At 45.6% G+C, this 49107-nt stretch carries 48 protein-coding genes; 17 read left to right on the forward strand and 31 right to left on the reverse strand.

Annotated features, from left to right (window positions below):
- Positions 1–216 precede the first annotated feature (216 nt).
- The 6 genes from ABC831_RS21860 to ABC831_RS21885 form a co-directional block, all read right to left on the reverse strand.
- Positions 217–3840 (reverse strand): transporter substrate-binding domain-containing protein, encoded by a 3624-nt coding sequence (locus ABC831_RS21860; RefSeq protein WP_343250195.1) that lies wholly within the window; start codon positions 3838–3840, stop codon positions 217–219.
- 216 nt (positions 3841–4056) lie between these two features.
- Positions 4057–5379 carry an AGE family epimerase/isomerase gene (locus ABC831_RS21865; RefSeq protein WP_343250196.1) on the reverse strand — a complete coding sequence of 441 codons (1323 nt, stop codon included), beginning with the start codon at positions 5377–5379 and terminating at the stop codon, positions 4057–4059.
- A gap of 13 nt (positions 5380–5392) precedes the next feature.
- On the reverse strand, positions 5393–6343 hold the full coding sequence (locus ABC831_RS21870; protein ID WP_343250197.1) for an ABC transporter permease: 951 nt from the start codon (positions 6341–6343) through the stop codon (positions 5393–5395).
- Between the two features lie 117 nt (positions 6344–6460).
- Complete coding sequence (locus tag ABC831_RS21875) at positions 6461–7954, reverse strand: sugar ABC transporter ATP-binding protein (RefSeq protein ID WP_343250198.1); 1494 nt, start codon at positions 7952–7954, stop codon at positions 6461–6463.
- A 37-nt stretch (positions 7955–7991) separates the two neighbouring features.
- On the reverse strand, positions 7992–8978 hold the full coding sequence (locus tag ABC831_RS21880; RefSeq protein ID WP_343250199.1) for a sugar ABC transporter substrate-binding protein: 987 nt from the start codon (positions 8976–8978) through the stop codon (positions 7992–7994).
- Between the two features lie 214 nt (positions 8979–9192).
- On the reverse strand, positions 9193–10209 hold the full coding sequence (locus tag ABC831_RS21885) for a LacI family DNA-binding transcriptional regulator (RefSeq protein ID WP_343250200.1): 1017 nt from the start codon (positions 10207–10209) through the stop codon (positions 9193–9195).
- A gap of 265 nt (positions 10210–10474) precedes the next feature.
- On the opposite strand from ABC831_RS21885, the gene ABC831_RS21890 reads away from it, so the two are divergent.
- Complete coding sequence (locus ABC831_RS21890) at positions 10475–11158, forward strand: hypothetical protein (protein WP_343250201.1); 684 nt, start codon at positions 10475–10477, stop codon at positions 11156–11158.
- Positions 11159–11293: 135 nt separating this feature from the next.
- Here ABC831_RS21890 and ABC831_RS21895 read toward each other — a convergent pair whose 3' ends face one another.
- The 17 genes from ABC831_RS21895 to ABC831_RS21975 form a co-directional block, all read right to left on the reverse strand.
- On the reverse strand, positions 11294–11554 hold the full coding sequence (locus ABC831_RS21895; protein WP_343250202.1) for a helix-hairpin-helix domain-containing protein: 261 nt from the start codon (positions 11552–11554) through the stop codon (positions 11294–11296).
- 59 nt (positions 11555–11613) lie between these two features.
- Positions 11614–12051: a DUF3788 domain-containing protein gene (locus ABC831_RS21900; protein ID WP_343250203.1), complete on the reverse strand. Its 438-nt coding sequence runs from the start codon at positions 12049–12051 to the stop codon at positions 11614–11616.
- 179 nt (positions 12052–12230) lie between these two features.
- Entirely contained in the window at positions 12231–13025 is a 795-nt protein-coding gene (locus ABC831_RS21905) for a class I SAM-dependent methyltransferase (RefSeq protein ID WP_343250204.1), read from the reverse strand.
- 161 nt (positions 13026–13186) lie between these two features.
- A complete protein-coding gene (locus ABC831_RS21910) occupies positions 13187–13330 on the reverse strand; it encodes a hypothetical protein (RefSeq protein WP_343250205.1) in 144 nt (47 codons plus the stop codon).
- Positions 13308–14132 carry an AmmeMemoRadiSam system radical SAM enzyme gene (gene amrS / locus ABC831_RS21915; RefSeq protein WP_343250206.1) on the reverse strand — a complete coding sequence of 275 codons (825 nt, stop codon included), beginning with the start codon at positions 14130–14132 and terminating at the stop codon, positions 13308–13310. Before amrS ends, ABC831_RS21910 begins: the two co-directional genes overlap by 23 nt.
- A gap of 43 nt (positions 14133–14175) precedes the next feature.
- Complete coding sequence (amrA, locus tag ABC831_RS21920) at positions 14176–15540, reverse strand: AmmeMemoRadiSam system protein A (RefSeq protein WP_343250207.1); 1365 nt, start codon at positions 15538–15540, stop codon at positions 14176–14178.
- Positions 15541–15869: 329 nt separating this feature from the next.
- Positions 15870–16256 (reverse strand): (deoxy)nucleoside triphosphate pyrophosphohydrolase, encoded by a 387-nt coding sequence (locus ABC831_RS21925; protein ID WP_343250208.1) that lies wholly within the window; start codon positions 16254–16256, stop codon positions 15870–15872.
- 33 nt (positions 16257–16289) lie between these two features.
- On the reverse strand, positions 16290–17147 hold the full coding sequence (locus ABC831_RS21930) for an HNH endonuclease (RefSeq protein WP_343250209.1): 858 nt from the start codon (positions 17145–17147) through the stop codon (positions 16290–16292).
- 202 nt (positions 17148–17349) lie between these two features.
- The gene (locus ABC831_RS21935; protein WP_343250210.1) at positions 17350–19182 is read right to left on the reverse strand and encodes an ABC transporter ATP-binding protein; all 1833 of its coding nucleotides are present in this window, start codon (positions 19180–19182) and stop codon (positions 17350–17352) included.
- Between the two features lie 3 nt (positions 19183–19185).
- On the reverse strand, positions 19186–21057 hold the full coding sequence (locus tag ABC831_RS21940) for an ABC transporter ATP-binding protein (RefSeq protein ID WP_343250211.1): 1872 nt from the start codon (positions 21055–21057) through the stop codon (positions 19186–19188).
- A gap of 1020 nt (positions 21058–22077) precedes the next feature.
- Entirely contained in the window at positions 22078–23064 is a 987-nt protein-coding gene (locus ABC831_RS21945; protein WP_343250238.1) for a virulence RhuM family protein, read from the reverse strand.
- Positions 23065–23139: 75 nt separating this feature from the next.
- Positions 23140–23394, reverse strand: coding sequence for a hypothetical protein (locus tag ABC831_RS21950; RefSeq protein WP_343250212.1), 255 nt, complete (start codon positions 23392–23394; stop codon positions 23140–23142).
- A 61-nt stretch (positions 23395–23455) separates the two neighbouring features.
- Positions 23456–24820 carry a 23S rRNA (uracil(1939)-C(5))-methyltransferase RlmD gene (gene rlmD / locus ABC831_RS21955; RefSeq protein ID WP_343250213.1) on the reverse strand — a complete coding sequence of 455 codons (1365 nt, stop codon included), beginning with the start codon at positions 24818–24820 and terminating at the stop codon, positions 23456–23458.
- 143 nt (positions 24821–24963) lie between these two features.
- Positions 24964–25227: a DUF4366 domain-containing protein gene (locus ABC831_RS21960; RefSeq protein WP_158344442.1), complete on the reverse strand. Its 264-nt coding sequence runs from the start codon at positions 25225–25227 to the stop codon at positions 24964–24966.
- A 416-nt stretch (positions 25228–25643) separates the two neighbouring features.
- A complete protein-coding gene (gene pcrA / locus ABC831_RS21965) occupies positions 25644–27854 on the reverse strand; it encodes a DNA helicase PcrA (protein WP_343250214.1) in 2211 nt (736 codons plus the stop codon).
- 70 nt (positions 27855–27924) lie between these two features.
- On the reverse strand, positions 27925–28914 hold the full coding sequence (locus tag ABC831_RS21970; RefSeq protein WP_343250215.1) for an SPFH domain-containing protein: 990 nt from the start codon (positions 28912–28914) through the stop codon (positions 27925–27927).
- A 129-nt stretch (positions 28915–29043) separates the two neighbouring features.
- Positions 29044–29733, reverse strand: a complete 690-nt coding sequence (locus ABC831_RS21975) for a PspA/IM30 family protein (protein ID WP_343250216.1) — start codon at positions 29731–29733, stop codon at positions 29044–29046.
- Positions 29734–30021: 288 nt separating this feature from the next.
- Here ABC831_RS21975 and ABC831_RS21980 point away from each other — a divergent pair, with 288 nt between their 5' ends.
- A complete protein-coding gene (locus ABC831_RS21980) occupies positions 30022–30639 on the forward strand; it encodes a DUF1836 domain-containing protein (protein WP_343250217.1) in 618 nt (205 codons plus the stop codon).
- A gap of 150 nt (positions 30640–30789) precedes the next feature.
- On the opposite strand, the gene ABC831_RS21985 is transcribed toward ABC831_RS21980, so the two are convergent.
- From ABC831_RS21985 to ABC831_RS21995, 3 genes are all read right to left on the reverse strand, one after another.
- Positions 30790–31080 (reverse strand): YerC/YecD family TrpR-related protein, encoded by a 291-nt coding sequence (locus tag ABC831_RS21985; protein ID WP_343250218.1) that lies wholly within the window; start codon positions 31078–31080, stop codon positions 30790–30792.
- A gap of 139 nt (positions 31081–31219) precedes the next feature.
- Positions 31220–31942 (reverse strand): phosphatase, encoded by a 723-nt coding sequence (locus ABC831_RS21990; protein WP_343250219.1) that lies wholly within the window; start codon positions 31940–31942, stop codon positions 31220–31222.
- 36 nt (positions 31943–31978) lie between these two features.
- Positions 31979–32707: a phosphatase gene (locus ABC831_RS21995; protein ID WP_343250220.1), complete on the reverse strand. Its 729-nt coding sequence runs from the start codon at positions 32705–32707 to the stop codon at positions 31979–31981.
- Between the two features lie 146 nt (positions 32708–32853).
- Here ABC831_RS21995 and ABC831_RS22000 point away from each other — a divergent pair, with 146 nt between their 5' ends.
- Entirely contained in the window at positions 32854–33861 is a 1008-nt protein-coding gene (locus tag ABC831_RS22000; protein ID WP_343250221.1) for an ABC transporter substrate-binding protein, read from the forward strand.
- Between the two features lie 132 nt (positions 33862–33993).
- Here ABC831_RS22000 and ABC831_RS22005 read toward each other — a convergent pair whose 3' ends face one another.
- Both ABC831_RS22005 and ABC831_RS22010 read right to left on the reverse strand, forming a co-directional pair.
- Positions 33994–34815 carry a nucleoside phosphorylase gene (locus tag ABC831_RS22005; protein WP_343250222.1) on the reverse strand — a complete coding sequence of 274 codons (822 nt, stop codon included), beginning with the start codon at positions 34813–34815 and terminating at the stop codon, positions 33994–33996.
- 16 nt (positions 34816–34831) lie between these two features.
- Positions 34832–35494, reverse strand: coding sequence for a TetR/AcrR family transcriptional regulator (locus ABC831_RS22010; RefSeq protein ID WP_343250223.1), 663 nt, complete (start codon positions 35492–35494; stop codon positions 34832–34834).
- 671 nt (positions 35495–36165) lie between these two features.
- Here ABC831_RS22010 and ABC831_RS26570 point away from each other — a divergent pair.
- Complete coding sequence (locus ABC831_RS26570; RefSeq protein WP_425524615.1) at positions 36166–36366, forward strand: helix-turn-helix transcriptional regulator; 201 nt, start codon at positions 36166–36168, stop codon at positions 36364–36366.
- Positions 36367–36521: 155 nt separating this feature from the next.
- Here ABC831_RS26570 and ABC831_RS22015 read toward each other — a convergent pair whose 3' ends face one another.
- Together ABC831_RS22015 and ABC831_RS22020 are read right to left on the reverse strand one after the other, a co-directional pair.
- Positions 36522–36836, reverse strand: a complete 315-nt coding sequence (locus ABC831_RS22015) for a DUF4368 domain-containing protein (RefSeq protein ID WP_343250224.1) — start codon at positions 36834–36836, stop codon at positions 36522–36524.
- Positions 36837–36994: 158 nt separating this feature from the next.
- Positions 36995–37849, reverse strand: a complete 855-nt coding sequence (locus ABC831_RS22020) for a LysR family transcriptional regulator (RefSeq protein ID WP_343250225.1) — start codon at positions 37847–37849, stop codon at positions 36995–36997.
- A gap of 174 nt (positions 37850–38023) precedes the next feature.
- Here ABC831_RS22020 and ABC831_RS22025 point away from each other — a divergent pair, with 174 nt between their 5' ends.
- The 13 genes from ABC831_RS22025 to ABC831_RS22085 all read left to right on the forward strand — a co-directional run bounded on the left by ABC831_RS22025 (position 38024) and on the right by ABC831_RS22085 (position 47295).
- Positions 38024–38875: an aldo/keto reductase gene (locus ABC831_RS22025; protein ID WP_343250226.1), complete on the forward strand. Its 852-nt coding sequence runs from the start codon at positions 38024–38026 to the stop codon at positions 38873–38875.
- A gap of 16 nt (positions 38876–38891) precedes the next feature.
- Positions 38892–39635, forward strand: a complete 744-nt coding sequence (locus tag ABC831_RS22030) for a carboxymuconolactone decarboxylase family protein (protein ID WP_095170703.1) — start codon at positions 38892–38894, stop codon at positions 39633–39635.
- The gene (locus ABC831_RS22035) at positions 39632–40042 is read left to right on the forward strand and encodes a cupin domain-containing protein (RefSeq protein ID WP_343250227.1); all 411 of its coding nucleotides are present in this window, start codon (positions 39632–39634) and stop codon (positions 40040–40042) included. The genes ABC831_RS22030 and ABC831_RS22035 overlap by 4 nt, the downstream gene beginning before the upstream one ends.
- A gap of 22 nt (positions 40043–40064) precedes the next feature.
- On the forward strand, positions 40065–41255 hold the full coding sequence (locus ABC831_RS22040; RefSeq protein ID WP_069430352.1) for an iron-containing alcohol dehydrogenase: 1191 nt from the start codon (positions 40065–40067) through the stop codon (positions 41253–41255).
- 15 nt (positions 41256–41270) lie between these two features.
- The gene (locus ABC831_RS22045; RefSeq protein ID WP_343250228.1) at positions 41271–41804 is read left to right on the forward strand and encodes a flavodoxin family protein; all 534 of its coding nucleotides are present in this window, start codon (positions 41271–41273) and stop codon (positions 41802–41804) included.
- A gap of 32 nt (positions 41805–41836) precedes the next feature.
- A complete protein-coding gene (locus ABC831_RS22050; RefSeq protein ID WP_343250229.1) occupies positions 41837–42607 on the forward strand; it encodes an EFR1 family ferrodoxin in 771 nt (256 codons plus the stop codon).
- A gap of 13 nt (positions 42608–42620) precedes the next feature.
- Positions 42621–43379 (forward strand): flavodoxin, encoded by a 759-nt coding sequence (locus ABC831_RS22055; RefSeq protein ID WP_343250230.1) that lies wholly within the window; start codon positions 42621–42623, stop codon positions 43377–43379.
- Between the two features lie 21 nt (positions 43380–43400).
- Positions 43401–43937: a flavodoxin family protein gene (locus ABC831_RS22060; protein WP_343250231.1), complete on the forward strand. Its 537-nt coding sequence runs from the start codon at positions 43401–43403 to the stop codon at positions 43935–43937.
- 18 nt (positions 43938–43955) lie between these two features.
- Positions 43956–44708: a flavodoxin gene (locus tag ABC831_RS22065; RefSeq protein WP_343250232.1), complete on the forward strand. Its 753-nt coding sequence runs from the start codon at positions 43956–43958 to the stop codon at positions 44706–44708.
- Between the two features lie 26 nt (positions 44709–44734).
- A complete protein-coding gene (locus ABC831_RS22070) occupies positions 44735–44863 on the forward strand; it encodes a hypothetical protein (RefSeq protein ID WP_343250233.1) in 129 nt (42 codons plus the stop codon).
- Between the two features lie 45 nt (positions 44864–44908).
- Positions 44909–45580, forward strand: a complete 672-nt coding sequence (locus ABC831_RS22075; protein ID WP_343250234.1) for a DUF4405 domain-containing protein — start codon at positions 44909–44911, stop codon at positions 45578–45580.
- Entirely contained in the window at positions 45577–46611 is a 1035-nt protein-coding gene (locus ABC831_RS22080; protein ID WP_343250235.1) for an FAD:protein FMN transferase, read from the forward strand. The genes ABC831_RS22075 and ABC831_RS22080 overlap by 4 nt, the downstream gene beginning before the upstream one ends.
- Before the next feature lie 291 nt (positions 46612–46902).
- The gene (locus ABC831_RS22085; RefSeq protein WP_343250236.1) at positions 46903–47295 is read left to right on the forward strand and encodes a ribosomal maturation YjgA family protein; all 393 of its coding nucleotides are present in this window, start codon (positions 46903–46905) and stop codon (positions 47293–47295) included.
- A gap of 116 nt (positions 47296–47411) precedes the next feature.
- Here the strand turns inward: ABC831_RS22085 and ABC831_RS22090 are convergent, their stop codons facing one another.
- Positions 47412–48326 (reverse strand): RpnC/YadD family protein, encoded by a 915-nt coding sequence (locus ABC831_RS22090; protein ID WP_343250237.1) that lies wholly within the window; start codon positions 48324–48326, stop codon positions 47412–47414.
- Positions 48327–49107 lie beyond the last annotated feature (781 nt).

The raw sequence follows: 49107 nt of genomic DNA on the forward strand, positions 1-49107 counted from the left end.
TATCGTTTTTTGTCTATGCGAAACCGACATAGAATCAATCAAAATCACGAATTCCATATGGTTATTCTTCCCGGTTTAATTTCTTAAGTTCGCGCCTATGGGGACAGGCCCCTTTCTCTGCGCAGCTGCTAGAAGTTTTAGCGTTACTGCCGAAAGATGCCAGTCCCCTTCCATCTGGCATTAGTACCCAAATCTTCGGTTTGTTACTAGGCGGAATCAGAGAAATTCCGCCAGGGTCTCGCACAGCTGCGGGAAATCAATCGGTTTCGACACGTGTCCATTCATTCCCGCGGCCAGCGCCCGGTTAATATCCTCCACAAAAGCATCTGCCGTCAGGGCAATAATAGGAATAACCGCAGCCTGGGGATGCGTCCCGGCACGGATGATCTGCGCGGCGGCATAACCGTTCAGAACCGGCATCTGGATATCCATCAGAATCGCCTGATAGGTCCCTTCATCCGACGCTTCAAACCGTTCCACGGCTTCCTGTCCATTCACCACCCCGTCAATCTCGAGCCCATACCCGGTCAGAATCTCTTTTGCAATCTCCATGTTCAGTTCATTGTCCTCCGCCAGCAGGATCCTTCGGCCCTTGAGCCCGTAATCGGTCTTTACCTCCACTTTCGTTTTTTCCAGCGTATGGCGCCGGCATACATTGGAGAGCACATCGAACAGGGAAGACTGGAACACCGGTTTCAGGATCGTATCATCGATCAGCCCTTCAGCCTCCTGCGCCCCGCCGCCCACATAAGCGACTGCGATCAGGGTGGGTTTGTCAGGAGCCGCGGCCTCCAGTATCTGTTCTGCCGCTATCTCCCCCTGGACCTCCGGGCTATCCCAATCAATTAAGCACAGATCGTAGTTTCCGCCATTCGCTTTGTTACAAGCTGTCTTTTTCAACGCATCTTCTGTATTCAGCGCCAAGTCATACTGGATATCGAGTCTGGAAAGCAGAGTCTCCAGGTACTGGTAATCACTGTTTTCATCAAACAGGACCAAAACATGAAGACTTGAAAAATCATAGACCTTCTCCGGTTTCTGCCTTATTCCGGGTATCCCAAAGGAGAGATTCACCGTAAACAAGGACCCCTGCCCCTCTTCTGATTTAACATCGACCGTACCATTCATCATAGCGATCAGATTCTTTGTAATGGACAATCCAAGGCCGGTGCCTCCGAATTTCTGGGCCGTAGTGGCGTCCTGTTGTTCGAACGGCTGAAACAGCCATGACTCATATCCCTTCGGCATACCGATACCGCTGTCCTTTATCCGGAACTGCAGATACACGCTGTGGTCATCTGCCGACTGCTGCTGAATGGAAAGCGTCACCCGGCCGCCCTCGGGTGTGAATTTCACCGCATTTGACAGGATATTCATCAGAATCTGGTTTAACCGGAACTGATCACCCACCAGTTCCTCTTCCGTCAAATCACTGATCCGGACCCGGAAATCCACGCCTTTTTGGGAAGCCTGTGTATGAAAGATCGAAGTGATTCCCGACAATAGTTCCCGGATATTAAATACTTTATTGGCGATTTTCATTTTACCGCTTTCAATGGCAGAGATATCCAGCACATCGTTGACAATATTCAAAAGCTGGCGTGCCGCAAATTCGGACTTGTTCAAACAGTCTTTCATTTTATCCTGATTCTGCAGATTAGAACCGGCGATCGTCAAGTATCCCAGGATGGCGTTGAGCGGTGTCCGGATCTCATGGGACATACGCGACATAAAAGTTCCCCGGGCCTCGATACCCTGCTGCGCGGCCGCCAGGGCATCTTTAAGCGCCTGGCGTTTCTCCTGTTCCTCCCGCTTTGCCCGGTCTATATTTTTAATAAATACCATCAGACTGTCGGGCGTTTGTTCATCCCGCGGCACTCCCTGAAGCGTATAGGAAAACCACTGGTACGGCTCCTGCGGATTCTGCCTGACCCGGCATTCGAAATAAACCTCTTCCCCGTTTTCCGCCAGGCTTCCCATATTTTCCTTTTGGACCAATGTGTCCACACCTTCCTTATCCTCCGGATGCAGGCCACAGATCTCCAGATCCCCTCCATCCAGAATCTTCTCCCGGCAGCTGACCCGTCCATCCTCCACCTGATAGTACCGGCACCTTTTCCCGCTGGATTCGATCTCTATCACTTGATCGTTCGCCCTGCAGACATAGGAAATAAACCGTTCCTGCTCCCGTGCCTTTTCCCGCTCCAATCTCAGATTCTTCTGCCTGTATATATACAGGATCAGAATGATGGCAAAGCAGGCCGCTGTCCCCAGCAATAAAAGCCACAGGACCGGATGCGCATACAGGAACCCTATCAATGACATTTCAGAAGTATAATCCGAAGTCTGTTCCAGTACAATCCGGTTAATCTCATCGGTACTCATGCTGAGTACGGCTTTGTCCATAACTGAAAAGAGCAATGCATTATCCCTGCTGACCGAAACCGCAAAACTGAGCCCATATCCCGGCACCAGCTGTTCCCGGAACCGGCTTCGGGCATCTGTGTTCACAAGGCGCTGGGCAATATAGGTCTGAAAAAAAGCCGCATCCTGCCTGCCGTTCAATACCGCATCCAGACAGTCCTGGGTCGTGTCGTAGCGGGCAATCGCGGAGTCACCGAACAGCTGCACCGCATATTCTTCCACCACGTCAGAATTGCGCATTACAGCCACAGACTTCGGATGCCCGGCAAAATTTTTTAGTGTTACAACAGAAAGCGGCAGTTCCAGATAGGGATCCGTCACACGCAGCCCCCGGCTCTCCGCATCATGAAAGTCCGATGTCCCGTCAAACCGCACATCCGCTTCTCCCTGGGCCAGCAGCTCTCTCGCATCTACTGTGGGAGGCGTCTCCACAAATTCATAGGGAAGTCCGGTCCTGCTCATTACTTCTTTTGCGATCTCCGGAAGAATTCCCCTGGCCTCCCCGTCAACAAAATAAGAAGCCGGCTCCCTCTCTGAATTGATCGTAACTTTTACTTTCTGGCCGCTCTCCTGCAAAGATTTAATATAGTTACGCTCTTTTGCCGTAAACGAAATCTCGTCTCCGCTGTCCACCGTGTAATACCGGTCAGTCAATATTGATTCCAAATCCTTGTGTTCTACTTTCAGCTTCTCAATCGCACGATTGACCTGATCCAGCAATTTTTGATTGCCCTTCCGGACCATAATATAAAACGGTGTGTCATCAAACGTGGCAACGACCCATTCATTTTCGGTTTTCCTAAGATCGCTGGTCAGGACCGCATCGATCTCATCTTCCTTTTGAAGCGCCTCTGAGAGCGCCGTGCTATTTTTATAATAGACCGGCACATAGGTAAAATTATGTTCCTGCGCGAATTGGCGCAGGTTCTCATTCCTGCTGTTCCCTGCCATCAGTCCGATCCGTATCCCATCAAGCTGGGAATAATCGTCCACCATATAACGGTTATTCCCCGCTTTTACCGTCAGAACAGCCGCACTGCTCCCGATCGGCTGGTCGGAAAAATCAAATCGCTCCAGACGTTCTGGGGTCTTACTGGCAGAGGTCAGCAGATCGATCTCCCCTGCCTCCAGCATATCCTGCATCTCGCTCCAGCTCTTGTCATAACCCACATATTCATAGGAAAAGTCCGTATAGCGGGCCAGGTATTGGAGATAGTCATATCCATAACCGCTTCGTTTTCCCTGGCTGTCAATCATATGATATCCCTCAAACTCAAAAAAACCAACCCGGATCGTTTCGGTTTTGTGCTGATCCTGCTGGCCGGCCCTGGCCATCATTTTGCCATCCATAAAACATAGCGTCAGTATGATAAAAGCAGCCAACAGCCACCGCACCTTATTTGCAGACTTTCTCACTGTCCCGTCCCCCTTAGCGAACCGAATGAAACTCCCGATTATTTATTCTCAGCATACGCCTTTCAGCTCCTCTTATCAATACTTTTTTCTTGGCTGATTCAGGGTTTTTCCAGGGGATTTTGCGGGTAAGACGCCACCTCTTACATACCGTCAATACAGGAGCAGCCGGCACAAAGTTTTACACTTTGTGCCGGCCCGCTACTGCTCTTATGATTATCAGAGGTTTAAAATTTTTTCCAGCCTTCTCCTGCACTCCAGCATGGCCCTGCCGGTATGGTAGATTCCTTTCCAGGCGTTGCCGATACAGCCGACCAGTACTTCACCGCTTCGGGAGACCAGCTGATACCATTCACCGACCTGATGGTTAATGAGATAACGGCTGCAGAACTCCCAGGTTTTCAAAAACGCGTCCAGATATTTCTCATCCTTCAGGTGTTCGTAGCCATCCAGATATCCTACCAGTGCTTCGCAGTTTTCCCACCATTCTTTTTCAAGCTTGGTCGCCTCTCCCACATAGGGCCCCGCGTAATATACACCGCCGTGTTCATAGTCGAAACCATACTTCAAAGAATGTTCTAATAATAATTTTCCAACATAATCATATGTGTGATAGGGATTGCCAAGTACATCATTGGCACGGTTTAAGAGCCATACCAATTCGATATTATGCCCGTAGAAGGTGGTGTCCACCGCATCCGCGATCTCCGAATCCGCTTCCCGGTCCTGGGTCCAGGTCCTGGGGATACTGATCGCCGGGCGCCTAACCAGTTCCGGCCCGAACTGGTCAAATCCGCAGCCGATGTTTAAATCAACCATCTTCTGTAAGACCAGGTCGATCACTTCCTGCAGTTTTCGTCTGTGGATTTCCAGACCGCTGCATTCATAGAGTGTGGTATATGCCTCCAGCATATGCATATGAATGTTCAAAGACTTGATGTCTCCTGCCCCGGCTCCGTAAGGCGCTCTGCTCCAGTCCGGTTCCAGATTTTCATAATAACCGCCGTTCAAGGTGTCTGCCGCATATTTCTGAAGGAGATCAAAGGTTTTGGATGCATATTCCAAAGCCTCATCCTGTTCCTCCTTCGGAGCATTCAGATCCCGGAGCGCCAGCGCATATTCGCTAAGTGTGTAGATAGCAAACGTCTGCCCATAGATTACTTTTCCGCCGTCGATCTTTGTTCCGTCCAATTCGGTGGTCCAATACCAGCCGCCGCAGGCCGGGTCCCAGAAGTGCTGAATCAGGAATTTCACACCCTGAGCCGCATATGTAAGGTATTCTTTGCTCTGATATTCCCTCGCAAGACTGGAGAATCCCCAGATCATCCTGGTCTGTGTAACCAGCATTTTTTCCTTGTCTCCCAGAGGAGTACCGTCCTGATCAAAATCCAACAGATAACCACCGTATTGATGATCGATACCGTTTTTGATCCAGAACGGCAGGATTCCCTGCTCCAGGTTTTCTTTTATACCCTGATAGGACACTTTCAGCGCTTCGCTTCTTTTCATGTCCATTTCTATTTTTCGTGTATCCGTTTCCATATCTCCCTCTCCTTTATGCCTTGTGTTTTAATTTTCCGACGTTTTTATCAAAGCCCACCGCCAGCAGCAACACGCAGCATTTTACCACCATCTGATAATACTCGCTGATTCCCATGATCAACAGGCCGTTGGACAGAATTCCCATAATCAGTACGCCGCAGACCACGCCCTTTAACTTCCCTTCTCCACCGCTGACACTGACTCCGCCCAGCACTACGGAGGTTATGACATCCATCTCATATCCGTCTCCAAGTGCGGCCGGTCCGGTATTGATCCGGGATAACAGGACGATTCCCGCAAAACCGGCAAAGATTCCATTTAAAATATACGTCAGTATCAGAGTTTTATTGACATTAATTCCACACAGTCTGGCCGCCTCCGCGTTTCCACCGATGCTGTAGAGGTAAGTGCCGTACGGCCGTTTGGTTAACAGACACCAGCCCAGCAGCAGAACCGCCAGCATGCACAGCACCGGAATCGGAATGATCCACAGATAACCTTGACCCAGCGGGGAGAAGGACTTCGGGAAACCATAAATGGAAATACCGCCTGTGATGATATAGCAGATCCCTCTTCCTCCGGTCATAGTCGCCAGTGTGGTGATTAACGGCGGGATCGACAGCATCGTTACACAAAACCCGTTGATAGCGCCGATGAGTATCGCTGCCAGCAGCCCTACCGCCACGGCCGCATACATATTCATGTCCGCTTTCACCATCAGATAAGCCGCCAGGGTTCCGGTCACTCCGATCACGGAACCGACGGACAGATCGATCCCTCCTGTTAAAATGACCAGCATCATTCCCACGGAACAGATTCCGATAATGGATACCTGCCTTAATACATTCATAACATTGCTCATCGAGAGAAATCCCGACGCAAATATCGAAAAGAAAATTACGGTTATAACCAGAAAAATTACGGTTGCATATTCTTTATATATAGCTGCTCTTGTCTTATTCATGCTTTCCTCCAGTGGCGCACTTGCTGCGCCTTTCGTTCAGGGATGGGTGAACTTCTCTTTGTTCAACCGTTCCTCCAGTGGCGCACTTGCTGCGCCCTTCGTTCAGGTGTGGGTGGCTTATACAGCCACGCCCGACGCTCTTTTCAGAATCATCTCCTGGTCAAATTCATCCGGATTTTTCAGTTCTCCGGTGATCCTGCCTTCAGACATTACGATGATACGGTCTGACATTCCCATAAGTTCCGGCATGTCGGAAGATACCATAATAATGGATTTTCCAAGGGTTTTTAGTTCATTCATGAGCGAATAGATTTCATACTTAGCGCCCACATCGATTCCCCGGGTAGGTTCATCAAACAGAATGATATCCGCCTGCGCCAAAAGCCATCTGGATATAATCACCTTCTGCTGATTGCCCCCGCTTAAGTACGCAACCAGCTGGCCGGAAGATGGCGTCTTGATTTTCAGCCGTTCAATGTTTTCGTCCACCTGCTTACCGATATTTTTTCTTCTCAGGAACATCCCTTTACAGTACTGGGAAAGTATCGGCAGAATCATATTGTCGCTGACCGACAGATTCATCAGCAGCCCCTGCCCTTTCCGGTCCTCGGTTACCAGTACGATTCCATGACTGATCGCATCCTTCGGGGACCGCACCGTAATCTTTTTTCCGTTTTTTTGTATCTCTCCTCTGCTGGGATCACAGCCGAAGATCGCGCGCAGGGTCTCTGTCCTTCCCGCACCAACCAGGCCGCCCAGTCCGAGGATCTCTCCTGACCGGACTACGAATGATACATCGCTTATCTTGTCGGTTGTGATGCCGCTGACCCTCAGCATCTCGGCCGCATGCGGATCCGGGGTCACGCGAGGCGGATACTGGTTTTCAATACTGCGCCCGACCATCAGCTTAATCAGCTCATCCACATTCGTCTCCTGCACCCGCATAGTCCGGATAAACCGCCCGTCCCGGAATACCGTACACCGGTCACAGACCTCGAAGATTTCTTCCATTCGGTGGGAGATGTATATGACGGAGACCTGCTGTTCCTTCAAAACCCGGATGGTACGGAACAGAATCTTAACTTCTTCACTGGTCAGAGGAGCTGTCGGCTCATCCATGATCAGGATCTTCGGCGTGTCCAGCAGAGCTCTGGCGATCTCCACCATCTGCCGGTAGGCCATCGTTAAGTTTTCCACCTTCTCACGGACATCCATCTCGATTCCCAGGGACCGGATCATATTCTCTGCCTGACGGCACATTTCCTGTTTATCTGTTTTCCCTTTGCTTATGATCTCTTTGCCCAGAAAAATATTTTCATAGACCTTAAGCTTCGGTATCAGGTTCAGTTCCTGATAGATCATGTTGATCCCCAGCTTCTTCGACTGCTCGATATCGAAGTGGCCATACTCCTGTCCATCGAACCGGATTTTTCCCGAGTTAGGTCTGTTTACACCCGTCAGCACTTTCATTAACGTAGATTTGCCTGCGCCGTTCTCGCCGACCAGGGCATGGATTTCACCGCGCTCCAGTTCGAATTCCACATCATCTAGCGCCAGCACTCCGGGGAACTTCTGGGTAATATGTTCCATTTTCAGCATACAATCAGCCATAGCTTTCTCCCACTTCCTGTAGAATCTTCTTTTCTATTTATTTAAAATACTCATCAATATTATCAACTGTCACGGCTTTGGCTTCGATGAGGACCTGATCCGGGAACTCTTTCCCTTCAAATAACTGCTGCATAATCTCTACATCGGTTACACCGTGCAGACGGGGGGTAATATCTACGGTTACACGGTATGCGCCTTCCCCTGCATCCTTTTCTTCTTTGATCGTGTTCAATGCCTGCTCTACCGCGTTGACTCCTCCAAAAGCCATTTTGTTCAGGTCCATCCCTGCGGATTTGGCAGCTTCATAAGCCCCGAGGATAGAATCGTCGTTGGAACCCATGATCAGGTTGATATCCGGGTTGGACTGCATAATGCCCTCCATATTGGCCATTCCTTCTTCCGCCGTCACCCCTCCGAGCGTTCCCGCTTCATTGATAAAGGCTATGCTGCCTTTGGTGTACGCTTCCTCTGCGCCTTCCCGCATTCCCTGTTCACGGATCATGACATTCTGGTCATTGATGGTTCCGAAGGTTACACCTTTTAAATCTCCGGTCAGATTCGCTTCACTCCACTCACCGATCGCTTTGCCGAGCGCGTATCCCATCTCATATTCTCCGGCAGAAACGAAGGCCTGGATGTTCTCGATATCAGTGGAAGAACCGATCACCTTGATCCCCGCATCGGTAGCCTCTTTAATAATACTTGACAGAGCGGCCGCATCTACTGCTGAGATAATGATACCGTCATATTTCTGGTCTATGTATGTCTCGATCGCAGCCAGCTGGGAAGCGACATCCATCTTTGGATCTTGCACCGTACATTCCCATCCCAATTCCTGGCATTTTTCCTTGATACCTTCAGAGACTTCCACAAAGTAAGGGGATTCCAGTGTCATCGTTGTGTAAGCAATCTTTTTTCCGCCATTTTCAGCGTTCTGGGCTGAGCTGCCTGTCTTAGCGCATCCCGCAGCAGTCAAAAGGACCATAACCAAACTCAAAACCAGGCATAAACTTTTTTTCATCATATTTGTTCTCCTTTTACTTTTTCTAAAACGTTTTAGATTATGTATTTAACCTACCACACCTGTTTTGCGTTGTCAACATTTTCGTTATTTTTTGTCATATTGCATATATTTGAATTTGAAATTTTGTATATTTTAAATGTAGAATCGTCATTTTTTTATGATCCGTACACAAAAAAAGAACATGATTTTTCTCATGTTCTTCGTTTTTTCTTATCTAACACGTTTTAAATTGTTTTGTGGAATCCCGGGTAATCAACTCCCCCGGCAGTAATTTTTGCACGACCTCTTCCGTGTCGCCCTGTACACGTCTTTCCAAAAGTGTTACCGCTTCCTGGCACATTTCCTCAATAGGCTGCTTCACCACCGTCAGGGGTGTGTACAGGATCGAGGCATATTCCAGGTCATCGAAACAGGATACGGCAATCTGTTCCGGGATCGAAATTCCGTTATCCCTCAACTCCTTCATAATTCCCATAGCGGTAAATGCGTTGATGGCGATGATCGCATCAGGATTCTTCTGCAGAATTTTATTTCTGGTAACGAGAACACCATTCTCAATATCAGGATCAATCTCAATAATGCAGTCCTCCGAAAGATTCATACCATGATCGCGGAATGCACTGCAAAAACCAGATATCCGGCGTTCCACATGAAGGAGCGACCGGTTTTCCACAACAAAGATAATATTGCGCTCGCCGCCCCGTATAAGATAATCAGTCAGTTCATAGGTCGCCCGTTCCAGATCCGTCATTACCGTATCGGCTTTGATCCCCTGGTAGCGGCTGGTGATGAAAACAAAGGGGATCTTCAATTCCTGGAGTTCGTACAGATGACGCAGGTCCCCTTCCCCGTCCCGGGCCGGCACCAGGATGATGCCGTCAACCCCCCGCTTAATCATGGAATCTACGATGCGTTTTTCATTGGTTACTTTGTTATTGGAAATTCCCAGGGTCAGATTCATACCGCGCCGGTCCATCTCCTTTTGCATATTATAGGCCAGTTCACCGTAAAAGGGATTCAGGATGTCGGAGACGATCAGTCCTATGGCATTGGCTTTCTGATTGATCAGGCTGCGGGCGATCTGGTTGGGACGGTAGTTCAGTTTCGATACGGCATCCAGAACTCTTTTTTTAGTATTCTCATTGACGCCGGGCCTGTTGTTCAGGACCAGGGATACGGTGGCGGTGGATGTGTTGGCTAATTTTGCCACGTCTTTTATGGTACATCTCATAAAGCGACAACCTCCATTTTTAAAACGTTTTATATAAAATTATATTAATTGGTTTTTATAGGTTTGTCAATAGATATGATCCGGGTTTCCTGAAAAAGCTGTGAGTTGTCTGTCAGAAGAGGGGAGGGATTTTAAGCATTTTGCATAATTGTTCCGAGCGATTTTATATGATACTATGGATTAGTACAGGGATATCTGTAATGGGATAATATTGGAGTGGATGAGTAATATCGCTATTCTGTTTTCAAAAGGAGGAGGTGAGATTATGACAGAAGAAACAAGGTTGATTCTTGATAAAATTGGACAGCTAGATCAGCGTTTTAATGAAATGGATTGTAAATTCGATAAGATTGATCAGCGTTTTACCGAGATGGATTGTAAATTCGATTTGGTCGAGCAGCGCTTTACTGAGATGGATTGCAGATTCGATAAAATCGAGCAGCGCTTTACTGAGATGGATTGTAAATTCGATTTGGTCGAGCAGCGCTTTACCGAGATGGATTGTAAATTCGATTTGGTCGAGCAGCGCTTTACTGAGATGGATTGCAGATTCGATAAAATTGAGCAGCGCTTTACCGAGATGGATTGTAAATTCGATTTGGTCGAGCAGCGCTTTGCTGAGATGGATTGTAAATTCGATAAAATCGAGCAGCGTTTTACCGAGATGGATTGTAAATTCGATTTGGTTGCGCAGCGCTTTGCTGAGATGGATCAAAGATTTGATAAGGTTGAAAACCAAAACCATCATTTGGGTCAAAAATTAACGGATGTTCAATTAACTCTTGAAAATGATATAAATAAAAAAATCAGAATTATTGCAGAAGGTCATCTTGATTTAAACCGAAAATTGGACGACACATTGAAGTTCGGTAATGAAAACGAGATACTCCTCTTAAGGGTCACTGCCTTAGAGAATGATATGAGGCGAGTAAAAACAAAAACTGGATAAGTTGATTTTTTCCTTTCTAAGTTTAACAGCTTAAGATCAACAGCTTAAGATTGACTACTGATCTACAAACTTAGAAAGCAAAATTTAAAAGGAATCAAAAAGTACAGAACTAGGGTTCGTCCTGCACTTTTTCTGTTATGTCTTTTGATTATTATCTTTCCAGTTCCACCATTTCAGCTTTTCGGACTCAGGATTCTTCTCCGATGCATAATATACAGCGCAGCGGTATACGTAGAGCTGACAGCGGTCGATCTTACAGCCCTTCATCAGGCATTCCCGTTCGTACATTTCTTCCGGATCTGCATTTTTAAGCGACTCTATTGTAGTATAGCCCAGCATCAACAGATCTTTTTCCGTCTCTTTTCCCACACCGGGGATTTTTCTTAACTCACTCATCCACTGCTCCCCTGCCTTTCTGCCTTTCTCCATTTCACATATCCGCTGTTACACATGATCTACGTACTCTTTTTTCTGAGTTTTACTCTGGTCTGAATCAGTTCTTTTACATCCATCAGAATCTGCTCATCGGTCACATCGATCATCAGCCATCTGCCGCCATTGAACACATCGGCTCTGGCATATAAGTCCTGTACATAAGCAGTACAGGTATTCAGCAGCAGCTCCGCCTCTGAAGCTTCCTTTCTCCCGATCGAGATCATGCAGGTAAAGAAACCATCATCCGGGTATAAGGTACACAGCGCCCTGCTGCCTTTTCTATATTTTACATTCCAACCGGGCTTCCAAGAGCAGCGGCTGTATTCGATCTTTGGCGATACCTGATAGGTGTCTTCCAGATATTTTCTCAGGCGATACCAGCAGTCACTGTGGACAAATGCGTCGATTTGCTCCAAGTCCGGCTGATGATTCAAATCATACAAATTACACCATTCCATTTACCGACCTCCTATTTATTATGATACTTATTTTATCATATTAAACATGACAACAGTGTGTCATATTAGTTTCTATACAAACACAAGATACACAGAATATCATCTAATTTTTTTATACTCATATGGTTCTTTAACATACAAATACTATACTTTCGCACTCATATACTTCTTTTTCGTACTCAATTACTTTTCTTTCTCAATACCGTCACTGCCGCGTAATGCAATACCTGAAACTTTTCCGGTGCAATCTTTGCCAGCAGTTGATGGTGCTCCTGTTCAAAGGCAGTTATCTCATGTTCGGTCAAAGATGCTCCGATTCCCCTGCAGGCTTTCATTCTTCCATTCCAGGATTCACGCGTAAATGGCACGGCCACATCAAAGATGTCTCTTTGTTCCACTTCAAAATAGGTCTGATAAACATCCGGAATATCAATAGTATGGCGTTTTTCCCCGCAACCGGTCCAGTCCGGATTATATTTTAATACCAACTCTTCGCTTTGTCCCGCAACAGGGTCCTCATATGGGAGCCAAGCCATATAGAGCACCACAAATCTTCCTGACTGCTTCAATATACTGCTGATCTGGGGCGCAAGTATGGGATGGTCAAAATACGTAAAGCATTGGCAGGCCGTTACTATATCAAACGTGTCCGGCTGAAAATCTATTTTTTCTGCTGGAGTACAGATAAAGTCAATATCCATATTTCCGCTCTGAGACAGCATTTTCGCCTGTTTTATCTGGTTTTCCGCAATATCGATGCCGGTAAACTTTGCACCATATTGATATAAGTTTCTCGGCAGAACCCCTGTCCCTGTCCCGATATCAAGCACTATTTGGTCTTTGACACAGATCCCATTCTTCAGTAAATACTGATAAAATTCATCCGGGTAGATATCCCGGTATTTTGCATAGTCATTCGAAACCCTTCCCCAGTCAAACCCTTTTCCACCGTCTATATTTGCATTATTTATCATTCCCAGAACCTCCTGCTGATTATTTTATTATCTTCCTGAAGAATTCAGCGCCGTAGACCACCAGTACAGAATATGCCGTAAAATCCACGCGATATTCGGCAGCCCTGTCACATAGGCTTCTGAATCCGGCCAGTCTGCTTTCCACCCATTCTCTTCCCGGTTCAGTGCCAGACCTTTTTCCGCCGGCTTCCAATTCCTTCGCGCTCCTCAAGTCCGTTGAAGTGATAAATCAAAAGCTGCCAGGCAATATTAAGCTGATCCGACTGTTGGGCAATCAGTTCCTTAGCAATTTCCGGTATATACATATTTTAATTTTCTCTTCGCATGTTCGGCTATCTGATAGACTTTTTCTATCGGAGTGGGCTCCTTATCGATCATTTTCCATCTTGGGAAAAAACGGGTAATGTGGAGCGGGACGGCAGGGTCCAGGGCCGCAATCCATGTGAACATCTCATCCAGTTCAGCGCCGTCATTTTCTCCGGGAAGGATGAGGGTGGTCAGTTCTACATGGCAGTACTTTACAGCTGTTTGGATAAAGGATTTCACTGTCTCCAGATCTCCTCCCAGTTTTTGGTAGTATTCCCGGGTGAATCCTTTCAGGTCAATATTCATGGCATCGATATAGGGCAGCAGCTCTGCTTGTACCCATGGCTCTGCATATCCGTTGGTTACAAGGACATTTTTCATGCCCGCCTTCTGTATCAGGCGCGCTGTGTCCCGTACATATTCATAGCCGATACAGGGCTCATTGTAGGTATAGGCAAGGCCGAGATTTCTACGATTTTTTAAAGAAACGGCTTTTTCGGCCAATTTTTCCGGGGCCATAGGCAGCCACTGCGTCTGCGCTTCCCCCAGCATGGAAATTTCGCAGTTCTGGCAGAAGGGACACCGCATGTTACAGCCGAAGGAACCTACGGACAGAATATTACTCCCGGGATAATATCGGGCCAGCGGCTTCTTCTCGATAGGGTCCAGAGCCAGGCCCGTGAGCTTTCCGTAGTTCAGGCTTATCACATGGCCGTTCTCATTTCTTCTGGCCTGACAGAAACCAACCGAGCCTTCTTCGAGAAGGCAGTGATGAGGGCACACCTCACAGATAATCTTCATATTTCCTCCAGCGGCGCATTTACTGTGTCTTCCATTCAAGCTTTCACTCGTGCCTGATTACCTGAAAACGCTCTAAAGTAACATCCTGGCTGCCTGTGGGGATACCTGCTTTTTGCATCGCTATGGCCACCTGTTGTTCCGGAGTATCGACTCCTTCCAGATCAGGCAGCAAAAGCCCTCTCCTGGACCCTTTGCTGACGATTACTCCGTATCTTTTCACATCCAGTTCATAAATGGATGTGATGCGTTCCGGGGTGCCAAGAATGTCTACATGATATTCCAGGTCCGGCAATTCATCCGGCCTTATGAGATGGAATCTGGGATCTTTGCTACCGGCGCTTACGGCATTTTCTATAATTTCATGGGCTATATTTTCATATACCGGTCCTATCGTGCCTATGCATCCCCGCAGCTGTCCTGACTTATGGATCGATACGAAGGCACCGGCCCTGCAGTTATACATTTCCCGAGGTAAGTTTTCAGGTATGGGGAGGCGGCAGCCAGTGTTGATGTAGTACTCTAATGAATTTCTGGCCAGGGCAACATAAGGGTCTTCTTTCGTTTTCACCTTCCGGTTCTGATCCAGGAATCTCCGGTCTGGATCTTTACCTATCACATGATATGTGCAGACTCCGTAACCAACTCCGAAGGGCCCTTGATACGACAGTCTTTCCGTTTGTATCTGCAGACCGTCCAGGGCACCCGCCATGATAGTAAAGGAACGATGGCCGCACTCCCCCGCTTTGCTGCAAAAGTCTTCCGGAAATTCCAGCAGTTGGCCGAAGTCGGCCTTTTCCATGACTGCCATGATCTTATGATCATATTCCGGCCCTTCTTTGTGATAACCATAGGGCCCATCCTCTTTCAGGTAATGGGATAAATCTCCGCTGGCTACTATGGCTGTCTTACGATCAAGATAATCTGCTGTCCGTTGGATCGCTTGTCCCAGACGGTAATGCTCAGATAAGGGGAGTCCGGAGAGACCGATCGACACCAGTTTATAGTCTTGGTAATATTGGTTTACAAAATACAAGGGAACCATAGTTCCGTGGTCAAGCTTTCGTTCTCCTTCTCCCAGTGTACCCCAGGGTCCTTCCGTTCTTTCGCCCTCTTTACATAGTGCTTCAACGAAATCGGTATCACAGCCGGCCTCAATACTTACCTGTCCCGCCCGGAACTGAGCAAAATTGCCGGCAAGCTTTTTTTCCGGACGTATATGAAAATAGTCGCGGTACATGACGTTGTGCGGAGAAATGAGTAGGATCGTCTCCGGCTTAAGATCGGCGATTTCCTGGGCGACCTGGTGATAGGCAGTGACTGTTTCATTGATCTTATTCTGATCGCCTCTGCCTATTTCCGGGATGATCAGCGGAGGATGGGGGACCATGAATCCTGCAATTACCGGCATGTAAATCTCTCCTTTCCTATGTATCCGTAATATGTATGTTTCAATTGATGTTTATTTACGATTTCTGAATTTTGAATCATTTAATTTAGAATCATATAATTGAAATGTTGTATTTTATCTATCAATATCTTTTACGATATCATCAATTAATGCCATCATTACTTATGATATAGCTACATGTTATACTTTGATATTAAAATATGGTCACCTACTTCTCATATTGACTCTAATTCCACCCTTTTATTATTAGCTCTCTGATTCATAAATTATTAAACAACATAACGTTTCTCAGATATTTCTTTAGATACCTTATTTCTGCTGTTAAGCGATCACAGCTCTTCTCTTATCCTTTTAATTACTTCCGCATCAGCCGGAAGCCATGCTACACTATATAATTCTTCTTTTTTCAACCACTTTGCTGCCTCATGTTCTAGCAGCTCAAGCTTTCCACGAATAATACTGCACCAGTAACATCTCATAGATAAATGAAATGTCGGATAATCATATTCTATAATGCTAACTATATCATGAACTTGTATTTCAGTATTAAGTTCTTCTCTGATTTCACGTTTTAAGGCCTCCTGGGGCCGTTCACCTGGTTCAATCTTTCCTCCTGGGAATTCCCAACCACCTTTAAATTCACCATATCCTCGCTGCGTTGCAAATATCCTACCGTTATATTTTATTACAGCTGCCACAACATTTACTGTTTTCATAATTTTCCTTCACTATTTTTATCGACCCCAAGTCTATGTATGATTCAGGACAGCTCTTTTCTGCTCATAAGCCAATAATCTATTTAACCGCTTTACATTTTGTTTCGCGATATCTTCTAAAGTAATTCTTATAATCTCATCATCCAACACATGAACTTTTCTATGACAATTCGGGCAGATTGCAACTACATTATCAATCGTATCTCTCCCTCCGTCTGCTAGTCTTATAATATGATGCTCTTCCAAGTATGGTTCGTTATTTTTATCCTTAAAAGGTGCATCCGAACCACAAAACTGACATTTCCCTTCTGCAATACGTTTTATTAGTTCTTTCAGGTATGGATCTCTATAGTACACAGTTGTTTCCGCAGTCCTCGGCTCCTTATTATCACGATTTGTGTTAGCTCTTTTATTTAATTCACTATTGGATAAACTAACAACCATCTTCTCAAAATTATCTGTCATACAATCCATTACATTTAATACTGGTTTTACGGGAAATATCCACACACTTCTCATGCATCCCTCAACGTCCAACTGAGAAGCTTGATATGGTTTCTCCACAAGTTTCACAACTCCGCGATATGTATAGATTGCTTTTTCTAATACTTCAAATAAATGAACCTCTACACCATTTGTATTAGAGTCATAAAGTGTACGATTCTGGTTACCCTCTAAAACTTGATCTCCTTTTTTCCCCATACCCGTATAATATAAAATACCATTTTTCCATTCATCACGATATAATCCCTTTGTATGATCGGATACAATTACCAATGAACCGGTCTTCTTCGACCGGCGCATACCTCCCATATTTCCACATTGGAATAATACACGTAATTCTTTATTCGTTAGTTCATCGCCTATTGTTATCTCTGGATTGAACCCCATTTATACCAACTCCTTAATATCTAGAAACACTCTGATTATGTTATAGAAATAACTTATCCATATTCCTGCTTCAACCGCTCCTTATTTCATATGCAACAAGGCTTACTTCTACAGCCTTAACACATCATAGACCTTTTAGTGGTTCCACGATCGTATTGTATATGGATCGTCACAGCCTGGCTTTCTTTGATTTACTTGTCCCCTATTCTTCTGCATACACCTTCATAGCCGCCTCTTCTTCAAACTGTCTGGAATACAGCTCATAGTAGCTTCCCTTTTTATCCAGCAGTTCTGAATGCGTGCCCCGCTCGATGATCTTCCCATCCTTGACAACCAATATCAGATCTGCCTGGCGGATCGTCGACAAACGGTGTGCGATCACAAAAGAAGTATGCCCTTTCAACAGATGATTCGTAGCATCCTGGATCAGCTTCTCCGTCTGTGTATCGATCGAAGAAGTCGCTTCATCCAGAACAAAGATGGCAGGGTTGGCCAACACCGCCCGCGCAAATGAAATCAGCTGCTTCTCCCCTGTGGACAGCAGGCCTCCGCTCTCGCCCACATCGCTGTCGTACCCCTTCTCCATTTTCTCAACCACCTTGTCCGCGGACACACTCTTCGCAGCCTCTATAATCTCCTCATCCGACGCATCCAAACGGCCATATCTGATATTCTCCCGCACAGTACCGGAAAACAGATGGGGATTCTGCAGTACATAACCAATCTGGCTGTGAAGCCACAGCTGCGACCGTTCCCGGTAATCCACACCATCGATCAATATTCTTCCCTTTGTGGGTTCAAAGAACCTTCCCACCAGATTCACAAGGGTAGACTTCCCAGCCCCCGTCTCACCGACGATCGCCACATTCATCCCGGAAGGCACATGTAGATTAAAATGTTCCAATACATATTCCTTACCGTCCGGATACATAAAGGAAACATCCTCAAACACGATATCCCCCCGGATCTTTTCCCAATTATCCCGCTTCGGCGCAAAGGCATCTCCGTACTTCAAAAGCACATCGGGACGGTCTACTACATTTGGCTCCTGTTCTAAAAGATCCGTCACCCGCTCAATATTCGCCTGACAGGAAATCAGATCAGCCAGCAGTCTGGCCAGCTGCTGGATCGGTTCAAAGATGACAACCGCATAAGAGATAAATACAGACAAAGTACCCAGTTGAATGAGGTTATCCCGCACCATATAGCCACCCTTTGCCAGCACAACCGCCGAAGCTACAGAACTAAAAAACAAAATGGCTGGAATATAGACCGCGTTCAGTTTTGCTGAACGGATGGACGCATGGCGCATATCCGAAGTCTTTTCAACAAAACGTTTCTCATTGTCCTTTTCTATAACCATACTCTTTGACGTCTTCACTCCGGTAATGCCCTCATTGTAAGCACTGGTAATCTGGGAATTGATCCGTCTTACCTTCCGGTTCCATTTTAAAATCCGATTCTGGAAATACACCGTCAGCAGAGCGATACACGGCACAATCATGATAATAATCAGAGCCAGCCTGGCATTCAAAATAAACATGATTCCAAACACGCTGACAACATAAATCAGAGCCCAGAACATATCCACCAGCCCCCACGCGATCATTCCCGCGATTCTCAGGGTGTCACTCATCACACGGGCATGAATATATCCCACAGGCGTTGTATTATAATAGGAAAAGGATAACCTCTGCAGATGCTGGAACTGTGCCCTCTTCAGATCTTTTCCCACATTCATCTCTATGATGGTCGCCGCACGCACAGATACATAGACACAGACCGTCTGCGCTGCAATAACTAAGATGTATACCAGTGCAAATACGAAAAGCCCATCCATACGATCCGGAATAATAAAATGATCAATGGCATAGCTTTGGAACAGCGGCACTAGGATATCCACTCCCGCAAGCAGAATATTAAGTCCCAGTGTAATTGCGAAAAACCGTTTATATGGTTTAAAAAACGGAGATAATTTCATCCAGATCCGGAAGCTGAAAGGATTGTTATATTCTTGTTCTTCATAGGCTGCCATCTGTCATCCCTCCATCTTCTCTCTGTCATCACGGCTCATCTGTATTTCATAAATCTTGTGGTAAATTCCATTTCGTTGTATCAGCTCCCCATGGGTCCCGCATTCTTCTATTTTCCCCTGATGCAGAACCATGATCTCATCCGCCCCCATCAAAGATGTCACTCTGTGGGATATCAGGATAACGGTTGCTTCCTTCATATGTTCTTTCAGCGCCCGACGGATATTATAATCTGTCTGAGAATCTACTGCCGATAAAGAATCGTCAAATACCATAATCGGTGCTTTCTGAAGCAGCATTCTGGCTATAGCAATCCGCTGCTTCTGCCCTCCTGACAAGGTGACTCCCCGTTCTCCCACCAGTGTGTCATAACCGTCAGGAAAACTCATAATGGCCTCGTCGATACACGCGATCTGTGCCGCATACCGGATCTCATCCATCGATGCCTCTGGTACGGAAGCCGCTATATTTTCCCGGATCGTTCTGGAGTATAAAAACGGCTCCTGCAATACCATTCCAATACTTCTCCTGAGCTCCTCAATCGGAATATCTTTGATTTCCCTTCCGCCAATGCAAATACTGCCCTTGTTATCCTTAAGCTCATACAGCCTTGAGAGAAGCTGGATAACCGTAGACTTCCCGCTTCCCGTTCCGCCTAAGATCCCAAATGTCCTGCCTTCGGGAACTGTGAATGATATATCCCGGAGTACCTCCTTTCCTTCCTCATACGCAAAAGATACATGCTGAAAAGAAATATCATACATGGGTACTTCAGATGTCGATGCGCCATATCTATATGCCTCATCCACTTTTTTACTGTCTATCCCGCACTTCTCTTTCTTACTATCTATCCCGCATTTCTCTTTCTTACTATCTCTCCCGTACTTTTCTTCCTGAGAGCGAATGATATAATCCACACGTTCAAAAGAGACTCCCGCTTTACTCATATCCGAAAGGATACGCCCAAGGCCGCGGATCGGCCACACAAGCGTAGAATTGTAAGCGGCAAATGCGATAAATTCTCCAACTGATATAAAACCGTTTACCGCCTCCACCACTCCGAAAATAATCACCGCAACCACCTGCAGCCCTGTGATCAGATCGCCAATCCCCCAATAGACACCCGATAATGTTCCCAGGCGGATCCACAGCTTCGCGAAGGCATTATTTTTCTCGTCAAACCGCTCCATCTCAAACTGCTCCCGGCCGAACGCCCGCACTACACGCACCCCTGTGGCATTCTCCTGCACAACCGTGGAAAGTTCTCCCTCCGCTTCATCGGCGGTGGTGAAGCGCTTCGCTATTAATTTATAGAACACCGTCGAATATACGATTACAATCGGTACAAACAGCAAAACGACGCAGGATAGTTTCACATTCATGGAAAACATCATCACAAAAGATGTGATCACAAGGAATGCGGTACGGAACACCTCCAGAAGCTGAGTGACTACAAAGCCACGGATCACCTCCACATCGGAAGTGCAGCGTTGAATAATATCTCCGGTCTGGTTCCTGTCATGCCACTTCATCGGAAGTTTTTGTGCGTGGGTAAATAAAGTATCTCTTAGATTTTTAGCAAAATTCTCCCCCGCTATTGCTGTATTGGTACGGCTGATATAGGTGAAGATGCCGGAAGCTACCGCCACTGTCACAATCGTCATTGCCAATATCCAGAGGTTATCTGAAAGGTAGGTTTCTTTATTCCCACTGAGTACCTCATCAATGCTGAAGCGGAAAATCTGCGGTGTAAGAGCATTTAATACGGTGGATATTAGGGACGCAGCTACCGCTACCGCAAAATAGGCTTTAGAGCCATGTAGGAATCTTAATATCAGGTTTAGTTTTCTATATTTTGTCGTCGTTATTTTCTTCATTTTTTACCTATACGGCATAATCCGTTTAAAATAGTCTCCAAAGATACTCCGGCTGTAATAACACACCGGAATCCACATAATTCATTATACAATCGAGATATGGAACTGTCTCATCAGAGAATATTCACACATCTCCTTCCGTATATTCTAATCTATGATCCTGGCACCATGTAATCGCCAGTTTTCTGTAATATTTCGTCTAAAAATCATACCATTGTCCTAAAATTCCCATTCATTATGACTTCTAATTTTACTTTCATAATAGTCTGCCTCCTGTCTTTCATCAACAAATGTGTATATATTTTAATTTATGCCTATTCAAAAACTATTACTTCAACTTGATTTTTTTCACTGTTTATTTAAGTAAGTATAGCATGAGGATATGGAAATGTCATTAGCCGGAAAGGTTCCTTATTCTTTCCAAACAACGTTTTCTAGCAGGTTTGTTCTTAACTACAACATTTAATTACAAGGGCTCCGCTAATGTGAATAAATAGTTTAGCGAAACCCTATATGTTTTATAAAACCCCTGTATTGTATCATACGTTTTGATGTTCCCTAATAGATTTCCAAACAACACATAACCATTTTTATAGAATAACTTCTTCAGTCCCGCATAAAATCAAGGTTTCATTAAGTCCCGACAGACGGTTTCGACATTCCTGTAGATTTCTATTTTACACTACACAGGGGATATATTTCGCATATTTAGGTAATGATTTACCCCTGCGCACTCAATAATTAAACTACCTTTATTTTTCCATCTGAAGCCAAAAATGTTTCTAAAGTTGAAACAGCCGCACTTTCTTCAGACGAACGTTAAGAGTGAGTTGAAATATGGCGTCTGATTAAATCACTATTGTTTAAACACAAAATGGTAACCTCGTTTTAAATATCATTTGAACTTCCACTATTTTTTAGTCCGTACTAATTCGACACAAACCTCGCAGTGTGGTGAGTGGATAATAATAATGGCGAAAACATATAATTCTCCCTTAGTGGAAACCTTTCGTCAGAATCCTAATAATTATTTTTTCCCTCCAACTTATCTAATTCCCCTATACTCTCTAAAAAATGACATTCCACCGGAGATAATATATATTCCTGATTTCTTTTATACTTTTCATACTCCAAATGTGCTTTCTCTAATGCTTGCTGATGTGTTACTTTCCCTTTTGTTGTTAATATATCTCGTCTGGTCATCCTAAGGTAATCATCAATCGTCTCCAGCCAGTCTTTCATATACATTGGTTCCTGATTTAAAGCATGTACCTCTGCAATATCCAAATATGCCGCGACAATTTTATTGAGTGCATCCAACTCTTTTTCATCAAGATAATTTTTCGCCACTTCTACATCAGAGCGTTTTATACGGTTGCCGCTCCATGTAGTCAGCCCCATATTATCTTTATCCGCATCTGCCCTTTGGTAAATCACCTCTGCCGCAGTATGCTTATGTGCTGCCCAATGCATTTTATTCTGCACCTGTTTAAAAAACAACACTGAACTTTCAGCCTTAGGATTGTAGTCAATACTGGTCGCATAGATTTCCAGAACTTTTCGCCAAAATACTTTTTCTGAAGATCTAATATCACGGATACGTGATAATAGTTCTTCAAAATAATTGCCGCCTCCAAGGTTCTTCAAGCGATCATCATCTAAGGCAAACCCCTTTTTCATATATTCTTTTAAAATATTCGTGGCCCAGATTCTGAATTGTGTTCCTCTAAGGGACTTTACACGGTATCCGACCGAAATGATCACGTCAAGATTATAGAAATCAATCTGTCGTTCAACAGTTCTATTTCCTTCTTTTTGAACCGTTGCAAATTTTGCAACAGTTGCTTCCGCCAATAACTCACCTTCTGAAAAAATATTTTTGATATGCCTGGATATTGTAGACTTATTCTTTTGAAATAGCTCTGCAATCTGATCCAACGAGAGCCATACTGTGTCATTATCAAATGTAACTTCAACTTTAGTGATTCCGTCTTCAGTTGTGTACATTAAAATACTTGATTTTTCCAAATTTCTTCTCCCCTCAAAAAATTTGATAGTAATTATTTCACATTTTCCTAATAATCATAAATATAATATTCCATTCAAATTCGTCCACAAATATTGACCGAATACAGTAGCATAAATATATTTATAATTACCTATAAGATAAATTTGACTTTGTTCTTGCATTCTTGCTAATTCTCTACTGACACTCTGTTTTGCATTTTCTTTTATCTGTTTGAGTTTTTTGGATTCTAAATTTATTCCCTTACCAACTACATCATATATGATAGAAGAAAATATATTAATAACTACAGAAACAATTAATCCATTCATATTATTATTTCCTCCTAATATCTATTAATCAATTTTATGCACCTACTTTATAGAACCAAGCCTATTTTCGACATAATTCCACGCAGACTTCACAGTGCACCGTCCCCGGAAACATATCCACCCCGCCAGCCTTAACCACCCGGTACCCTCTCTCCTGCAGCACCACCAAATCCCTAACCAAACTACTAGGCTTACAAGAAATATACACCAACCTCTCCACCCCAAAATCAATAATCTTCTCCAACGCCTTCGGATGAATCCCATCCCTGGGCGGGTCCAGCACAATCAGGTCCGGCTTCTCCGCGATCTCATCCACCACCTTCAGCACATCCCCGGCAATAAACTCGCAATTCTCAAGCCCATTCAGACTGGCATTCACCTTAGCCGCCTCCACAGCCTCCTCAACGATCTCCACACCAATCACCTTCTTCGCCACCGGCGCCATCATCTGAGCGATCGTCCCCGTGCCGCTATACAGATCAAAGAGCACTTTATCCTTCGTATCCCCCACATACTCCCTGGCCTTCTCATACAGGACCTCAGCCCCCAGTGAGTTCGTCTGGAAGAATGAAAACGGCGATATCTTAAATTTCATCCCCAGCAGCTCTTCATAAAAATAATCCTTCCCATACAGCACTTCTGTCCCATCATCCCGGATCACATCCGCCACACTCTCGTTCACCGTATGCAGAATTCCAGCGATCTTGCCCTTCAGCTCCCCATCCCGTTCGATCTTCAGCAGTCCATCCTCCCATTTCCGGATCCCGGCCACCTCCCCGGCAGCTGTAACCAGATCCACCAGGATCTCCCCGGTCTTAACCCCTTTCCTCACCAGCAGATGCCGCAAGCATCCACTGTGACTCATCTTATGATAAAACTGCGTCCCTGCCTCCCGGAATACCTCCAGACTCCACCTTAAGATCTTCCGAAAATCCTCATCCACAATCCGGCAGCCATCCACCGTCACGATATCATAGAAACTCCCCCGTTTATGCATCCCAAGTGCAAGCGGACCGTCCTTCACCTCATCGCCAAATGAGAACTCCATCTTATTCCGATAACCGAACTGCTTCGGGCTTCCTAAAATCCCCTCGAACTCATAATCCTCACAGACCCCATCCAGAAGTTCCTTCACCTGTCCCTCTTTTATCTTCAGCTGCTCCTCATAAGGCAGCGTCTGATAATTACATCCACCGCACACTCCATAATGCCCACAGGCCGCATCTATCTCCATCGGGGAACGCTCCACCACATCCAGAAGCCTCCCCTCACATTTTCCTTTTCTAATCTTATTCACAGCGAACCGAACGGTCTGACCAGGAATTGCATTTTTCACAACAGCCCGCTCCCCATCCGATATGACAATTCCTTTATTCGGAAACATTACTTTTTCAACTACGCCCTCACAAATCTGTCCCTTTTTCATACGAATCCTCCAACAGTGCTTATATCATGCCCTTTTCATTTATCATACACATCTATTTATCATACACATCTGTTTATCATACACATCTTCAACAAATAAAAAGGCTGCTTTTAAAGGCAGCCTCTCAAACTCGCTTCTGTACTTTATTCCCCTGCCGGCTCGTCATCTTCGTCATCGAAGAAATCGTCATCCAGGTCATCATCAAAATCATCTTCAAAGTCTTCCAGATAATCGGGAGTGAAGAAACGGTAAACTGCGTATGCGATCGCCGCAACTGCTGCTATCGCTCCGATAATCGCCAGTACCCAAAGCACCGTATTTTTGCTCTTATCTTCTTCCTTCTTGTGTAACAGCTCGTTTAATTTCGTTGTAGCCAATAAGTCTTCCATTTTGTTTTTTCCGCACATGCCTACACACGTCCTTTCTTTTTTATTGTTCCATGTTGGAACATAATGGAGCCGTTTGGAAACAAAGTTTCCGAAAAGTCTGCTTCCTTCCGGGATCCTTATACGGCAAAATCCATCTTCTCATCGGAATTATTATACCACGAGTTTTCCGTTTTTACTATAGTTTTATACCTTTATTTAACATTACTGTAAACCTTTGCTTAGTACAAGCTGATCTGTAAACAGGAATGTCCTTACCGCAAAACCTTTCACTGAGTATAAATATCGTAACCGTACAGCTAAGAATACTTTATAGAACAGCTTTGCTGCGCCCCCGCCCGAAGGGCATGCATTAAGGGATACTGTACAATATATCCTTCCATGGAGCTTTATTTTTACACCAGCTCTTTAAAACGATCGTAAAATAGTATACCCAATTACATCTTTTTTAATTTAGCAAACGAAGCAAACATCTTTTTCCGCCCCGCGCTTTCAAAATCCACGGTAACCTCATAATCCTTGCCGCCCTCGACGATAGCCGCCACCACACCGCGTCCAAATTTGATATGCTGCACCGTGTCACCAACGCCGTAATCCAGCCCCTCCGATTTTTTAACCGTGAACTGCCTTGGCTCGAACGCCTTCGATTTAAACGCCGTTTTCGCCGCGGCATAAGCCGCGTTCTTCTGTGCTTCCTTGACCTTATCCGTTTTATATCCAGCCGTTTCCATCAGTAACGACGGCACTTCCTTAATAAACCGGGAAACCGGATTATACTGTACCTCGCCCCGAACCAATCTCTGCCTGGCACACGTCAGATACAGCGTCTTCATAGCCCGCGTCATGCCCACATAGCAAAGCCTGCGCTCCTCCTCGATCTCCTTCTCCGGATCATCCGAATGAAGAGACATATAACTCGGGAACAGACCTTCCTCCATACCAGTCAGATACACATTGGGAAATTCAAGCCCTTTCGCACTATGTAAAGTCATCAGCACCACATAATTGCTGCCTTCCTCCAGACTGTCGATATCCGCCACCAGCGCCACTTCTTCCAAAAATCCGCTGAGCGTAGGTGATTCCGCGCTTTCCTCATAGGAAACCACCTTATTGACCAGCTCTTCGATATTCTCGATCCGCCCCTGGGCCTCTTCCGTATCCTCCGCTACCAGATCCCGGACATAACCGGTCTCATCGATAATCTCCTTCAACAGCTCCGATACGGACAAGAACGGAACTTTACCGCGCAGCGTCTGGATAAATAGTACAAACGGCTTCACTTTTGAAGCGCTGCGGCTAAGCGCCGGAATCTCTTCCGCCTGCTTCAGCGCGTCATAAAAACTCAATTCATGTTCATCCGCATAATCCTGGATACGCCCCAGCGTAGTCGCACCGATCCCCCGTTTGGGGACATTGATAATCCGCCGCACCGCCAGGTTATCCAACGCATTATCGATCGTCTTCAGATAAGCCAGCAGATCCTTGATTTCCTTCCTGGCATAGAAGTTCACGCCGCCTACCAGCTTATACGGGATTCCCGCAAAAACCAGTTTCTCTTCAAACACACGGGACTGGGCGTTCGTCCGGTACAGCACAGCACAGTCACTGTACTCTCCTTCCCCCTCCCGCACTTTGGAAGCGATATCACCTACCACGAACTCTGCTTCCTCGAAGCTGGTCTGGAACTGATGAAAGAGAATCGGCGTGCCTTCCTCATTTTCCGTCCACAGGGTTTTGGCTTTCCGGTTCGCGTTATTCCGGATCACTTCATTGGCCGCGTTCAATATATTCTGCGTAGAGCGGTAATTCTGCTCCAGCTTTATAACTTTCGTATCGGCAAACGCTTTTTCAAAATTCAGGATATTTTCAATATTCGCTCCCCGGAACTTATAGATGGACTGATCATCATCACCCACCACACATAGATTGTGGTACTTCCGGGCCAGCAGATGGATCAGCTGGAACTGAGCCCCGTTGGTATCCTGATATTCATCTACCATGATATACCGGAACCGCTCATGATAGTAGTCCAGCACATCCGGGCAAGTCTGGAACAGCTCCACTGTCTTCATGATCAGGTCGTCGAAATCCAGCGCATTGTTGCTTTGCAGCTGCCTCTGGTATTCCTTATAAGCCTCCGCGATCTTCTTCTTGCCAAAGTCGCCCAGCACATTCAGCTCGAATTCCATCGGATTGATCAGCTCATTTTTCGCCGACGAGATAGCCGCCAGCAGAGAACGTTCCTTGTAAATCTTCGTGTCAATATTTAACTTCCGGCATACTTCCTTCATCAGGCTCTTCTGGTCATCCGAATCATAGATGGTAAAACTGGTGCCGTACCCGATCCGGTCTATATAGCGCCGCAGAATCCTCACACATAAGGAATGAAAGGTGCTCACCCAGACACTATCCGCGCCGAATCCCACCAGATGATCCACCCGTTCCCGCATCTCACCCGCCGCCTTGTTGGTAAAGGTTATAGCGAGGATATTCCATGGATTCACGTGCTGTTCCTCGATCAGGTAAGCGATCCGATGGGTCAGGACCCTCGTTTTCCCCGATCCGGCCCCGGCCAGGATAAGAAGCGGTCCCTCCGTATGGAATACCGCTTCCTTTTGCTGCTCATTTAATGTATCATAAATACTCATATCGTACCGCCTGTCGTCCTCATTTTCTTTTGACTGTAATGACAATATATCAAACCCCAATCGTATAACGTTAAATCAACTTCTGCCCGCAGTTCGGACAAAAATTCGCGCCGTTCGTCTTCGTTCCGCAATTCGGACAGAAATTCGGAGCCGCGCCGTTTCCTGACTGACCAGAATTACCCTGCTGTCCGGCATCCCCGAATTGCCCCTGGCTCATGCTCTGCCCCATCTGATTGACCATCTGCTGCCCCATCATCATGCCCATCTGCAGTCCGACCATATCGGAAGCCGGATTTCCTCCGTTCTTCCCATTCGCCATGGCATCCACCATCCCCATCTGGGTATAGCGGTTCATATCACCGACCATACTCTGGGACGCCGCCTTCTCGGCCATTTTTTGTACCTGCTCCGGATACGAGAAGCTGGAAATAGCAAATCCGGTGATGCCGATCCCTATTTTCTGCATTTCCATATCCAGATCTTCACAGATCCCCCTGGAAATATCAAACGCGTTGGCCTGCAGATTAAACATATCCTTGCCTTCCCGCACGATCCACTTCATCAGCACCTGATCCAGCATGGAGGTAACCCGTTCTTTCACCTCGTCGATCGTAAACAGAACCTTCACCCCGGCGATCTTCTCGATCAGCACCAGCGCGTCCGCCACTTTGCAGTTAAAAGTGCCAAAAGCCCTGATCGGCATTCCGCCGGGCAAGCCCGGAGCCGGAATATTGATCGCGTTTTTCGTGCCCCATTTTACGGTAATCTCTTTCGTGTTGATAAATAAAACCTCGGCCCGCATACCGCTGTTGAATCCGAAACGGAAACCTTTCAGCGTCGACAGGAACGGAACGATCTGGGTCTCCACATCAAAGCTGCCCTCGTCCTCGAACACACCCTCTACTTTTCCGTTAAACATGAAAATGGCATCCTGCCCCTGGCGGATAATCAGTTTGCTGCCTTTCTTGATTTCGTCGTTTTTCCATTTCCAAAACAGGACGTCGTCCCGGTATTCTTCCCATTCTACTACATTTGATAACTGATTGCTAAATAATCCCATCCGTTCAATCCTCCCAGTGGATTTTGAAAAGGATGTCCCGTACAGACATCCTTTCGTGTGAAATGAAACTCCCGGCCTTCCCGTACTGCGTGTTCCACAGCGATACATCCTCTTCGCTGCGGATCTTATTTATAACCCCAGCTTAGCCTTCAGCGCCGCCATCTCATCGTCAATCGCCGGGTCGGAAGAGGAAGGGCTGTCATATTTGCTCATAAGATCGTCAATGTCATTGTCCGCGGAGCTCTCGTTTAATTCCGCCATCGCATTGGCTTCATCCAGCATCCGGTTCGCTTTTGCTTCCATCCTCCCAAACGCGGATAACGTGTCGGAAGCCTTATTGGCACTGGCACCCAGTTCATTTAATTTCTGCTGCGTTTTGGCCACTTTCATTTTAGCCTTGATCGTATCTCTTCTCGCATTCAGATCATTGATGTCAGTGACCAGCTTGTCATGCATATTCCGCATCTTCGCCGCGTTCTCAGCCGCCATCCGGTAACTCTGCTCCAACGTGTTCTGTTTTTCTGTCAGGGCTGCCTTCTTGGCCAGGAATGTCCTGGCGTCATTCTCGCTGCCGGCCATCAGAGCCTTTTCCGCGTAGTTCTGCATCTTGCCGGCTTCTGCTTTGCATTCATTCAGTTCTCTGAGGGCGCGCTTTTCCTCTGCCATCACAGCAGCGGTCTCCGCTTTCACCTTGCCCAGATCGCTCTCTGCCTCCCGCAGATACTGATCGATCATCTTCTCCGGATCCTCTGCTTTATCTAATAACGCGTTGATATTCGCAGACATAATATCTCCGAATCGTTTTAAAATTCCTGCCATTTGATTATCCTCCTTATGCGGTGTAAGAATTACATTTTCTCAATTATAATACAAAACCCTCCACATGTCACGGTTTTAAAACAAAAATTAGCAGTCTGGAAAATATCAGCCTTAGCTCCTTTCGGCAGTCCCCTCCCACAGAAGCAGCTATAAAACAGCCGCTAAATACTCCTGGCGATAAAAATAATAACAAAATCCGACTTTTACTTGCCATCTAGTTTTCAATACTATATAATGTGTTTTGTAGAGTTAGATTAACCCGGTGTAAACGCGGTACAGGAGGTCAAAATGACAATTGATACGAATGATATGCTGAACAGTATTCTGGAGAGCTTGTCACGTATAAGTTATATAAAATTAGAAGACATACCCAATATTGAATTATATATGGATCAGGTTACTACTTTCATGAACAGCCACCTCGCCTCATCCAAGCGGAATCCGGATGATAAGATTCTGACTAAAACCATGATCAATAATTACGCGAAAAACCAGCTGCTGCCCCCTCCGGAGAAAAAGAAATACTCCAAGGAACACCAGCTGCTGTTGATTTTCATTTATTACTTCAAAAATATTTTGACGATTCAGGATATTCAGGACCTTCTGGCTCCCATCACCCGTGAATTTTTCCATCCGGGCCAGGATTCCGGCGAATATGACATCAAATCCATTTATCAGGAAGTATTCAGCCTTGAAAAGGAGCAGATCGATATCCTGAAACAGGATATCATCGATAAATTCAAGCAGGCCCAGGCAACCTTCCCCGAGGCAGAAGAAAAAGACCAGGCGTTTCTGAGAACTTTCTCCTTTATCTGCATGCTGAGTTTTGATGTCTATGTCAAAAAGATGATTATAGAAAAATTAATCGATTCTCTCCCAAAGGAAAATGGGAAAGACAAAAAATAAGTGCTCATAGCTAAAAAATAATAAAAAACAGCGGAAAGTGAAATTTTATGACGTGATGTCATAAAGCATTTCACTTCCCGCTGTTTTCTATTCCGGATGTTCTGGCGGCAGCTTCATAAATTCCCGCTTCCTTTTTGAGGATAACATCTTTTACTCTTCATCCATTCTCTCAAACACCATGTCATACCCATCGTTCCCATAGTTCAACGAACGGTTGACCCGACTGATCGTAGCGGTTGATGCTCCGGTCTTTTCGGCGATTTCCAGATAGGTCTTGTGATCCCGGAGCATTTTAGCTACTTCAAAACGCTGGGATAACGACAACAGCTCATTGACTGTGCAGACATCCTCAAAGAACGTATAGCATTCTTCTTTGTCTTTCAAGCTTAAGATCGCTTCAAATAAATGGTCAACGGCTTCAGTTCTGATCTTTTTACTCATGACCGCATATGCTCCTTTACAAATAGTCCTTATCTGTTATTTTAGCACAGTGAAATTTTAAAGTCCAGAAGGTTCATACAAATATTTCCACTTTTTGAAAAAGCCTTTGAATGATACAAAGTTTGTATCTTCCGCGCTGTTACCTGTTTTTATACTTATTCGCAAATTCCTTAAGAGCCTCAACTGACCGGTTCAGGATCAGCTCCTCCGGAAAATCCGTCTCCCGGAACAGCGCTTCAGCAAAACTGTGATTGCCTACGTCGGTGTCGAAATGGGCGTCGCTTCCTACCACTACAGGCACGTTGTACTGACGGCAGTATTTCAGCATTTCCACATCGAATTCTTTCGCGTCCACTCTGGAGTTGCCGGGGCGCAGGGAACTTTCATTTACTTCCAAAGCCACATGGCGTTCCCGGGCCGCCCGGACCAGAGACTCGTAATCTATGGGGTATCTGCGGTCGTCCGGATGGCCGATGATATCTATGCAGGGGTTCTTCATTGCGTTGATGTAGGCGGCCGTATTTTCCTCCCTGGTTCCCGGAGCGGTGCAGGGGGTGTGAAGGCTGGCGATGTTCAAGTCCATCTTTCGAAGCAGACGGTCTTCCATGTCTACACGGCCGTTATAGTCCAGAATGTTCAGCTCTACACCGAATAACAGTTCCACTCCGTACAGTTCCCGGTCTACGACCCGGATATTGCTGAAATAAAACTCGTGGCAGCTTCCTGGCATCATTGGGCCGTGTTCTGTGATCCCCAGTAATTCCAGTCCTTTTTCCGAAGCCGCTTTTGCCATCTCCCGAATCGTGCAGTACGCATGTCCGCTGGCGACTGTGTGGGTATGAGTGTCTAATACATAATTCATGCTGTTTCCTTCTTTCCTGATTGCCATAGACGACGTTTATTTTGCCTTACAGCGGCGGGTGCGCAGATGTTCTTTAAAGCGCTCCACAGACCCGTTTAAGACAAGCTGATCCGGAAACTGCAGTTCCCGCAGCAGCGCCAGCGCATAGCTGTTGTTTCCCACGTCCTCACGGCAATGAGCATCGCTGCCGACTGCGATGGGAACCTGATAACGGATACACAGTTTCAGCATCTCTTTGTCATTTTCACAGGCGTCCTTCCTGGAACTGTCCGGGCGCAGCGAGCTCTCGTTAAGCTCCAGCAGTACGCCGCATTCCTTCGCCGCCTGCACGATGGCCTCATAATCGACCGGATAGCGGCCGTCATCGGGATGACCGATCATGTCCACATAGGGATTGCGCATCACGCGGATATACGCCTGGGTATTCTCCTGCCTTGAGCTGGGCGTGATACAGGGGGTATGGAGGCTGGCGATGTTCAGATCCAGTTCCCGCAGGGTCTGATCCGGCAGGTCCACCTGTCCTGACGTGTCCAGAATATTCAGTTCCGCGCCCAGCAGAAGCTCGACACCGCACACGTTCCGGCTGGCCAGCTTTAAGCTGTTAAAATAATATTCTTTACAGACTCCCGGGGATTTCGGGCCGTGCTCCGTGATGCCGAGCAGCCGGATTCCCCGCTGAGCAGCTGTGGCGGCCATCTCCCGTATAGTGTTCTTGGCATGGCCGCTGGCCAATGTATGGGTATGAGTATCCAATACGAAATTCACGATTGTTTCCTCTTTTCTGAATCTATCGTTGATAAACCTTGCTACGAATAAAACTTTAGCTGACTTTTTACATTCTGTCAAATAAATTCGCACATTTTCTGTCCCACGCTAATATAATATACTGTTCAAATTTTAGGAGGAATCATATGAAAAAGAAATGGTTGTATCTGTTACTTGCTGCCGTGTTGCTGGTGACATCATTGGCCGGCTGCGGTTCAAAGTCCGACAAAGGCGGCGGAGGACTTACGAAAGTCACGCTGAACGAAGTTGCCCACTCGATCTTTTACGCTCCGATGTATGTGGCCATCGAAGAGGGATATTTTAAAGACGAGGGCATCGACCTGGATCTCGTATGTGGTTTTGGTGCCGACAAGACCATGACCGCCGTTATCTCCGGTGAAGCGGATATCGGCTTCATGGGATCGGAATCTTCGATCTACGTGTACAATCAGGGCAGCGAAGATTACATGGTTAATTTCGCCCAGCTCACACAGCGGGCCGGGAATTTCCTGGTGGCCAGACAGCCCATGGATAACTTTTCCTGGAATGATATCAAAGGTAAGAACGTGCTTGGCGGAAGAAAAGGCGGTATGCCTCAGATGGTCTTCGAGTATATCCTGAAGAAAAATGGCATTGATCCAGCCACGGACCTGAACATTGACCAGAGTATCGACTTCGGTTCCACCGGTGCGGCCTTCTCCGGCGGCCAGGGCGACTATACCGTGGAATTCGAGCCATCCGCCACACTGCTGGAGCAGCAGGGCGACGGCTATGTCGTAACCTCCCTTGGGGTCGACAGCGGCTATGTTCCCTACACCGCTTACAGCGCGAGAAAAAGCTATATCGAACAGAATCCGGAAATCATTCAAAGCTTCACTAACGCGCTCCAGAAAGGGATGGATTTCGTACAGTCCCATACCCCGGAGGAGATCGCCAAAGTGATCGCTCCCCAGTTTGAAGATACGGATCTGGAGACAATTACCACCATCGTCAATCGGTATTACAGCCAGGATACCTGGAAAGCGGACCTTATTTTCCAGGAAGACAGCTTTACCCTGTTACAGAATATCCTGGAAGAAGCCGGCGAACTGTCCCAGCGGGTACCGTACGCCGACCTGGTTACCACGGAATTTGCTGAGAATGCGGTAAAATAAATCTGCATTATTTTTCATAAGATCCGGGAAACGGTGAGTAACAGATACGATGAACAAAGGTTTCTGACTCCGTCGAAGAGGGGCAGGGCCGCTTGACCAGAGCGCCCTGCCCTTTTTTCCGCAAGCGGAAAGCTATGCGCATGACAGGCGCAGCCCGCAGGAAACAGCCAGTTTCATATAATTGTCCGCGTTACTGATTCCATAATCCGTCAGGTCATTGGAATGCCAGACCTCCTCGTTCATACTGTCCGCCCCGAAGAAGAACTGGAGGAACTTTATATTTCTGAATCTCGCAGCTGCCAGAAGCGCGGAATATTCCATATCGACCGCAATGCACCCCTCTTCTTTTCGTTCGCTGATGATTTGTATCGTTTCCCTGTATATGGCATCCGTTGTCCAGATCTTCCCTGTTACGTAGGGCCACCGAAGTTCCTCCAGGCTGGACTGAAGAATCTCATTCATCTTAGGGTCAGGGACCAAGTCATCTTCCGGGGCCGCGTAATGATAGCTGGTCCCCTCATCCCGGACCGTACCGCTTGGTACGATGATCCGGTTCCGGACGACAGCATCATTCAATACACCGCAGCTGCCGAAAAACACAAACTTATCAGCCCCCATGGCTATGACTTCTTCCATCTCGCATACACTGGCCGGCGCGCCTACCCGCGAACAGTACAGCGCAAAGTCTCTGCCCGCGCAGCGGATCCTGTAGATAGGATTGAGGCCATTTGCCGATACAAGATTTGTAATCACTTCCGCATTCATTAATGCTGCTGTTTTGTCTATTATCTTTTTTGAAAATGTTGTGATGCAGATGTCTGGAAAATCCTGGATTGGTTTAATGATATCAACAGGATTAATCAGGGCCTGATTTCGATTTCTTTCATATTCTTTGCTGATTCCTTCTCCCGGATATTTGCCAGCAGCCGACTGGCGGTAAAAAATAGGCGGCATGTTTTCACTCTCCCTTTTATTTTATTAATACAGATTTAATCAGTCTAAGGATTCTGCCCGGGACCTCAGGGGATATGGAAATGAGCCTGCTATACATGCGCACCCCCTGATAGGAAAATATAATTAATTCAAATACCGCGTCGGTATCTACGTCTTGAAACTCCCCCCGTTGGATTCCATAATTGAGGAGCTCTTTCCACATATTTTTCGAATGTTCGTAATGTATGGAAAGCGGACGGTTATTTTCTGAAACTCCAGGGTTAGTGAAGTATTCATATATAGCTATACTCAACGAATGCTCACTGTCGGCCATTTCAGACTCATATCTGCTGAAAACTTCTTCTAATATCTGCACAGCAGGCATTCCCTGTTGGATTTTTTCTGCGAATTCATCAGCCTGCCGATACATCAGATGCTCCACGATGGCCTGAAATATCTCAGCAGTACTTCCGTAGTGGCGGTACAAACCACCCCGGCTCAGACCTGTTTTTTCGCAGATTTGAGTCATAGTAACATCTTTAAATCCTTTTTCCGCAAACAATTTGTAGGCTTCCCGGCAAATACGCTTCTTTGTATTTATTCCTTTCGTGTATTGAATATTAGTCAGTTCTTCTTTCGCTACTTGTGCTTCCGCTCTTTGTGCTTCGATTCTTTGTGCTTCTGTTCTTTGTGCTTTCATTAGCTTATTATTGTTTCGTTGAGTTTCACTTCTCGCTTCTGTAAATCTTTGCATATGATTCTGTGATTGAAACACTATTGGAATCACCACCCTGGTTTTCGATTTGCGACACATATGTCGTTTTTTAATTATGCGGCATCATTGTCGCTTTGTCAACGAAAATAATATAAATATATAAATCCTCTTAATATTACATCTAGCTTTATTTAAATATTTCAATAATAATATCTAATCTAAATTATATAAGGACAAATTTTGCTATATTAAAGACAATTTTTGCATAAATATATCAATACTGTTATGATAAATAATATTTTGAAAACCAGTTTCCAAATGTCATAACTTGATTTTCCAATAATTGCGAATTCATATGTATAAATAAAAAACATATGAGTGGTAAAAATTTGATTTGATACAGAACGATTGATACAGAAGGATTGATACAGAAGGATAATACAGATACGTCTATGTACTATTCATTTGCTTATAAACAAATATCATTATGGAAAGGCTGCCAACCGCGGTCTTTTTTGTCGATCAAACGCAAGTACTATTTATAGTATATATTTACATAATCATTATAAATTTACAAACGGCAATGCAGCGACAGATTTTTCATAAGGATCGTAGCATACCTGTTTGAGCTTTTATACAAAAGGAGGCGCCATACTTTGAAATTAGGCAAAAATTTATCCCATTACAGACATGCTGCCGGATTCACACAATGTGAAGCTGCAAACATATTAAATATATCAAGGCAGTGCTTAAGTAACTGGGAAACGGATCATCGGGAACCACGGATCGGAGATATCATCCAGATGTGTCAGTTATATGATATAACGATAAATCAATTAGTCTATGGTAAGAATTAAAAGTATTTCCTTATTAAAAATGTTTCCTTTCTATTCAAATAAGCGAATCGTTCCCCTCATACAAAAAAAAGAGAGATTCAGCTCCGCCTGACAAGGATGTTTTCCAATTTTAAGATTTGCCACAGGATATTTCGATATCCTGTGGCTTTTCTGCTTTAGACCTGCCCTACAAAATTGAAGTACACGTCAATCTGCTGGGTGTAGTTCTTCTTTTTCCACGGCTCGCTTCTTTCATGCACCACAATTTTCTCAATGAACTCCCGCACGACTTCCGGCGTCAGTTCTTGAATCTCCGTGTATCGCTGTACCACCTTGAGAAAGCGGTCTGCATTCAGCATCCGGTCTTCCTCCGCGTTGATTTCCTGTTCCAGCATTTCACTGCGGTTGGTCAGCTCCTGCTTTTCCTCCTCGTAACCGCCCGTCAACGCCTTAAACTGGGTCGGATAGGTTCGCCAGAGCAAGCTGTTCAAAGGCGGCACGGTGCTTTTGTCAAGCTGCAACAGTGAATGTCAGGAGACATAATTTGTGAATGTTTTTACTCCTTGAACTACTCAATCTAACGGTATATAAGAGCGTAAAAGTAAGTATAGGATTTCGTGTACTTGGTGTAATAGACAATCAGCTAAAGCTAAGAGTTATCTTTTTCAATCCGCTGAAAGAACGAAGATAGTTTTTTCTGGTTCGCTGTCAAACAGATACAGTAATAGGTGGCATGGGCTTCTTCATCAAGAATAGGAATGATGACCCGGTTTGACGGTTTCCCCTCTCTTTCCATAACAACATCAGAGGTAAAGGATGGCAGCGCGGAAGCCTGCACCACTTCTCGGAATACCGAATAATCATCTTGCAGGAGAAAATGGGTTGCTTTCATTTTTTCCATGTGCATATGATGCCAAAAACCAATTTTGGAATGCAGTAGCATGGTTTCTCCGTCTAAATCTTTTAGATGAAGCCCCTTTTTTCCAGATAGCGCGTGGCCCGGTGGCAGAGAAAAAAAGAGTTGTTCTTCTCCATATTTTGTGCAATAGACATTCGGCTCATTGATCAGAGTGGGTGTTACGATTATGTGAAAGGTTCCATCCAGCAGCCCCTGCATCAATTTATCCGGCTCCTTTATCTCGGAGGAAATCGTCATTTCTGGATAAATGGTGTTCAGCATCGGGACGATGTTCCACAAGGGAGCAGGAGCGCAGGAACCGACTGCTATGGTGCGCTGGCTGCGATCAAGCGCTCGGACACCGTTGACCATATCCTGAATTTGAGTTGTTATTTTTTGCGCGTACTGTACAGCCAACTCTCCATTGGAGTTTAATGCAATCTTATTCTTTTGCCGGTCAAATAGTGTTACCCCAAGATCATTCTCCAGCCTTTGCATGGAACGGCTGATGGCCGGTTGCGATAAGTGCAGTCTTTCGGCAGCTTTCGACAACGTGCCTTGTTCTGCTATGAAAATTAACTGTTCTAATTGCTGCGTGTCAATCATATCATCCCTCCTTGCTCACGAAATAGGTATTTTATTTATTATACTTTATTTCATTTGACTTTTCAATATCCACTATGCGTTTAGAGCATAGCAGACAAAAGAATCAGCATTGTACTTTTTACGATGCCGCTTTTATAATAAATGTAAGAACACAGAGAAATAGGAGGGAATAACGTGCAGTATGTAACATTAAATGACGGTATTCAAATGCCGCTCATGGGCTATGGTGTTTTTCAAATTACAGATGCTTTGCAGTGTGAACAGTGCGTTAAGGACGCGCTTGAGGTGGGATACCGCCTGATTGATACAGCGGCGGCATACCACAACGAAGAAGCGGTGGGGGCGGCAATTTATTCCTCCGGCATTTCAAGAGAGGATTTGTTTATCACAACAAAGCTCTGGATCCAGGATGCCGGGTATGAAAGTACGTTGAAAGCCTTCGATGCTTCTTTGAAGAAGCTGGGGCTGGATTATTTGGATTTATACCTCATCCACCAACCCTTTGGCGATTACTACGGCGCATGGCGGGCAATGGAAAAATTGCAGAAAGACGGTTTAATTCGCGCCATTGGCGTCTGCAATTTTTCGCCGGATCGTCTGATTGACCTGTGCATGAACATCGAAACCACACCCGCCGTCAATCAAATCGAAATTCATCCTTTCTATCAGCAGAACGATGCCTTGCAGATTATGGATGAGTTTGGAGTCAAACCGCAGGCGTGGGGGCCGCTTTCGGAAGGGCAAAAGAATATTTTTAATAACAAGCTGCTGAAATCCATTGCCGCAAAACATGAAAGGACAGTGGCGCAAGTAATCCTGCGCTGGCACATTCAGAGAGGCGTGATTATTATCCCCAAAACGGTTCACAAAGAACGCATGGTGGAAAACATGAATATTTGGGATTTTGAACTGACCGAGCCGGAAATGCAGTCGATTGCCACAATGGATATTGGCCACAGCGAAATCATTGACCACCACTGCTGGTGTACGGCCAAGCAGCTCAACGGATTAAAAATCCACGAATGATAAGGAGGTTTATCAAATGAGAAACAACTATCTTTCAAGATTTCAAACAACTGATCCTGAATTTTATCAGTTGTTTGAAGCCTTTGCCGAACATGAGGCCGTAAAGGAACCGGAGGTTATACTTGACGAAAAAAAACGCTGTTTGGCAATTTTAGCTACCCTTCTTGGTTGTCAGGGAATTGACCTGTACAAAGATGTACTGCGTGAAGCCTTAAAGCAGGATGTTTCGCCGGTTGAAGTGAAAGAAACCGTATACCAAGCGGTTGCCTACTTGGGAATTGGCCGGGTATACCCTTTCCTGAAAGCGACAAATGATGTTCTTACAGATATGGGAATTGCCCTCCCGACCGCAGGGCAGGCCACTACCACACCTGAAACAAGGCTTGAGCAAGGGAGTCAGGCACAGGCTGATATTTTCGGATCGGATTGGAAAGATTTCTATAAATCCGGCCCGGTGGAAACCCGTCATATGAACCGCTGGCTGGCTGCGAATTGCTTTGGCGATTATTATACGAGGAACGGTTTGGACAAAAAGCTGCGGGAAATGATTACCTTTTGTTTTTTGTCCGCACAGGGTACGGAGCCACAGCTAAAGGGGCATATCAACGGAAATTTTTCAGTCGGAAACGACAAGGCGTTTTTGATTGCCGTAGCGTCACAGTGTATGCCCTATATCGGTTATCCGAGGACACTCAATACTTTGCGCTGCATCAATGAGGTTGTAAAGGAAAACGAAGAAAACGCAGGAGGTGCAAAATGAATCGTCTGGAAGATATAAAAAGCGAAAGCCCGTTTCCGGTAGGAGAAGAAAATACGGCGTTCGCAAAGTATTTTATCGGGAAAAGCTACCTAAGTTATTTGTCAGAGCAGCAGATCGGGATTGCCAATGTCACCTTTGAGCCGGGATGCCGGAATCATTGGCATATCCATCATGGCGGCGGACAGATCCTGCTGTGTACTGCGGGACGGGGCTATTATCAGGCATGGGGACAGGAAGCAAGAGAACTTCACCCCGGAGATGTCGTCAATATTTTGCCGGAGGAAAAGCATTGGCATGGGGCAGCCCCCGACAGTTGGTTTTCTCATATCGCAATATCCGTTCCAGCAGAAAATGTAGGCTGTGAATGGCTGGAGCCTGTAACGGACGAATACGTTGTCTTAAAATAATCTAAATCAGGAGGAAAAAACAATGAGTTTTAATTTTGGAATTTCTACAAATGCAATGTTTGGAGCAGGACAGTTGGGCAATCTTCATACGCAGCTTAACGCCCCCATGGGTGCTGTGCAGGGGAAAAAGGCGCTGGTGGTCATCTCCAACGGAAAGTCCACCCGCAGCAATGGGTATCTGGAACGTCTGGAAAATGAGCTGGCGCAGGCCGGTGTGGAATATGTGATTTTTGATAAGATTTCTGCCAATCCCACCAAGCCGGTTGTGGAGGAAGGCGGCAGATTTGCAAAAGAGAACGGCTGCGACTTCATCGTTGCGCTCGGCGGCGGTTCTGTAATAGATGCTTCTAAGGCCATTGGCATCATGGCAACGAATCCCAGCAATGATTTGTGGGATTATGTGATGTTTGGAACAGGCAAAGGGCAGTGGCCGCCGGTTCCGTCCCTTCCCATCGTGGCGATTACAACGACTGCCGGAACCGGCTCCGAAACCGATGCGGGCGCTGTTATTACCAATCCGGCAACAGAGGAAAAGACGGGAGTATTTGGCACCGGCACGATGCCTGTTCTCGCAATCATTGATCCGGAACTGATGCTCAGTGTTCCCGCCAAGTTTAAGGCTTATCAGGGCTTTGACGCGCTGTTCCACAGCACAGAGGGGTTTATCTCCAATAAACGCAATGAAATGAGCAAAATGGTTGCCAGCGAAGCAATCAGAAACGTCAGCGAAAATTTGGCAGCGGCAATCCGCGAGCCGGAAAATGTAGAGGCTATGGGTAAGGTTGCATTCGGGAGCTACCTCTCCGGCATTCAGATGTGTGTCGGCTCCTGCACAAGCGCCCACCCTCTGGAACACGCATTAAGCGCCTACCATGAGAATCTTCCCCATGGCGCTGGCCTGATTATGATTTCCAAGGCTTTTTATCGTTTCTTTATCAACAAACATATCTGCGATGACCGTTTTATCGAGATGGCAAAGCTGATGGGGATGAGTTCGGCCAATCAGCCGGAGGATTTCATTACGGCGCTGGAACAGCTTCAGACAGACTGCGGCGTGGCCGACTTAAAGATGTCCGACTACGGCATTACGCCTGATGAATTTGAAAAAATGGCTCAGAACGCCAAGGATACGTTGGGCGTAAACTTTGAGAATGATCCCTGTATGTTGAGCAATGCGGACTGCGTTGCCATCTATCAGGAATCTTACAAATAATAGGAGGAAGCAATTATGAGTAAAACAATTTTAGCAATCATATCAAGCCCTCGTAAGGGTGGAAATTCCGAAACGCTGGTAGAACAGTTTGTAAAGGGAGCAAAAGAAGCAGGGCATTCTGTGGAAACAGTTTTCCTGCGGGACAAAAAAATTGCACCCTGCATCGCCTGTGAAGCCTGCCTGAAGAACGGCGGCACTTGCGTCCAAAAAGATGATATGGCTAAAATCCTGAATAAGATTATCGCTGCTGATGTCATTGTGCTGTCCACGCCGGTGTACTACTATTCCATTTCTGCGCAACTGAAGGTGATGATCGACCGCACGCTGGCCGGTGGCGGGAAAATGAAGAATAAGGAATTTTACCTGATCGCTACGGCTGCTGACGGCAAACACGCGATGGAGTGTACCATGAACGATATGGAGGGATTTGTCGCCTGTGTTCCCGGCTCTGTTGTTAAGGGCAAAGTCTATGGTTCGGCATTCCATGTTGGCGATATTCAGGGCAATCCTGCGCTGGAGGAAGCCTATCATTACGGAAAAGACTGCTGATTGTTTTCAGATCAGAGAGGAAGGAGGCTGCAATGATATTTTATTTTACCGCCACGGGCAATAGCCTGTATGTGGCGAAGCAACTGGATAAAAGCCCGATCAGCATCCCACAGATCATCCATCAAAAGGATTTGTCATTTAAGGATGAAACCATAGGAATTGTCTGCCCTATTTTCGGGCATGAAGTACCGCCAATGGTGCGGGAGTTTTTGAAAAAAGCATCTTTTAAGACGGCATATTTCTATATGGTGCTTACTTACGGGAAACGTCACGGCGGCGCTGCGGAACTTGCTGATGAACTAGCAGGGAGTTTAGGAATTGCGGCTGCTTATATCAATACTGTTTTAATGGCAGACAACTTTTTGCCTGCTTTCGATATGGAAGAAGAACGCAGGCTGGACAAAAAAGTGGATGAGCAGATAGCGGCCATCAGACTGGATATCCAAAACCATAAATATGGGATTCAGCCCGCCACCGATGCAGACCGTGCGGCGCATCAGGAGTTTTTGTCACGAAGCAGTCAGCCGCCCGCAGAAAGATGGAAGAATCTTTACCGTATTACGGAAGCCTGTATCGGATGTGGAATCTGCGAAAAGGTTTGTCCGGCAAATTGCTTTCAGATAAAAAACGGTAAGGCGATACAAAAGGAAGATGGATGTCAGGCTTGCATGGCCTGCATCCACCATTGCCCACAGAAAGCGATTGCGCTGAATATGCCGGAAAAGAATCCGAATGCCCGATACCGAAATGAACAGATTGCCCTCTCTGAAATTATTGCGGCAAATGATCAAACGAATTTGTGAAAGTTGGTGAACGATGAAGAAAGTAATTAGCATGGCACTATCGGTTATGATGATATTTACGTTGGCTGCCTGCGGAAATAACGCTGCCATTGACGCGGACAAAGGAGCGGGGCAGACTTCAAAAAGTGAAGTGGAATCCTCCAGCACTTCCAAGGAAAGCACCGCGCCAAATGAGCAGCAGCCCTCGGCATCGGAGCCTACCGGATCTGACAGTCAAGCTGATGCGAAAACACTGGTCGTCTATTTCTCTGTGCCGGAAACCACCGATCCTGACAATATGACCGAGGAACAAGAGAACAGTACAGTGGTTATCAACGGTGAGGTACTGGGTAACACGCAGTACATGGCAATGGTGATTGCAGAGAACACCGGGGCGGATTTGTTCCGTATTGAACCTGAAGCACCTTATACAACTGACCATTCGGCGCTTGTGGATCAGGCTAAGAAAGAGCAGACCGATGAAGCTCGTCCTGCGATTGCGGCTCAAATCGAAAATCTGGATCAATATGACACGATATTCGTGGGCTATCCCAACTGGTGGGGAGATATGCCAATGATCCTGTACACTTTTTTTGACGAGTACGATTTTTCCGGGAAAAACATCATTCCTTTTAATACCCATGGCGGCAGTGGATTTTCAAATACGATCAGCACGATTAAGGACTTGGAGTCAGGTGCAAATGTTGATGAGGATGGATTATCTATCAGCCGAAATAACATTCAAGATGCGGAAGCTGACATTATTGGTTGGCTTGACGGACTTGGATTCTAAAAGTAAGGAGACGAGTTTAGAATGAAAAATATTTTAATTTTATCCGGCAGCCCCCGTAAGGGCGGAAACTCTGATCTTCTGTGCGACGAATTTTTGCGCGGCGCGCAGGAAAGCGGAAACAAGGTGGAAAAGATTTTTCTGCGCGACAAAAAAATTGGCTATTGCAACGCCTGCTACTATTGTAAAAAGAGCGGCGGCAAATGCGCCATTCAGGATGATATGAGCGAGATTCTGGACAAGATGCTGGCAGCCGATGTGATCGTGCTGGCAAGTCCTGTTTACTTCTATTCCATTGACGCACAGATGAAAGCAGTTATCGACCGCTCCGTGGCAAGGTGGACGAATATATTAGACAAGGAATTTTATTACATTATGACTGCCGCCGAGGATGGCGAAACCGTGATGGATTGCACCCTGGAGTGTTTCCGTGGATTTGCCGCCTGTTTGAAGGGCTCTAAGGAAATGGGCGTGATTTATGGAAAGGGTGTTTATGAACCCGGCACGATCAAAGCCACGCCTGTGATGAGCGAAGCCTACGAAATGGGAAAATGCGCATGAGTAAATCAAGGAGGTTACATGAGAAAAATACGGAAAGCAAAACAAAATAAGCTGCTGCTCCTATTATCTGTGTTGACAATGCTGCTGATTATGACTGCCTGTTCCGGCAGGTCAGATATAAGCGGAGAGACGCAAACCGCTCCGACTACTGCTCCGGAAACCAATAATGTACCGGCAGAAAGCAATACGGAAACGGTTGGAGCAAAAGAGGAAGCCAAAAACGGTGAAGGGAAAATCTTAATTGCCTATTTTACCGTTCCTCTCAATGACGGTGTGGATACGGTGGCGAGGGCAAGCCGCACAAAATCAGATGACGGCACATATGGAAATGTTCGGTATCTGGCAAATCTCATTCAAGGCTATGTTGGCGGAGAGTTATTCTTCATTGATACCGCTCAAGAATATCCAAAGGACGATATGGATGAGATGCTGGATTTCGCCTATAAAGAGAAGGCTGACAATGCCCGACCGGAGTTATCGACTCACATCGAAAATTTAGATGATTACGACATTATTTTTATCGGTTATCCTAACTGGAATGCGGATTTGCCGATGCCAATGTACACCTTTTTTGAAGAATATGACTTTAGCGGCAAGACAATCATTCCTTTTGTTGCCCATGGCGGCAGTCGGGCATCCGATACCATTCAGACGATTGCTGAACTGGAACCCGATGCAGCAGTCTTTGATACCCCTGCCACTGTTTCATGGAACGAAATAGATAAGGCTGACAGCATAATCAGCGAATGGGTAAGCACTTTACCCTTCTGATTAAGAAGAATGGAGGTAGTGCAGGAATGAAAAAATCCAAGCACTTTTTAGGGATTTTGTTGTCAGGCGCACGGCTGTTCGCTTTGTCCGCCTGTAGTCAATCGGCGCCTCCGCAGTCACAAGCGTCCGCTCAAAATCTGCAACAGCGCCAATAACCTTGAACGATGTCTGATAAATTTCAATTTGAATGGAGTCCTGAAATGAGCGTAAAAGCAAAATGGAGAATGTTGGTTGATAGTTTGATGGTGGTACTTATACCGCTGTTAATGGCATATTCCTTAATTGGAGAAACAGCACACGAGTGGTTAGGCGTGATGATGTCTCTGCTTTTTGTTGGACATTATCTGCTAAATTTTTACTGGTTCAAGGGACTGGTAAAAGGCAGATGGACGGCATTACGAATTTACCAGACTATCGTCAATATTCTCCTTTTGCTATGTACGCTCGGCTTAATCATCAGCGGCATTGCGCTTTCACGCACTGTTTTTTCGTTCCTGCCAATAGAGGGCGGCGGGAGTTGGGGCAGGACGCTCCATTTATTAACCTCGTACTGGGGGTTCGTGTTGATGTCCTTTCACTTAGGACAGCACTGGAGCATGATTCTAAACAGGGTGCAGCGTTCAGCGAAACGCCCCGTTATATTACGAGTTTTGGCCGTTGCTTTCGCCGGATATGGTATCATAGCTTTTATAAAACGTGAAATAGGCACTTATATGACATTACAAAATACATTTGTCTATTTTGATTTTGGTGAACCCTTATTTTTTTTCTTTATCGACTACATAGCAATTATGGGATTGTTTGTATTTCTTGGATACTATGTTACATCAGCGTTAAAATGGCTGAATAAAGGAATGAGCAGGGAGCGATGAAAAAAAGAAAAAAAGTAATTGCAACCGTTATTCTTTTATTATCTCTATTGGGATGTTCTTCGCAGCAAAATGAGACAGATACCGAGAAAACGATTTCCTTCTTTGCCATGGACACTTATATTGAGCTGACCGCATCCGGCGAAAATGCCGACGCTTCTCTTGCAACGGCACAAAAACGAATTGAGGAATTGGAGCATTTGTGGTCGGTAACAGATAAAAAAAGCGAAATCTATGCGCTTAATCATAGCAAGGGGCAGCCTTTATTGTTAAGCGATGATACCGCCGCTCTGCTTTCTTTCGCTTTGGAGGTTGCCCAAAAGACAAACGGTGCATTAGAACCGACCATTTACCCGGTACTGGCCGCATGGGGATTTACAACTGAAGAACGAAACATCCCATCAGAACAAGAGATAGCGCAGAGCATGGAACTGGTTGGGTACAAGAACGTGGAACTGAGTGGGAATACGGCAGCCCTGCCGATAGGGATGCAAGTTGATTTAGGCGCAGTCGGCAAAGGATATGCAAGTGACGAGGTCGCAGAAATTTTAAGAGAGAATGAAATTAACTCTGCACTCCTTGATGTTGGGGGCAGTGTTCAAATGATAGGTAAAAAACCAGACGGCAGTGACTGGAAAATTGGTTTGAAAAACCCGCTTTCAGACGGCAATTTGGGAGTTTTAAGTATTTCTGACTGTGCGGTTGTGACATCTGGTAATTATGAGCGATATTTCATAGGTAAGGACGGAAAGCGATACGGGCATATTATAGATCCTGCTACCGGCCATCCATCGGAAAATGAACTTGCTTCGGTGACTGTTATTGCAAAAGACGCAAAACTCTGTGATGGATTATCTACGGCATTATTTGTTATGGGACTTGAAAATGCAAGCGATTATTGGAAAAAACATCAGAACTTCGATATGATTTTAATAATGGAGAATGGGGAAATCTATCTTACCGAAGGTATAAAAGATAATTTTTCTTTGAGTGAGGAAAGCAAGAATACGAAGATAAATGTAATAAATTTGTAAAAGCATTTATTTTAGGAGAGGGGGTTTCATATAAACCATAGAAATTTGATGTTAGATACCGCAAGGGGCAGGCCATTGTTGAGAATGAAACGGTCATCCTGACAAAGAAAGAATATGATCTCCTGCTCTACTTCATCAAGAACCGTAATTGATTTATAGTATATTATTGAGATGAAACTTATATAATTATCAAAATAATACATGTTGATACCATCTTAAAACCAGTGATATGATGGATACACCAGACTGCTGATTTCATTTATAACAAATACGGTTAAGGAGACCTCACATATGAGTAAAACAAAATGGCGCATCCTGTATCTATCCCTGTTTTTACTGCTGTTTATGACGGAAGTATTTATCGCTGTCTATATTCATGATGAATTCATACGTCCTTATCTGGGTGATATTCTGGTGGTTGTCGTAATTTACTGTTTTATCCGTGTCTTTCAACCTATTCGATGCCGCTTTTTACCGGTTTTCATTTTTCTGTTTTCCGCTTTAGTTGAGTTTTCCCAGAACTTTGATCTCGCCGAGCTGTTAGGTCTTGCCAGGAATAAGTTCGTCCGCATCATACTGGGATCGGTTTTTGACTGGAAAGATATTGCCTGCTATGCGGCTGGCTGCATCCTACTGGGTTTCTATGAATTGCTCCTATACCGACATAGGTTGAAGGAGAAATAAATACCATAGTCTTTTGTACCTTATCAACGGATATCGCTCTTTGCCACTCCGGAAGTACCCAAACAGCAGCCAGTCCCAGGTTCCCCTGCGGCCCATTGCCTGCCTTCACGCTATGTTCAATAACCGTCTAATCCGGTCAATTCCACAAATTCATGCAGTGACGATGCGTTCTTCGCAGCCTTGAGCCAGCCGTCCAAAACCGACGGGTCCTCTTCCCTCCGGATTCTGTCCGCCAGAGGAACCGACAGGGAATACTCCTCCAATAATAATAGAATGGCTTCTCTTTTCCCTTCCATTTTCCCTTCCTCTTTCGCCTCACTCCGGTTCACTTCGATGTCCAGTTCCCGACTGTATTCCGTCATCAGCATATTTTCCACCTCCGAACCATGTTCCTCCAGGTAATCCTTCAGCACGTTCTCCTCTTTACTTTTTATTATAGCCCGGCGGATGGCTTCCTGCAATGGAAAACTTTGCTGATAAGACCGTACCAGCTCCACGAAATAACTATAATCCAAAAGAATCGGACACTTTTTCAAAAATTCCGGATTCACATTATAATTAATATTAATGACCCTTACGCGCAATTCCAGTTCCGGTTCTCCTTCCTTCTTTATATACGCATCCGATAATTTCATAACAGACTCCCGGGGCATTTTTGCCAGGCCGTTATAAAATACCACATACTGAGGATTAGGCAGGCGTATCTGTTTGGTCGAATATAATCCTGTACCTTTCGTTAACTTTTCATACAACCTGGCTATGTACAGAAAACCACGCAGCGGCATATTAGGATTATAGGTGCTCTGATGTTCATACAGCGACAGCTCTTCCTGACACATCAAAAAGGACACGTCATTTTTCATATTCATGTACAGCACATTCTCCAGGGTATTTACCTGAAGCTCTTCGGGGTTATCATATTCGGTTCCGCAAACAGCATTATACAGCTGGAGCAGTCGGATACGGTCAGAAAACAGATGGATAAACATACGGTCCTTATATGCCGTAACAGGCTCCGGATAATCAGACATAGGCAAAAAACCTCCTTTTCAGATTTTTCAATTGATATTCTCCAACTCACCAGGGAAAACACTCGGCAGAATCGCCTCATAAGACAAAACAAATGAATTCAGGGAAATAAATTTCAAGCGAAAAGCACGCAGCAGCCGTTTTTTAGCCGCATACATACACAGCACGAAAAATAGTCATCAGAATTTTTACAATCTCTACTATATTTTACACTTATAATATGAACGATTTCTTTTTAGATTACAATAAAATAAATTAGATTACAATAAAGTAAAGATAAAAATTTTATAAAAGATATATAAAGTTACTATTTCCAGCGACTACCATCAATAGAATATCATAGAATAAAAACTGAAAAATAAAAAAGCCTACCCTCTCAGTCAGCCGGCAAATCTCACAGCGACATCCTTTCCCACCTTTACCAACTCTACAAAAGAATCGAAACTCCTGCAGCAAAAAGCGATTCCAGACCATCATCACTGTCCGCAAAACGTAATCCACTATGAACACCAAGAACCTCAAATTCCAACCGACACCCTATCGCACTACACCATATATCCAGTTCTACACTATCCAGCCTCCCCCCCAATCTATAAGAACTTGAAACAAAGCATATCATAAAGCAGGGCTGAGAGGTAAGGGGCGCGCCTTCGGGAGCCGGGCGGCAAATCTCGCGGGGCCAAATCACTTGAGGCCGGGCCTTAGAACGGCTTACGCAGAAGTCGGGAGAACCTCGCAGGGCCCGGAACACTGTCCGAGCCGTCCTGTGGCGAGTTTGTTCCG

This window comes from Diplocloster hominis, from assembly GCF_032380655.1.
In the GTDB taxonomy this organism is placed as follows: Bacteria; Bacillota; Clostridia; order Lachnospirales; family Lachnospiraceae; genus Diplocloster; species Diplocloster hominis.

Coding starts and splice junctions, on each gene's coding strand:
- ABC831_RS21890 (WP_343250201.1), top strand. CDS start 10,475: ATGACAGAAGAAACAAGGTTGATTCTTGATAAAATTGGACAGCTAGAT.
- ABC831_RS22045 (WP_343250228.1), top strand. CDS start 41,271: ATGAGTAAAACAATTTTAGCAATCATATCAAGCCCTCGTAAGGGTGGA.
- ABC831_RS22020 (WP_343250225.1), bottom strand. CDS start 37,849: ATGATTGACACGCAGCAATTAGAACAGTTAATTTTCATAGCAGAACAA.
- ABC831_RS22075 (WP_343250234.1), top strand. CDS start 44,909: ATGAGCGTAAAAGCAAAATGGAGAATGTTGGTTGATAGTTTGATGGTG.
- ABC831_RS21980 (WP_343250217.1), top strand. CDS start 30,022: ATGACAATTGATACGAATGATATGCTGAACAGTATTCTGGAGAGCTTG.
- ABC831_RS22085 (WP_343250236.1), top strand. CDS start 46,903: ATGAGTAAAACAAAATGGCGCATCCTGTATCTATCCCTGTTTTTACTG.
- ABC831_RS21885 (WP_343250200.1), bottom strand. CDS start 10,209: ATGAGATGTACCATAAAAGACGTGGCAAAATTAGCCAACACATCCACC.
- ABC831_RS21905 (WP_343250204.1), bottom strand. CDS start 13,025: ATGATAAATAATGCAAATATAGACGGTGGAAAAGGGTTTGACTGGGGA.
- ABC831_RS21930 (WP_343250209.1), bottom strand. CDS start 17,147: ATGGGGTTCAATCCAGAGATAACAATAGGCGATGAACTAACGAATAAA.
- ABC831_RS22065 (WP_343250232.1), top strand. CDS start 43,956: ATGAGAAAAATACGGAAAGCAAAACAAAATAAGCTGCTGCTCCTATTA.
- ABC831_RS21950 (WP_343250212.1), bottom strand. CDS start 23,394: ATGAATGGATTAATTGTTTCTGTAGTTATTAATATATTTTCTTCTATC.
- ABC831_RS22060 (WP_343250231.1), top strand. CDS start 43,401: ATGAAAAATATTTTAATTTTATCCGGCAGCCCCCGTAAGGGCGGAAAC.
- amrS (WP_343250206.1), bottom strand. CDS start 14,132: ATGAAGATTATCTGTGAGGTGTGCCCTCATCACTGCCTTCTCGAAGAA.
- ABC831_RS22010 (WP_343250223.1), bottom strand. CDS start 35,494: ATGAAAGCACAAAGAACAGAAGCACAAAGAATCGAAGCACAAAGAGCG.
- ABC831_RS22080 (WP_343250235.1), top strand. CDS start 45,577: ATGAAAAAAAGAAAAAAAGTAATTGCAACCGTTATTCTTTTATTATCT.
- ABC831_RS21910 (WP_343250205.1), bottom strand. CDS start 13,330: ATGTATATACCGGAAATTGCTAAGGAACTGATTGCCCAACAGTCGGAT.
- ABC831_RS21870 (WP_343250197.1), bottom strand. CDS start 6,343: ATGAATAAGACAAGAGCAGCTATATATAAAGAATATGCAACCGTAATT.
- ABC831_RS21985 (WP_343250218.1), bottom strand. CDS start 31,080: ATGAGTAAAAAGATCAGAACTGAAGCCGTTGACCATTTATTTGAAGCG.
- ABC831_RS22040 (WP_069430352.1), top strand. CDS start 40,065: ATGAGTTTTAATTTTGGAATTTCTACAAATGCAATGTTTGGAGCAGGA.
- ABC831_RS22005 (WP_343250222.1), bottom strand. CDS start 34,815: ATGCCGCCTATTTTTTACCGCCAGTCGGCTGCTGGCAAATATCCGGGA.
- ABC831_RS21935 (WP_343250210.1), bottom strand. CDS start 19,182: ATGGCAGCCTATGAAGAACAAGAATATAACAATCCTTTCAGCTTCCGG.
- ABC831_RS21895 (WP_343250202.1), bottom strand. CDS start 11,554: ATGAGTGAGTTAAGAAAAATCCCCGGTGTGGGAAAAGAGACGGAAAAA.
- ABC831_RS21900 (WP_343250203.1), bottom strand. CDS start 12,051: ATGGAATGGTGTAATTTGTATGATTTGAATCATCAGCCGGACTTGGAG.
- ABC831_RS21945 (WP_343250238.1), bottom strand. CDS start 23,064: ATGTACACAACTGAAGACGGAATCACTAAAGTTGAAGTTACATTTGAT.
- rlmD (WP_343250213.1), bottom strand. CDS start 24,820: ATGAAAAAGGGACAGATTTGTGAGGGCGTAGTTGAAAAAGTAATGTTT.
- ABC831_RS22050 (WP_343250229.1), top strand. CDS start 41,837: ATGATATTTTATTTTACCGCCACGGGCAATAGCCTGTATGTGGCGAAG.
- ABC831_RS22070 (WP_343250233.1), top strand. CDS start 44,735: ATGAAAAAATCCAAGCACTTTTTAGGGATTTTGTTGTCAGGCGCACGG.
- ABC831_RS22035 (WP_343250227.1), top strand. CDS start 39,632: ATGAATCGTCTGGAAGATATAAAAAGCGAAAGCCCGTTTCCGGTAGGA.
- ABC831_RS21865 (WP_343250196.1), bottom strand. CDS start 5,379: ATGGAAACGGATACACGAAAAATAGAAATGGACATGAAAAGAAGCGAA.
- pcrA (WP_343250214.1), bottom strand. CDS start 27,854: ATGAGTATTTATGATACATTAAATGAGCAGCAAAAGGAAGCGGTATTC.
- ABC831_RS22000 (WP_343250221.1), top strand. CDS start 32,854: ATGAAAAAGAAATGGTTGTATCTGTTACTTGCTGCCGTGTTGCTGGTG.
- ABC831_RS21990 (WP_343250219.1), bottom strand. CDS start 31,942: ATGAATTATGTATTAGACACTCATACCCACACAGTCGCCAGCGGACAT.
- ABC831_RS21975 (WP_343250216.1), bottom strand. CDS start 29,733: ATGGCAGGAATTTTAAAACGATTCGGAGATATTATGTCTGCGAATATC.
- ABC831_RS22030 (WP_095170703.1), top strand. CDS start 38,892: ATGAGAAACAACTATCTTTCAAGATTTCAAACAACTGATCCTGAATTT.
- ABC831_RS21940 (WP_343250211.1), bottom strand. CDS start 21,057: ATGAAGAAAATAACGACGACAAAATATAGAAAACTAAACCTGATATTA.
- ABC831_RS21925 (WP_343250208.1), bottom strand. CDS start 16,256: ATGAAAACAGTAAATGTTGTGGCAGCTGTAATAAAATATAACGGTAGG.
- ABC831_RS21880 (WP_343250199.1), bottom strand. CDS start 8,978: ATGATGAAAAAAAGTTTATGCCTGGTTTTGAGTTTGGTTATGGTCCTT.
- ABC831_RS21970 (WP_343250215.1), bottom strand. CDS start 28,914: ATGGGATTATTTAGCAATCAGTTATCAAATGTAGTAGAATGGGAAGAA.
- ABC831_RS21875 (WP_343250198.1), bottom strand. CDS start 7,954: ATGGCTGATTGTATGCTGAAAATGGAACATATTACCCAGAAGTTCCCC.
- amrA (WP_343250207.1), bottom strand. CDS start 15,540: ATGCCGGTAATTGCAGGATTCATGGTCCCCCATCCTCCGCTGATCATC.
- ABC831_RS22090 (WP_343250237.1), bottom strand. CDS start 48,326: ATGTCTGATTATCCGGAGCCTGTTACGGCATATAAGGACCGTATGTTT.
- ABC831_RS21960 (WP_158344442.1), bottom strand. CDS start 25,227: ATGTGCGGAAAAAACAAAATGGAAGACTTATTGGCTACAACGAAATTA.
- ABC831_RS22055 (WP_343250230.1), top strand. CDS start 42,621: ATGAAGAAAGTAATTAGCATGGCACTATCGGTTATGATGATATTTACG.